This is a genomic window from Mycobacterium angelicum (assembly GCF_002086155.1).
Taxonomy (GTDB): Bacteria; Actinomycetota; Actinomycetes; order Mycobacteriales; family Mycobacteriaceae; genus Mycobacterium; species Mycobacterium angelicum.
Genome location: NZ_MVHE01000017.1, coordinates 1 through 57,671, shown reverse-complemented (window position 1 = coordinate 57,671; position 57,671 = coordinate 1). Strand labels below are relative to the sequence as shown.

Here is a 57,671-nt window from a genome sequence, read left to right as displayed (position 1 = left end):
GCGTACATCGATGACGGGATCCAGCGGGTCGTACTCGACGTCGATCAGCTCCAGCGCGTCGCGCGCCGAATAGCGGTCCTCGGCGACGACGAACGCCACTTCCTGGCCCTGGAAGCGCACCTTGTCGGTGGCCAGCACGGCCTGTACGTCGTTGGACAGCGTCGGCATCCAGGCCAGGCCCTTCTCGGCCAGCGCGGCACCGGTCACCACCAGCTTGACCTTCGGATGTGCTTGCGCGGCAGTCACATCCACGCTGACGATGCGGGCATGCGCGTACGGCGATCGCAGGATGGCCATATGCAGCATGCCGGGCAGCGTCACATCGTCGACGTAGCGGCCGCGGCCCCGGATGAATCGGGGGTCCTCCTTGCGCAGCATCCGGCCATAGCCGCACGGCTTCTGGTCGTTGTCGGCGGTGTCTTCGGGCGACGGGGGCTTTGACTCGATGGTCGTCATGACGTGGCAGCTTCCGTGCTGTGCTGGGCGGCCCATTGGATGGACCGAACGATGGTGGTGTATCCGGTACACCGGCAGATCTGGCCGGAGATGGCCTCCCGGATGGTCTCCTCGTCGGGATCAGGGTCGCGGTCCAGCAGGGCACGCGCGGTGATCATCATTCCCGGAGTGCAGAAACCGCATTGCAGCCCGTGGCAGCGCATGAACCCCTCCTGCACCGGGTCCAGGGTGCCGTCCGGCGCCGCGAGGCCCTCGACGGTCCGCACGCTGTGGCCGGATGCCATCACGGCCAACATCGTGCACGACTTCACCGGAACCCCGTCCACGTCGACCACACATGTTCCGCAGTTGCTGGTGTCGCATCCCCAGTGAGTTCCGGTGAGCCGCAACTGATCCCGCAGGAAGTGCACCAGCAGCATCCGGGGTTCGACGTCGGCGCTCACCTGTTCGCCGTTGACGGTCATATTGATTTCCACAGCTCTTCCTTTCTTGCGGCGACCCGCTTCGCCCGGCTTCGCCGCGCTTGCGATCGCCTTAGTCCCTTTCTGTGCGCGACCCGCTTCGCCCGGCTTCGCCGCGCTTGCGATCGCCTTAGTTCCCCTCCGGCTCAGGGATATTGCGCACTCGCTGCACCGCGGACCGCAGCGTGCGGATGGTCAACTCAGACGCCAGGTGCCGCTTGTATTCCGCGGTGCCGCGAATGTCGGCGGCCGGATCGCAAGCGGCGGCGGCCAGGCGGCCCGCCTCGGCGAAGGTCTCCTCGGTAGCGGGCCGGCCGACCAGCCAGGCGGACAGTTCGGCCAGCGCGCCCGGATCCGGGTTCACCGCCGTCAGCCCGACACGGCCGGCGGCTATCGAACCGTTGTCCAGCGTCACGCATGATCCCGCCGCCGTCACCGCCCAGTCCCCCACCCGACGTTCCACCTTGGCGTACGCACTGGAAGTCTTGTGCCGCACCGGAATCCGGACCTCGATCAGTATCTCGTTGGGCGACACCGCGGTCTCGTACGGGCCGACCAGGAAGTCGTCGATCGAGACTTCGCGTTCGCCGGACGGACCCCGCACCAGGCAGGTGGCACCCAACACCAGACACACCGTCGACAGGTCCTCGGCCGGGTCGGCCTGGCACAGCGAGCCACCCAGGGTGCCGCGGTTGCGCACCACCGGATCGGCGATCACCCGTTCGGCATCGCGGAAGATCGGGCACACCGCGGCCAGCGTGTCCGACTCGAGAATCTCGCGGTGCCGCGTCATGGCGCCGATCCGGACCAGCGTCGGATCGGTGATCACGTATCCCAGTTCGGGGGCCAGGTCGTTGATGTCGACGAGGTACTCGGGGTTGGCGATCCGCAGCTTCATCATCGGCAGCAGGCTGTGTCCGCCGGCGACTATGCGTGCCGTCTCCCCCAACCGATCCAGCAGTCCGATGGCGTGGTCGACGCTGGTTGCGCGTTCGTACTCGAAGGGGCCAGGTACTTGCATGCGGCTCAGTGTCTGCCGCTATCCGACACGGGTCAATATCGAGTTAAGTGATCCTTTAACTCAGCCTCATGGTGGATCCGGCCGCCGATCTCGGCCAGCGGCCGTCCGCCGCCTCCCCACCGCCGGGCGATGATGTCGGCGGCGATCGACACCGCGGTCTCCTCGGGGGTGCGGGCGCCGAGATCCAGTCCGATCGGACTGGACAGCCGGCTCAGCTCGGCCTCGGTCAGGCCCGCCGCCCGCAGCCGGTCCAACCGGTCGTCGTGGGTCTGACGCGATCCCATCGCGCCCACGTAGCCGACCCGCGGCAGCCGCAACGCCACCTCGAGCACCGGGACGTCGAACTTCGGATCGTGAGTCAGCACGCAGATCACCGTGCGCTCGTCGATGGCACCCGCCGCCGCCTGCGCCGCCAGGTAGCGATGCGGCCACTCGACGACAACCTCGTCGGCGGTCGGGAAGCGCATCGAAGTCGCGAACACCGCGCGCGCATCGCACACCGTCACCCGGTAACCCAGGAACGAACCCTGCCGGGTAATCGCGGCAGCGAAGTCGATGGCCCCGAACACCAGCATCCGCGGGCGCGGCGCGTGGCTGGACACGAAGACCTCCATGCCGTCGCCGCGGCGCTGGCCGTCGGGGCCGTACTCGAGGATCTCGTTGCGCCCCAACGCCAGCAGACCCCGGGCGTCGTCGGTGACCGCCGCGTCGGCGCGCGCCGAGCCGAGCGAGCCCATAGAAGTGTCCGGCCGCACCACCAGCCGGCGGCCGATCCACGACGCATCCGGGTGAGCGATCACGGTTGCGACGGCCACCGGCCGGTGCGCCTCGACGTCAGCGGCCACCTCGCCCAGTTCTGGAAACGTTGCCTGGGACACCGGCTCGACGAAGATGTCGATGATGCCACCGCAGGTCAGGCCGACGGCGAACGCGTCGTCGTCGCTGACGCCGTACCGTTCCAGCCGCGGTGCCCCGGCCTGCGCCACCTCCATGGCGAGCTCGTAGACGGCACCTTCCACGCAACCGCCGGACACCGATCCGCTCACCGAGCCATCCGGTGCCACCACCATTGAGGCGCCCGCCGGCCGCGGCGCCGACCGCAACGTCCGCACCACCGTGCCCACACCCGCGGTGGCACCGGCGCGCCAGATCGACATCAGCTCGGCAAGCACGTCGCGCACCCTCCCAAATTAGGCCCCGAAGTAGGCTCAGACCATGACTCCGGCTCAACTTCGGGCCTATTCAGCGGTGGTGCGGTTGGGCTCGGTCCGGGCCGCCGCCGCGGAACTGGGCGTTTCCGACGCCGGAGTCTCGATGCATGTCGCGGCGTTGCGCAAGGAGCTCGACGACCAGTTGTTCACCCGGACCGGTGCCGGCCTGGCGTTCACGCCCGGCGGGCTGCGGCTGGCCAGCCGCGCGGTGGAAATCCTGGGGCTGCAACAGCAAACGGCGATCGAGGTGACCGAGGCCGCGCACGGGCGCCGGTTATTGCGCATCGCGGCCTCCAGCACCTTCGCCGAGCACGCCGCGCCGGGCTTGATCGAGCTGTTCTCGTCGCGCGCCGACGACCTGTCCGTCGAGTTGAGCGTGCATCCGACCAGCCAATTCCGTGAGCTGATCTGCTCACGCGCCGTAGACATCGCCATCGGCCCGGCCAGCGAGAGTGCCTCGGGGTCCGACGGCTCGATCTTCGTGCGGCCCTTCCTGAAGTATCAGATCATCACCGTGGTCGCGCCGAATAGCCCACTGGGCGTGGGTGTTCCGACGCCTGGGCTGTTGCGGCAGCAGCAGTGGATGCTGGGGCCGTCGGCCGGCAGTGTGGACGGCGAGATCGCAACCATGTTGCGCGACTTGGCAATTCCGGAGGCACAGCAGCGGATCTTTCAAAGCGATGCCGCCGCCCTGGAGGAGGTCATGCGGGTCGGCGGCGCCACGCTGACGGTCGGTTTCGCCGTCGCCAAAGACCTGGCCGCCCGGCGGTTGATCCACGTGACCGGCCCCGGGCTGGACAAGGCGGGCGAGTGGTGTGCGGCGACGTTGGCCCCATCGGCGCGCCAGCCCGCTGTATCCGAGTTGGTCCGCTTCATCACCACACCCAGATGTATCCAGGCGATGATCCGCGGCAGCGGGGTCGGCGTGACCAGGTTCCGCCCCAAGGTTCACGTCACGCTGTGGAGTTAGCTATACGCTTTACCCCCATGAGCGTCTACAAGGTGATCGACATCATCGGGACCAGCCCAACCTCGTGGGAAGCGGCCGCAGCCGAAGCCGTAATGCGGGCGCGCGACAGCGTCGACGACATCCGGGTGGCCCGGGTCATCGAGCAGGACATGGCCGTGGACAACGCGGGCAAGATCACCTACCGCATCAAGCTCGAGGTCTCCTTCAAGATGCGGCCGGCGCAGCCGCGCGGTTAGCGCCGAACGGCGCGCGTCTGTGGGCCCGGGCTTTTCAGCGTGAAACCTGGGTGGCGTTTTCCGCTTCACGCCGCCCTGCGTACACACACGAAGCCACAAACGCACACTCGGCCACAGATTCACCACGCCCGGGACAGGTCCGCGTGCTGGCGGATCCACGCATGCATCGCGATCCCGGCCGCAACGCCGGCGTTGATGCTGCGCGTCGAGCCGAACTGGGCGATCGACACCGTCAGCGCCGCGCCCATCCGGGTGTCGTCGGTGATGCCGGGCCCCTCCTGACCGAACACCAACAGGCAATCGCGCGGTAACGCCGCCTCCTCCAGCCGTGCGGCGCCGGGCACGTTGTCCACCGCAACCACCGTCAACCCCGCCCGCGCCGCGAAGTCCAGTAACTCGGCGGTGTTGTCGTGGTGGCACAGCCGCTGATAGCGATCGGTCACCATGGCGCCGCGCCGGTTCCAGCGCCGGCGCCCCACGATGTGCACGGTGTCCACGGCGAAGGCGTTGGCGGTGCGCACCACCGAGCCGATGTTGGCGTCGTGACCGAAGTTCTCGATCGCCACATGCAGGGCATGCCGGCGCCCGTCGATATCGGCGACGATCGCCTCCCGCGTCCAGTACCGATAGGCGTCCACGACATTGCGAGTATCCCCGTCGCGCAACAGGATTGGGTCATACCGCGGGTCTGACGGCGGCTCTCCCGGCCACGGTCCGACGCCGCTGGCCGGTGCACCCCACTCGGTGGGGCCGGGCTCACCGATCGGGCTCATTGGGTGGTCCACACCGCGGCGTGGGTGCCCACGATCGCCACCGTCGCATACAGCAGCGCCTGGTTGATCTCACCCTGCGTGCACAACGACGCGTTGAAGTACACCGCATCTCGCGACGCCTCGGGCAGCACCAGCACCGAGGATCCGTAGGCCGAGCAGGCCGGGTTCAGCCCGCGGCCGGGCAGCGTCGGCGCGGCCAGCAGCATCATCGGCCCACCGCGTTTGGCGGAATCGTCGCGATACCGCTCGCCCAGCGCGTCGGCCGAAAGGCCCAGCAGCATGTAGCCGTTGCCGGTGAACGCCACCGGGTCGCCCAATTGCGCCTTGGTCAGCGGTGTTCCGTCGGCGCGCCACGCTGAAATGCTGGTGGTCTTGACCACCAGGCCGGTGTCGTTCTGGTTGGTGGGCAGCAGGCCCACCGGGAAAGCGGCCGGGTAGGCGGCGGCGGTGTCGGCGATCCGGTCCCGCGGCGAATAGGTGTACACGCCGCGGACCGCGCTGCGGTCTTTGAGCGGGCCCAGGCAGACGCTGCCGGTGAGCCGGTCGGGCGGCGCCGACAGCGGCTTGTCGACCTTGACCACGTGCGTCATCGCATCGCCGCAGCTGCCGAGCCCGTCGGACTCCAGCGGGTGGGCCAGCGCGCCATACAGGCCGTAGCGAATGTCCTCGGCCTTGGCGTGCGGGGCGTGCGGATCGGTGGGTGACGCGTCGACGTCGATCAGCACATAGTCGCCATCCCAGCGCAGGTTCGACACCGACATGTTCCAGCCCAGCACCGCCACCGATTCGCCGACCCGGACATTCGCGGCGCCGTAAACAGAGCCGGGACGATTCGAACCAGAGCAGCCCGCCAGGCAGGCCGCCACCAGCGCCAGCGCCAGCAGCACACGCACGCGGCCTAGCCCAACCCCAGCTCGGCCAGGCCCAGCACGCTGCGGTAGGGCAGGCCTTCGGCCTCGATGGCCTCGGCGGCGCCGGTCGCACGGTCCACCACGGTGGCCACCCCGACGACCTCACCACCGGCCTCGCGCACGGCGTGTACCGCCGTCAGCGCCGAACCGCCCGTCGTGCTGGTGTCCTCGACCACCAGCACGCGCCGGCCGGAAACGTCGCTGCCCTCGATAAGTCGTTGCATACCATGGGTTTTCACCGACTTGCGCACCACGAACGCGTCGATCGGCCGTCCCGGAGCGTGCATGATCGCGGTGGCCACCGGATCGGCGCCCAGCGTCAGCCCGCCGACGAGCGCGTAGTCCCAGTCTTCGGTGAGTTCGCGCATCAGCCGCCCGATCAGCGCGGCCGCCCGGTGGTGCAGGGTGGCCCGGCGCAGGTCGACGTAATAGTCGGCCTCCTTGCCCGACGACAGCGTGACGCGGCCGTGCACCACCGAGAGCCGGCGCACCAGCTCAGCGAGCTCGTCGAGTTCAGGTCCGGCCACGGCCACCGCCGACTCGCTTTATCACCGTCCGGGCCAGGCCACGCGGAATCATCCGGCCGGCGGTCACCAGCGCCTTGTACTGAATACTCGGGACGCTGATCACCTTGCCCGCGGCGACGTCGGCCAGGCTTTCGCTGACCACGTCGTCGACCTCGAGCCACAGAAACGACGGCAGCTTGCCCATGTTGATACCCGCCCTGGCGTGGAATTCGGTGTGCACGAATCCAGGGCAGATGGCATGGATGCTGACGCCGGTCCCCTGCAATCCGCCGGCCAGGCCCTCGGTGAACGAAACCACCCACGCCTTTGACGCCGAATAGGTCGATCCGCGCCCGGACAGCAGCCCGGCCACGCTGGCGACGTTGATGACGGTGCCCGCGCCGGCCTCAAGCATGGGCGGCAGCGCGGCCCGGGTGAAATGCATGACCGCGGTCACGTTGACGTCGAGCTGGGCCTGCAGCAGTGCCGGATCGGCCGTCCAGAACTCCCCGGAGGTGCCGAAACCGGCGTTGTTCACCAGCACCCGAACCCCGTCGGCCAGCCGCTGCACCACCTTGTCGCGACCGGCCGCACCGGCCAGGTCAGCGGGCAGAATCTCGATGTTGCCGGCCTCACCGGCGAGCTCGTCGGCGAGTTGTTCCAAGCGGCCGACGTCACGCGCGACCAGCACCAGGTCGTAGCCATCGCGCGCATATCGTCGCGCATAGCCGGCGCCGATTCCTGCGGTGGGCCCGGTGATCAGGGCGACGGGGCGAGGCATGAGCGACAGCGTAGCGAAGCGACGTTGGGCGGGCTTTACCCCGGCACAGCCCAGCTTTGGGCTTTCAGCGCTGGTAGTGGGTGGCCTGAGTGCCGTTGCGTCCCGGTGGTGGACGCCGGCCCGGCTCGGAGCGACCCTCCTCGCGGCGCACCGGCTCGGGTTCGCGGGCCGCGCTGCGGCGACCGGCCTCGCCCAGTAGCCCGGCTATGTCCTGGTCAGCGCGGCGGGGCGGCAATTCGGCGCGGCCCGCAGGCGCCAGCGGACGGCTGGGTGCGGTGCTGCGCGGCGCGGGCTCACCCGTTTCCTGTGCGGCCTCGGCGGGCAGCGGCGGCAAGACCCGCAGCAGGTCGTTGAACTGGCGCACGGTACGCAGACCCTCGTCCCATTGGGCGCGGGTGCTGGCGATCGGCATGCTGACCAGCGTCCAGTTCTGCTCGTTCCACATGATCTCGGCGCAGTCCGGCGCGGTGTGCGCGAAGGTGACCATCCGCCGGTCGCAGGCCCGGCGGGCGGCGTCCAGGTTGGTCGAGTACACCATCCGCGGCCCGATCGCGCCCAACAGCCAAATGTCGCTCTCGCGTGGCTCTTTGAGACCTTTGAGCCGCAGATCGACCACGACGTTGGTGCCTACCTTGCGGTGCAGCGCGATTACCGTGGCCACTTCGTCGATGTCGAAGATGTAGACCGCCTCGCCACGGATCTGTCCCAGCACGACGTTTTGGGCGGCGACATCGCCGACCGTCGACATGACACCGCGCTTCCACCGCTTGAGAATGTCGGTCGATTCGCGCTCATAGTCGAATCCGTGCGAACGGGCCCAGGACCTGCGGCGCCTGCTGCGGCCGCGGCGCCGATCGATGTCGACGTACAGCAATACCGCCGCACCGACAAAGCACAGTGCGGACAGCGTGAACCAAAGCGGGACCATCCCGAACAGCCTATCTGCTGTTGCCGCCGAACAAACAATCCGAGCAGGTCACAACCCAATCACGAGACGTATTACCCGGCCGTGTCGAGGGCGGCGCCCTCGTATTAATTGCAGGTTCTATGTGTTTACCGAAAAAGCCGACGCCCGCAGCGGTGTTGTGAGTAGCCTCACTGGTTCAGATTTCCCGATCCTTTTGTCCGCGATACGAATTCGAGGGGATTTCCCATGTCGTTGGCGGCGGTACCGGATGCATTGATTGGAGCGGCCGGCGATCTGGCCCGGCTTCAGACGGCATGGGTCCAGGCCAGTGCGGCCGCGCCGCTTACCGGACTGGCCGCAGCCGCCGGTGACGAGGTGTCGGCCGCGATCGCCGGGCTGTTCGGTGCCTACGGCCGCCAGTACCAGGCCCTGAGCGTGCAGGCGGCGCGGTACCACGACCAGTTCGTCCGCACCCTGAACGGCTCAGCCATGGCCTATGCCGGCGCCGAGGCGGCTAACGCCTCGCCATTGCAACTCCTCGAACAGCAGATGCTGGGCGTCATCAACGCCCCCACCCAGGCGGTGCTGGGCCGTCCGCTGATTGGCAACGGCGCCAACGGAACCGCGGCAAACCCCAACGGGGGCTGGTGGTCGGGCAATGGCGGCGGCGGTGGAGCCGGCGGGACGGCCACCCTGGCCGGCGCGGCCGGCGGCGACGGCGGTGCCGGCGGCCGGGCCGGACTGTTCGGTGCCGGCGGGGTCGGCGGGGCCGGTGGCATGGGCGCGGCCGGAGCCGCGGGGGCACCGAGCACGGCAGCCGCTCCCGTCGGCGGTGCCGGCGGCGCGGGCGGCGCCGGGGGTAACGGCGGTGTCGGCGGGGCCGGCGGATACCTGCTCGGCGATGGCGGCGTCGGCGGAGCCGGCGGCGCTGGCGGGGCCGGCGGAGCCGGCGGCATCGGCCATGACGGGGCCCCCGGGCCGGTGCGCGGTGCCGATGGCGGCGACGGCGGCACCGGTGGGGCCGGCGGCGGCGGCGGGGCCGGCGGCCACGGCGGCGCGGGCGGCACCAACTCCTTCGGCCAGGCCGCCGGCCAAGGCGTCGGCGGAGCCGGCGGCAACGGCGGTGACGGCGGCGCCCCAGGCAACGGCGGTGCCGGAGCTACCGGCACCTCGACGGTGAACTCCGGCATCGGCGGCAAGGGCGGACACGGCGGCAACCCCGGACTCGGCGGACAGGGCGGCTCGGGCGGAGCCGGTTCCCTGCACGGCGGCGACGGCACGGCCGGCCTCACCCCCAACACGGGTGGTAACGGCGGCGCCGGCGGAACCGGCGCCGACGGCACCACGCCGGGCGCCGACGGTGCCCGGGGCGGCGCCGGCGGCGATGGCGGCAAGTACGGCAACGGCGGCGTCGGCGGCATCGGCGGCAACGGCGCAGCCGGGTTGGCCGGCACCACCGGGCCGGACGGCAACGGGACCAACGGCGGCGGCGGGGGCAATGGCGGCGCCGGCGGCAGCGGCGGCAACGGCGGCGCGAACGGCGGCACCGGCGGGATCGGCGGTAATGGTGGCGCAGCCGGCAACGGCGGCGCCGGCGGTAGCGGCATCACCGGCGCCAACGGCACCAATGGCACCGGCGCCAACGGCGGTGACGGCGGAAACGCCGGCAACGGCGGCAACGGCGGCAAAGGCGGTGACGGCGGCGCCGGCGGAACGGGCGTCGGCGGTCAAGCCGCCAATGGCGTCGGCGGCGCCGGCGGCAACGGCGCCAATGCTGGCACCCCGGGCAACGGCGGCAACGGCGGCAGCGGCGCTCCCGCCACACCGACCACACCCATCGGCGGCAACGGCGGTGACGGTGGCCGAGGGGGCAACTCCGGGATCGCGGGGGCCCGTGGGACCGGTGGCACCGGCTCGACGGACGGCGCCAACGGCAGCAACGGCACCACGCAGACCGCAGGCCGCGGCGGCAACGGCGGAGCCGGCGGCAACGTGCAGGCCAGCACCGGGTCCGGCGGTGACGGCGGCAACGGCGGCGCCGGCGGCAATGGCGGCGCCAACGCGGCCGGCGGTGCCGGTGGCAACGGCGGCCGGGGCGGCAACCCGCCGCCATCCGGCCTGTCGAACGGGGCCGGTGGGGACGGCGGCAACGGCGGAGCCGGCGGGACGGGCACCACCGGCGGTAACGGCGGCAACGGCGGCGACGGCAGCGGTGCCACCGGTAGCGGTAACAACATCACCGGCGGTTCCGGCGGCGACGGCGGCGCCGGCGGGCTCGGCATTGGCGGGGCCGGCGGCAACGGCGGTGACGGCGGCCTGGGCGCCGCCGGCCGCGGCACCGCCGCCGGCGACGGAGGCAGCGGCGGTGACGGCGGTGACAGCGTGGGCGGTAACGGCGGAAAGGGCGGCACCGGCGGCAACGCCGGCACCGCGTTGACGTCGACCACCGTGCGCGGCGTCGGCGGAACCGGCGGCGACGGCGGCAACAGCCTCGGCGGGGCAGGCGGCACCGGCGGCGCGGGCGGCACCGGCGGCAACACGATCACCGGCCCCGGCGGTACGGGCGGCGCGGGCGGCACCGGCGGCGCGGGCGACACCGGCGGCGGCACCGGCGGCAACGGCGGGATGGGCGGCACCGTCAATGCCGGTGGCGCGCAGGGTGGCACCGGGGGCGTCGGCGGCGTCGGCGGCCACGGAAACGGCACCAGCACCGGCGGCACCGGCGGGCGGGGCGGCATGGGCGGCACCGGCGGCACGGGGACCAGCGTCGATGTGGGCGGTAACGGCGGTTCGGGCGGCATCGGAGGTGCCGGCGGTACCTCCGACTTCGGCAGCGGCGGCAAGGGCGGCGACGGCGGCACCGGCGGCACCGGCGGTTTCGGAGCGAATCAGCCGGGCGGCACCGGCGGCCCGGGCGGTCCCGGCAAGAACCCGGTCGGTACCGTCGGCGGTCTCGGTGGTACCGCCGGCACCCCCGGCAAAGGCGGCGGTCTCTAGCACCTCACGGCCGGCCAAGCAAAGGAGCAATCCAAGTGCCACAAGACCACGCCCTGCAGATCGACGTTCCGGTCCAACTCGACGACGTGAAGGTCGTTTTCAGCGTGGCGTCGCTGACCTTCGAGGGCGACATGCCGGCCGCGCTCTTCCACACCGGAATCGTGCTCAAGGACGCCGAGGAGTGGCGGGTGAAGCCGGACGTGGTGATCGTGTTCCACACCAACGCCGGACACGTGGCGCTCGACGATGCGACCTACAACGCGAACCGGCACGTCGCGATCGGCAATCCGTACAAGGCCGTCGTCGCCGACCTGATGAAAAAGGGTGTGCAGGTTGAACTTTGCGGCGCCACCGCCGTGGCCAATGGCTGGGGCAACGCCGATGTGATCCCCGGCGTCAAGGTCAACCGAAACGCCATGGCCCGGCTGACGCAGCTGGTCCAGCAGGGGTACGTGAAGATTTCGGAAACCTAGCCTTGTACCAGGGCTACCGGCTCATCCACATCGCCGTGGCCGACGGTATTTGCCGGGCCACGATCGACCATCCGCCCGTCAACCTGTTGGACCTGCCGCTGCTGGACGAGATCAACCGGCTGACAACGGAAGTCAGCGACGACGAGCAGGTCCGGGTGCTCATCGTCGACTCGGCCGATCCGGAGATCTTCATCGCCCATGCCGACGTCGGGCTGATTCTGGACCTGCCTGCTTACCAGACCGGCGACGACACCGGACTGCACGAGGAGCTCTCGCCCTTCCACGCCACGATGGAGCGGTTCCGGACCATTCCGAAGGCCACCATCGCCGTCATCGAGGGCGCCTGCCGCGGGGGCGGCTGCGAGTTCGCCATGGCGTTCGACATGCGCTATGGCGCGCTCGGCGTCACGGTCCTGGGGCATCCGGAGGTGTCGGTGGGGATCATCCCCGGCGGCGGCGGCACCCAGCGACTGCCCCGGCTGGTCGGTCGCGGCCGCGCCCTCGAGGTCATCCTCGGCGGCATGGACGTCGACGCCGCGACCGCCGAAGCCTGGGGATACCTGGACCGCGCGTTGCCACCTGAGCTGCTGCGACGTTTCGTCGACAAGCTGGCCAGGCGCATCGCGTCGAGTCCGGCGCAGGCCGTCGCGGCCGTCAAACGGGCGGTCGATGCGGCGGCCGGAGACCTCAGCACCGGCCTGCGCATCGAGGATCAGCTGCTACGCGAAACTCTTGCGCAGCCGGCCGCCCGGCAACGGCTGCAGGCCGCTCTCGGCGCCGGGTCGCGGTCTAACCCAAGACCAGGTGCTCGCCGTCCGCGCTGACGTTGACGGGAACCACGTCGCCGTCGTGCACCTCGCCGGCCAGCAGCATCTTGGCCAACTGATCGCCGATCGCCTGCTGCACCAGGCGCCGTAGCGGCCGGGCCCCGTATACCGGGTCGAAGCCGCGGTGCGCCAGCCACTTCTTGGCCGGCAACGACACCTCGAGTTGCAGCCGCCGCTGCGCCAGACGCTTGTCCAGCTGGATGAGCTGGATGTCGACGATCTGCACCAACTCCTCGGGGTCGAGCGCGTCGAAGATCAGCACGTCGTCGAGCCGGTTGATGAACTCCGGCTTGAACGCCGCACGCACCGCCGCCATCACCTGCTCCGCGGTACCGCCCGACCCCAGGTTGGAGGTCAAGATGAGGATGGTGTTGCGGAAGTCGACCGTACGGCCCTGCCCGTCGGTCAACCGGCCCTCGTCGAGTACCTGCAACAGCACGTCGAACACGTCCGGGTGAGCCTTTTCCACCTCGTCGAACAGCACGACGGTGTAGGGACGGCGGCGTACCGCCTCGGTCAGCTGACCGCCCTGGTCGTAGCCGATGTAGCCGGGGGGCGCACCGACCAGCCGGGCCACCGAGTGCTTCTCGCCGTACTCGCTCATGTCGATGCGGACCATGGCCCGGTCGTCGTCGAACAGGAAGTCCGCCAACGCTTTTGCCAGCTCGGTCTTGCCGACGCCGGTGGGTCCCAGGAACATGAACGAGCCGGTGGGCCGGTTGGGGTCGGCGACCCCGGCCCGGCTGCGGCGCACCGCGTCGGACACGGCCTGCACGGCCTTCTTCTGCCCGACGACGCGTTTGCCCAGCTCGTCTTCCATCCGCAGCAGCTTGGCGGTTTCGCCTTCCAGCAGCCGGCCGGCCGGGATGCCGGTCCACGCCGACACAACGTCGGCGATGTCGTCGGGACCGACCTCCTCCTTGAGCATCACGTCCTCGCGGGCTGTGCCCCTGCCGGGGGCCAATAGCCCTGCCGCGTCCAGCTTCTTCTCCACTTCGGGGATGCGCCCGTACCGCAGCTCGGCGGCCTTGGCCAGGTCGCCGTCGCGCTCGGCGCGCTCGGACTCACCGCGCAGCGCCTCGAGCTGTTCCTTGAGATCGCGAACGACGTCGATCGCGTTCTTCTCGTTCTGCCACTTGGCGGTGAGTTCAGCAAGCCGTTCCTTTTGGTCTGCCAGCTCGGCGCGCAGCTTCTCCAGCCGCTCCTTGGAAGCCTCGTCCTCCTCCTTGGCCAGCGCCATCTCTTCGATCTCCAGCCGGCGCACCAGGCGCTCGACCTCGTCGATCTCGACGGGCCGCGAGTCGATCTCCATCCTGAGCCGCGACGCGGCCTCATCGACCAGGTCGATGGCCTTGTCCGGCAGGAACCGGGCGGTGATGTAGCGGTCGGACAGCGACGCCGCCGCGACCAGCGCTGAGTCGGTGATGCGCACGCCGTGGTGCACCTCGTAGCGGTCTTTGAGCCCGCGCAGGATGCCCACGGTGTCCTCCACCGACGGCTCACCGACGAACACCTGCTGGAAGCGCCGCTCCAGTGCGGCGTCCTTCTCTATGTACTTGCGGTACTCGTCGAGCGTGGTGGCGCCGACCAGCCGCAGTTCGCCGCGGGCCAGCATGGGTTTGATCATGTTGCCGGCGTCCATGGCGGATTCGCCGGTCGCACCGGCGCCGACGATGGTGTGCAACTCGTCGATGAACGTAATGATCTGTCCCGCAGAGTTTTTGATGTCGTCAAGGACGGCCTTGAGCCGTTCCTCGAACTCGCCGCGGTACTTCGCGCCGGCCACCATCGACCCCAGGTCCAGCGCGATGACGGTCTTGTCGCGCAGACTTTCGGGGACGTCGCCGGCGACGATGCGCTGGGCCAGGCCCTCCACGATCGCGGTCTTGCCGACGCCGGGCTCGCCGATCAGCACCGGGTTGTTCTTGGTACGGCGCGACAGCACCTGCACGACGCGACGAATCTCGTTGTCGCGGCCGATAACCGGGTCGAGTTTGCCTTCCCTGGCGCGGCCGGTCAGGTCGGTGGAGTACTTCTCCAGCGCCTGATACGTGGCCTCGGGATCCGCGCTGGTAACCCGCGCGCTGCCGCGCACCTTGACGAACGCCTCGCGCAAGGCCTGCGGCGAGGCGCCGTGGCCGGTGAGCAACTTGGCGACGTCGGAGTCACCGGTGGCCAGCCCGACCAGCAGGTGCTCGGTGGAGACGTATTCGTCGTCCATCTCGGTGGCCAGGTGCTGGGCGTTGGTGATAGCGGCCAAGGAGTCTCGGGACAGCTGCGGCTGTGAGCTGGAGCCGCTGGCCTGCGGCAGCCGATCGAGCAGACGCTGCGCTTCGGTGCGAATGGCAGCGGGCTCGACACCAACCGCCTCCAGCAGCGGTGCGGCGATTCCGTCGTTCTGGGTCAGCAAAGCCAGAAGTAGATGAGCTGGCCGGATCTCGGGATTGCCGGCAGCCGAGGCCGCCTGCAGAGCCGACGTCAGGGCCGCCTGCGTCTTGGTGGTCGGATTGAAAGAGTCCACGACGATCTCCGTTCGAGGCCAAAATGGCGGGTCAGAAAATGCTTGTCGGGTTGTTCAACGCGATCAAGGTTGAGTCTGTTCCGCTCAACTCTAAGTTCTTTCGCCGGGGCACCGCAAGGTCGATCCAACAGTTGCCCAGTATTCCCGTTAAACGCTGTCGCCGAGCGTGTACTCACTGTCAGTTCAAGCGCGATTTCTCGCGCTCAGTACACGCTCGGCGACCCGAGCCACGGCCCGGCAGCCTGCCCTATAACGTCGGCTACCGTTCTCGCGTGATAGAAGTACTGCCGCTGGCGCTGGTGATCACGGTTTCGCCGCTGTCGATCATCCCCGGGGTACTGGTCTTGCATGCGCCACATCCCCGCGAGAGCGGCTTGGCCTATCTGGCCGGTTGGGTGTTCGGCATAGCCGCACTGACCGCGATCGCCATCGGTATCTCCAACATGCTCGGCGGCCTGCGCGAGCAGCCACCGCAGTGGGCGTCCTGGCTGCGGATCGTCGTCGGCATCACGCTCATCGTGTTCGGCGTCCTCCGCTGGCTGACGCGGCGCGGACACGACCACATCCCGGCCTGGATGCGAACGCTCACCTCGGTCACCCCGCCCCGCGCCGCGATGACGGGAGCCGCGCTTGCGGTGCTGAATGTCAAGGTGCTATTCGTCTGTGCCGCAGCCGGTTTGGCGATCGGGACCGATGCGCTGGGTGTCGCCGGCACAGTGCTCACCGCCGCCGTATTCGTTGCGGTCGCCACGTCGTCGGTGGCGATCCCGATCCTGGCCTACACGGCCGCCGGCGGCCGTCTCGACGACCCGCTGGAGCGACTCAAGAACTGGATGGAGAAGCACAATGCCGCTGTGGTTGCGGTCATCCTGGTGTTGATCGGACTCGCGGTGCTGTACAAGGGAATTCACGCCCTATAATCGGAGCCCGTGGGCCTCGATGACCGAGCTGCGTTGCAGGTGCTGCGCGACGCCTTCGATCCCGCCAGCCCAGACCTCGTCCGCCGGTTCTACACCCACTGGTTTGCCCTCGACAGTTCGGTGCGTGAGCTGTTCCCGCCCGAAATGGACAGCCAGCGAGCAGCTTTCGCACACGCGCTGCACTGGGTGTACGGCGAGCTGGTCGCACAGCGCGCTGACGAACCCGTGGCCTTTCTGGCCCAGCTCGGCCGCGACCACCGCAAGTACGGTGTGCTGCCGGCCCAATACGAGACGTTGCGCCGAGCTCTGTACGCCACGATGCGCGGCCATGTCGGTGATGCCTGGACCGACGCCGTCAGCCGGGCGGCCGAGCAGTCACTGAACCTGATCACCGGGGTGATGAGCGGCGCCGCGGACTCCGAAGAGGGGCCGGCGTGGTGGGACGGCACCGTCGTCGAGCACGCGCGGGTGTCAAGGGATCTCGCGGTGGTGCGGCTGCGGCTGGACCGCCCGCTGCAGTACCACGCCGGCCAGTACGTCAACGTCCACGTCCCCCAATGCCCGCACCGCTGGCGATACCTGAGCCCGGCCATTCCGCCCGACCCCGACGGCCGGATCGAGTTTCACGTCCGCGTGGTGCCCGGCGGTCTGGTCAGCAACGCCATTGTCAGCGAAACCCGGCCCGGCGACCGCTGGCGATTGGCCGGTCCGCACGGCGCCTTGCGGGTCGACCGCGATGGTGGGGACGTGCTCATGGTCGCCGGCAGCACCGGCCTGGCGCCGCTGCGGGCGCTGATCCTGGACCTGAGCCGTTACGCCCAAAACCCGCGGGTGCATCTGTTCTTCGGCGCACGCTACTTCTGCGAGCTCTACGACCTGCGCACGTTATGGCAGGTGGCGGCGCAGAATCCGTGGCTGTCCGTCTCACCGGTGACAGAGTACAACCGGGATCCGCCCTGGGCGGCCGACTATCCCGACGTCTCGCCACCGCGTGGCTTGCATGTGCGCCAGAGCGGGCGCTTGCCGGAGGTGGTCACCAACTACGGCGGCTGGGGCGACCGACAAATCCTCATCTGCGGCGGCCCGGCGATGGTGCGCGCTACCAAAGCCGCACTGATCGCCAAGGGCGCGCCGCCGGAACGCATCCGGCACGACCCACTGTCGCGTTAGAGTGCGTCCGAGGAGCGAGTGGGCGTGGGCGATTTGCTACCGCAGGGCACGGTGACGTTGCTGCTGGCTGACGTCGAGGGTTCCACGCGCCTGTGGGACAGCCGGCCCGACGAGATGAGCGCCGCCGTCGCGCGACTGGATGACGCGCTGGCCGAAGTGGTGGCGGCCCACGACGGAGTACGGCCGGTCGAACAGGGCGAGGGCGACAGTTTCGTGATCGCCTTCCCGCTCGCGTCCCATGCGGTGGCCGCGGCGCTGGATCTGCAGCGGGCACCGCTGGCACCCATCCGGTTGCGCATCGGCCTGCACACCGGCGAGGTGCGGCTGCGCGACGAGGGCAACTATGCCGGACCGACCATCAACCGGACCGCGCGGCTGCGCGACCTGGCACACGGCGGCCAGACAGTACTGTCCAGCGCCACCGAAAGCATCGTCATCGACCGGCTGCCGGAAGCGGCGTGGCTGCTCGATCTGGGCACTCATCAGCTGCGTGATCTGCCGCGCCCCGAGCGGGTGCTGCAGCTGTGCCATCCCGATCTACCGGTCGAGTTCCCACCGCTTCGCGTTGCCAATGACGCCGTGTCCCATGGCTTCCCGGTGAATCTGACCCAGTTCGTCGGCCGCGGCACGCAACTCGGCGAGGTACACCGATTACTTGCCGAAAACCGGCTGGTTACCCTGATCGGCGCGGGCGGAGTGGGCAAGACCCGGCTGGCGGTGCAGCTGGTGGATCAGGTTGCCGGCGAGTTCGGCAGCGCTTGGTATGTGGATTTGGCACCGGTCGCAGATCCCGATCTGGTACCGCTGACGGTCGCGCGTGCGCTCGACCTGCACCACCTGCCGGGCCGGCAACCGGTGGACACCGTGCTGAAATCGCTCGGCACTCGTCAGATCCTGGTGGTGCTGGACAACTGTGAACATCTGCTCGACGCGGTGGCCGCCTTCGTCTTGGCAGTGGCCGAAGCCTGTCCGGACGTGAGGTTCTTGGCGACTAGTCGCGAACCGATCCGGGTCCCGGGTGAGGTGAGTTACCGGGTGTTGCCGCTGTCGCTCAACGACGAAGCCGTACAGATGTTTGCCCACCGCGCCCGCCTGGTGCGGCCTGACTTCGAACTGACCGACGACAATCGCGCCCTGGTAACCGAGATCTGTTGTCGCCTGGAAAGTTTGCCGCTGGCCATCGAACTGGCGGCGGCGCGGGTGCGGTCGTTGTCGCTGGACGAGATTCTCGATGGTTTGCAGCACCGGTTCCAGCTGCTCACGGGTGGCGCCCGTACCACAGTGCGACGTCAGCAAACACTGTGGGCGTCGGTGGATTGGTCACACGAGCTTCTCACCGAGCAGGAGCGGATCCTTTTCCGCCGGCTGGCGGTGCTGGCCGGTTACTTCTTGCTCGAGGACGCACAGGCCGTGGCCTGCGACGGTCCCCCCACTGCTTCGGTGCAGCGCTATCAAGTCCTCGACGAGCTCACGCTGCTGGTGGACAGATCGCTGTTGATGACCGACCAACGACGCGGCCGGACCTGCTACCGCGTCTGCGAGACGATCCGCGACTACGCGCTGGAAAAGCTTTGCGAGGCCGGCGAGGCCGACGTCATCCGCACTCGTCATCGTGACCACTACGCCGCGTTGGCCAGTCTGCTCGACAACCCGGGCAGCCCTGATTACCCGCACCACCTCGACCACGCCGAAACCCAGATCGACAACCTGCGGGCCGCGTTCGGGTGGAGCCTCGACAATGCCGAAACCGAAGTCGCCCTGAGTCTGGCTTCCTCACTGCTACCGGTGTGGATGACGCGGGGGTGCATCCACGAGGGCAGATCCTGGTTCGACACGATTCTTGGCGACACCGACTTCGACCACCTCGAGGTGTCGCCCGCGGTGCGTGCCCGGGCGCTTGCCGACAAGTCGGTACTGGACATCTTCGTCGACGCCGCCGCAGGCATGGACGAGGCCCAGCGCGCGCTGACGGTGGCGCGCGAGCTCGACGATCCGGGCGTGCTGGCCAGGGCGCTCACCGCCTGCGGCTTGACCGCCGTCGTGGCGGCCGGCCCGGCGGCGGCTGCCCCGTACTTCGCCGAAGCGGTCGGGCTGGCCCGCGATTTGAACGATCGGTGGCGACTGGCCCAGATCCTCACCTTTCAGGCGGCCGATGCGCTCGTGGCGGGTTACCCGCTGGCGGCGCGCACCGCCGCCGAAGAGGGGCGCGAGCTGGCGAATGCGATTGGCAGCCAAGCTGATTCGCGGTGGTGCCGTTGTTGCCTCGGGTTCGCTCATCTCATGCGCGGCGACCTGACCGACGCCGCGGCCCAGTTCCTTGAGGTCTGCCTGGAGGCCGAGGCCGCACAGGACATGGTGCACATGGCCAATTGCCTGCAGGGGCTGGCCTTCGCGCGGGCATTTCGGGGCGAGCTGGACGCGGCCCAGACGGCCGCCGACGCAGCGCTCGAGTCCGCCGGGCTGGGCGCCTATTTCGCGGGTATGGGCTACTCCGCCCTGACCACGACGGCGCTGGCCGCCGGCGACATCGCGACGGCGAAAGCCGCGGGCGAGGCGGCCTGGCAGAACTTGAGTCTGTCCATACCGCAATCGGCGGCGGCCCAGCGCACGGTCAATGCCCAGGTTGCTTTTGCGGCGGGAGACTTGGTGTTGGCTCGCCGCTGGTGCGACGAAGCCGTGCAGTCGATGACAGGCCGGCACCTGATGTCGGCGCTGGCCACCCGCGCCCGGATCGCGATCGCCGAGGGTAAACACGACGAAGCCGACCGCGATGCGCACCAGGCGATCTCGTGCGCGGCCGATAGTGGCGCACAGGTTGACCTTGCCGATCTGTTGGAGATTCTCGCCGCGGGGGCCGCCCACACCGGCGACCACCGGGAAGCGACGCGGCTTTTCGGGGCGGCCGAAGCTATTCGGCAGCGAATGGGATTGGTGCGCTTCGCGATTCATCAGCCAGAGTACGACACGACATTAGCGGCGCTGCAAGATGCCCTGGACCGCAAGGACTTCGACGCCGCATGGGCCGAGGGTATAGGTCTGTCGACCGACGACGCGATCGCCTACGCGCAACGCGGTCACGGCTGGCGGAAACGGCCGACCACCGGTTGGGAGTCGCTGACGCCTACCGAGATCGACGTGGTACGGCTGGTCAGTGAGGGGCTGGCGAACAAGGACATTGCGACGCGGCTGTTCGTCTCACCGCGGACGGTGCAAACCCACCTAACCCACGTCTACAACAAGCTCGGCTTCACCTCCCGCGTCCAACTCGCCCGGGCCGCGGCCGGCCGCACCTGACGGTCAAAGCCGCTCGGCAGCGCGGGCCATGCCGGCCTGCTCGAGGTAGTCGTAGCGCCGCGGGCAGTCCTTGACCCGTCCATCACGCGCCGAGACGTCGTCGGACGACAGTTTCAGCAGCGAGCGAATCCGGGACACGCGGCCGTTGCCCTTCGGTGCGACTCTTTTCACGGGGGACATTCCTTCCATCAACTTTCACGTGCTTTCCACTGTGCGATCCGGCGATCCGAAACCCATCGGCAAAGATGCGTAGATTTGCCCGGCGAGGGGGCGTATGACGCCCGTCACATCTCGCGGCGGTCTACGCGGTTGCCTGAGGCGCCACCCGCTCGGGCTAGCCCTAGGCTGGCCATGTGCATGTCGTCACGCTGCGCGATCGGTCGTCGTCGACGACGGCGCAATTTGTGCCCCAAGCAGGCATGATTGGCACCTCGCTGGACGATTCGGGGGCGGAATTACTCGGGCAGCGACGCGGCCTGGACGCCTACCTGAGCGACGGCAAGACGATGGGGATCCCGATCCTGTATCCCTGGGCCAATCGGCTGGGCGGGGATACGTATACCGCCGAGAACGTGACGACCACCCTGGTTCCGGGCCATAACGGGGTTCGTCCCGACCCGGCCGGGTTGCCCATCCACGGTGTGCTGGCCGCCTATCCGGGCTGGCGGGTGACGTCGGAATCGCCCGACGAGCTGGCCGCCGAGCTGGACTTTGGCGCCGACCCCGGGTTGCTGGCCAGTTTCCCCTTTCCCCACGTGCTCGCGGTGACGATCCGGCTGCACGAACGGACGCTGACAATACGCACCACGGTGACCGCGACCGGTGACGCGGCCGTGCCACTGTGCTTCGGATTCCACCCGTATCTGCACCTGCCGGAGGCGGCGCGCAGCCAGTGGGTCATCGAGACACCGCGGCTGCGCCACCTGTCACTGGATCAGCGGGGACTGCCCACCGGCGAGACGTCGGTCTGTGCACCGAGGTCAGAACAATTGGGGGCGAAGGCTTTCGACGACGCGTACGACGAAGTCGAGGACGGCGCGGTATTCGCGGTGGCCGGCGGGGGCCGCCGCCTCGAAGTTCATTTCGAACGCGGATACCCGGCCGCGCAGATCTTCGCACCGCCCGGTGAGGACCTGATCTGCTTCGAGCCGATGGCCGCACCGACCGACGCGCTGCGCCGCGGCGGCTATCGGACGGCACCTCCCGGCCAGCCGGCCACCGCGGTGTTCCGCATCCGCGCCTGCTGAAAGGCTATGGGCCGGAACGCTTGCTCCGGTACTATCCGGAGCAAGAGCTCCGCGCTTGCAGAGGCGCGTTATCGGACACCTGAAGGCAAGGCTGGGCGCAGCGCATGAGTTTCGTGACACTGCCACCCGAAATCAACTCCCGGCGGATGTATACCGGCTTGGGTTCGGGGCCGATGGTGGCTGCCGCGACGACGTGGGAAGAGTTGGCCGCCGAGTTGGAGACGGCAGCGGCGTCGTTCGGGTCGGCCGCCTCGGGCCTGGCCGGTGACCTATGGCGCGGAGCGGCGTCGATTGCCATGACGGCTGCGGCCACGCCTTATCTCGACTGGCTGGTCATCGCCGCGGCGCAAGCCGGGCACGCGGCCGCCCAGGCCAAAGCCGCTGTGGACGCCTACGAGGCGGCCGTCGCCGCCACGGTGCACCCGGCGGCCGTCGCCGCCAACCGCACGCTGCTGTCAGTGCTGGCCCGGTCGAATTGGCTGGGACTCAACGCCCCGGCGATCGCGGCCATCGAAGCCCAGTACGAGCAGATCTGGGCCCAGGACCTGGCGGCGCTGTTCGCCTACAACACCACCGCCGAGCAGATCGTTTCGGCGCTGACCATTCCGTGGAACGCCCTGGTCGACGTCGTCGAGCGGATTCCCGGCCTGGCATCCGTCGTACCGGCACTCATCGGCGGCAGCTTCGCGAACACCGGCGTGCAGAACTTCGGCGTCGGCAACTTCGGCAGCTTCAACCTGGGTTCGGCCAACCTGGGCAGTTTCAACCTCGGACCGGCCAACCTGGGCACCTTCAACCAGGGCATCGGGAACTCGGGCAATTTCAACGTCGGCATCGCCAACAACGGCAACCACAACATCGGCATCGCCAACCTCGGCACCCACAACATTGGCGTCGGGCTCACCGGCGACAACCAGATCGGCATCAATTTCGCCGGCGGGTTCAACTCGGGCCGTGGCAACATCGGCTTGTTCAACTCCGGCAACAACAACATCGGACTCTTCAACTCGGGCAGCGGAAACTGGGGCATCGGCAACCCCGGCAACTTCAACGGGGGCTGGCTCAACAGCGGCAGCTTCAACACCGGCTTCCTCAACGCCGGCAGTGCCAACACCGGCTTCTTCAACGCCGGCAGTTTCAACACCGGCTTCCAAAACAGCGGCGACGGCAACACCGGTTTCTACAACGCGGGCAGGTACAACACCGGCTTCTCCAACTTCGGCGATTTCAACACCGGCTTCTACAACATCGGCAATTACGACACCGGCGTCTATGTGGTGGGGAATTACAGCAACGGCTTCTTGACCTTCGGCGATTATAAAAACCTCATCGGGCTGGACCTCTCGATCACGATTCCCGCGATGCCGCTGACCAAGGCGATCAATGTCGTGCTCAATTCGCCATACACCTTCGGGGGATCAGAATTTCAAATTCCCGGCTTCTACTTCCCCAGGCAATCCGTCAGCGGTGGCGGAATAGAGTTCTTCTTCTTCGGGCCACTGGACATCCCGGCGTCGACGATCAGCATTCCGGTCTGGACGATCACCCTGGGAACAACCGCGATCAATGTCAACGCGACCGGCCAGGTCGATCCGCTGACGATCCATTTCATCGACATCCCAAAAGCGCCAGGCTTTTTCAATACCACCACCGGTCCGTCGTCGGGCTTCTTCAACAGCGGCACGGGCAGCGCATCGGGCTTCGGCAACTTCGGCGGCCTGGGCAGCAAGGCGTCGGGCTTCCTCAACATCGCCACCGGGCAATCAGGGATTTCCGGATTGCAAAACGTGGGCGCCGCGGCATCGGGCCTCGCGAACATCGGCAACAGCGTCTCCGGCATCTACCACATGAGCAGCCACGGCCTGCCGGTCTCATTGAACCTGGGCTTCGGCAACGCCGGCAGCTTCAACCTCGGCAACGCCAACCTGGGCAACTTCAACCTCGGCCCGGCCAACCTCGGGGATTTCAACCAAGGCTTGGCCAATGCGGGCAGCTTCAACCTCGGCTTCGCCAACGCCGGCGACCACAACATCGGCATCGCCAACACCGGCAGCAACAACATCGGCATCGGCCTGACCGGTGACGGCCGGTTCGGGGTGGGCGGGCTGAACTCCGGCGACGGCAACTTCGGCCTGTTCAACGCGGGCAGCAACAACATCGGCTTCTTCAACTCCGGCTCGGGAAACATCGGTATCGCAAACTCCGGCGTCGGTAATTTGGGCATCGGCAACCCCGGCAATTTCAACACCGGAATCAGCAACGCGGGCAATGCCAATACCGGCTTGTTCAATATCGGCAACGCGAACTCGGGCGTCGGCAACACCGGCAGCGGCAACACCGGCAGCTTCAACGCCGGCGACCACAACACCGGCTACTTCAACTCCGGAAACCTCAATACCGGCGTCGGCAACTCCGGCGATATCAACACCGGTGCCTTCAATACGGGCAACATGAACAACGGCTTCTTCTGGCGCGGCGACTGGCAGGGAGCAAACGGGGCCCAATTCTCCATCAACATCCCGGAATACACCGCGCACCTGAACGTCAGCATTCCCATCAACATTCCGATAGGCGTCGTGGATTCCGGCAATGTCGTGTTCCACGGAATCTCCATGAACAGCGTCCCGTACGGGATTCTCGGCCTGACCGCCGGCACTATCACGTCGCTCGACGTCCCGCCCATCAACATCCTGTTCTCCACTCCGCTGCCCACCGTCGTCGTCGGCGGACCCAACACCTCGATCGACATCAGCGTCACGGCCGGCATCGGACCCGCCCGGCTCAGCCTCTTCGGAATCCCGCCGGGGACGGGCTTCGGAAACTCGACCACCGCGCCCTCGTCGGGCTTCTTCAACACCGGAACCGGCAGCGCCTCAGGCTTCGGAAACATCGGCGCCAACGCGTCGGGACTGTTCAATACGGCCGCTGGGCTGGGCGTATCCGGCTTCAACAACGCCGGGAACACGCTTTCGGGTCTGGCCAACTTCGGCAGCCACGCCGCGGAGCTCTTCCACGGCGGCGCGCCCAGCACCAATATCGGCGGGCTGAACACCGGCGTTTTCAACTACGGTCTGGCCAATGCCGGCCGCTTCAACCTGGGTTTGGCAGACATCGGCGACTTCAACCAGGGTTTCTCCAACGCGGGCAGCTACAACTTCGGCTTCGCCAACACCGGAAGCCACAACATCGGCTTCGCCAACACCGGCGACTACAACATCGGCATCGGGCTCACCGGCAACAACCAGGTCGGCTGGGGCGGCCTCAACTCGGGCAGCAACAACATCGGCCTGTTCAATTCGGGCAGCAACAACATCGGGTTCTTCAACTCCGGCGCAGGCAATCTCGGCATCGGCAACCCGGGCAGCCACAACTTCGGAATCGGCAATATCGGCCAGGGGAACACCGGGATCTTCAACACCGGCAGCTTCAACTTCGGCAACTTCAATGCGGGCAGTTTCAACACCGGCGGCCTCAACCGCGGCGACTACAACACCGGATACTTCAACACCGGCAGCTACAACACCGGGGTGTCGAACTCCGGCAACGTCAACACCGGCGCGTTCATCGCCGGCAACTACGACAACGGCTTTTTCTGGCGGGGCGATTATCAGGGCCTGATCGCCCTGGACGTGGGGCTCAACCTGCCCGATGCGGGTATCCCCTGGCACTTCGACGTCCATGTGCCCATCGATATACCGGTCACCGCGGTACTGGGTTCGGTGACACTGCAGGGCTTCACGATTCCCTCCGTCTCCCTCGACATCATCAACCAGGATCTGGTCACCGTCGGTCCGGTGGGCCTGTCGGACATCACCATCACCCTGCCCTCGATAACGATCCAATTGGGCAGTCCGGACACCGCTTTCGACATCGCGGGCAGCGGCGTGGTGGGGCCTGTCCGGTTGTCGCTGCTGCATCTGCCACCGGTACCGGGCTTCGGCAACACGACCGCGGGGCCGTCGTCGGGCTTCTTCAACGCCGGCCCCGGCAGCAAGTCGGGCTTCGGCAACGTCGATGTCAACGTGTCGGGTGTGTTGACCCATGCGCTGACGGGTGCCGCATTCCCGGCCGGGCCGGCGGGCTTGGGCAGCTGGGCCCCGCTGGCCGTCAATCTGGCAGCGGCCAACCTCGGCAATTACAACATCGGCCTGGCCAACCTGGGCGACTTCAACCAGGGCTTGGCCAACGCGGGCAGCTACAACTTCGGTTTCGCCAACACCGGCAGCCACAACATCGGCTTCGGCAACACCGGCAACTACAACGTCGGGATCGGACTCACCGGAGAGCACCAGACCGGATTCGGTGGGTTCAACTCGGGCGCGGGGAACATCGGCGTGTTCAACTCCGGCACCGGAAACATCGGCTTGTTCAACTCCGGCACCGGAAACGTCGGTATCGGCAATTCCGGCAGCGGGAACTTCGGCATCGACAACCCGGGCAAGTTCAACACCGGCATCGGGAACACCGGCATCGCCAATACCGGCTTCTTCAACGCCGGCAACATCAACATGGGCGTCGGCAATACCGGCAACTACAACACCGGAAACTTCAACGCGGGCAGCACCAATACCGGCAGCTTCAATGCCGGCAACCTGAACACCGGCTACTTCAACTCCGGCGACCTGAACACCGGCGTGTGCAACAGCGGGAACCTAAACACCGGCGCCTTCAACGCCGGCAACATGGACAACGGCTTCTTCTGGAAGGAAGACAGCCATGGCCTCTTGGGTGCCGGCTACGCCCTGCACATCCCCGAAATCGGGTTCGGGTTCGACATCGGCATCCCATTGAACATCCCCGTCAGCGTCGAACTGGGATCGTTGATAATCGCCCCGTTCCACCTTGCGCCGCTGGGAGTGCACTTCGCGACCAACTTCCTGCCGGATATCAGCGTCAGCGGCATCAGCATCCCGCAAATCCAAACCGACCTGCCCACAGTGCAATTGCTGATCGGCGGCCCGGATACGTCGTTCGAGGTGATCACCCACGCGGGCATCGGACCCATCGACATCCCGCTGCTGGACATCCGGCCGACGGCGGACTTCGCGAACTCGACCACCGGCCCATCATCGGGCTTCTTCAACAGCGGCAGCGGCAGCTCGTCGGGCTTCGGGAACATCGGCATCAATTCGGGCTTCTTCAATCTGGCCACCCACGGCCTGGGCAATTCCGGTTTCCAGAACGCCGGCACGCTGCAGTCGGGTTTCGCCAACTGGGGCAACGCCATCTCGGGTGTGCTGGGCACCGGACCGGCGGACTTCACCCCGGCCTTCGCCTCCGGCTTCGCCACTGAAGAATTCGGGCTCACCGTGGGCAGCTTCAACCTCGGCCCGGTCAACCTCGGCAGCTTCAACTTCGGCTCCGCCAACTCGGGCAGCTACAACGTCGGCTTCGTCAATATCGGCAACCACAACTACGGCTTCACCAACACGGGCAGCTACAACATCGGCTTCGCCAACACCGGCAGCCACAACATCGGCATCGGGCTGACCGGCGACGGTCAAGTCGGTATCGGCGGCCTCAACACCGGCTGCAACAACATCGGCCTGTTCAATTCCGGCAGCAACAACATCGGCTTCTTCAACTCCGGCAGCGGCAACTTCGGCATCTTGAATTCCGGCAGCCAGAATGCGGGCCTGGCCAACACCGGGACCGCCAACACCGGATTCTTCAACGTCGGCAACGTCAACAGCGGCATCGGCAACACCGGCAACTACAACACCGGCAACTTCAATGCGGGCAGCGCCAACACCGGCTCGCTGAACACCGGCGACTACAACACCGGCTACCTCAACAGCGGCAACTACAACACCGGCCTGGCGAACTCCGGCGACATCAACACCGGCGCTTTCATATCCGGCAACATGAACGACGGCCTCTTCTGGCGCGGCGACCGAGAGGGCCTGTTCAGTTTCTCCTACGCGATCAACATTCCGGAAATACCGGCACACCTTGACGTCAAAATCCCGCTGAATATCCCGATTACGGGCGACATGACCCCGCTGACGGTGCATTCGATTTACATCGGTGCGCCCAGCGTGCACATGAACGTCCTTCATCTCGGCGTCGAAGTCGGTGCCTCGGGTTACTTCGGACCGATAGCGATCCCCGACATCGTGCTGAGCCTGGACGGGCCGCTGCAGCTGGTGGTGGGCGGGCCGGACTACGTCCTGGAGATAACCGGCACCGCCGGCGTCGGGCCCATTTCCCTTCCGCTGCTTAACATTCCGGCGGCGCCGGGCTTCGGCAATTCCACCACCGGACCGGCTTCCGGCTTCTTCAACAGCGGAACGGGCAGCGCGTCGGGCTTCGGCAACTTCGGCGCCAACATCTCCGGGCTCTTCAACTCGCTGGCAGCCAATTCGCAAGCGGCCGGCCATATCTCGGGCGTCCTCAACGCCGGGGCCCTGCAGTCCGGCGCGCTGAACCTGGGCAATAGCGTCTCCGGGTTGCTCAACACCAGCACGCTGGACCTCGCCACCCCGGCGCTGCTCTCGGGCGTGGGCTGCACCGACATCGGGCACCTCCTGGGCCACTTCAATCTGGGCTCTGACAACGCGGGCAGTTTCAATCTGGGGCCGGACAATTCGGGCAGCTTCAACCTGGGCTTCTGGAATTCGGGCAGCTACAACCTCGGCTTCGTCAACGCGGGCAGCCACAACTTCGGCCTCGGGAATACCGGCAGCGGCAACATCGGTATCGGCCTCACCGGCAACAACCAATTCGGCATCGGCGGGTTCAACTCGGGCGCCGGAAACTTCGGACTGTTCAATTCGGGCGTGGCGAACATCGGCTTCGGCAACTCCGGCACCGGAAATATCGGTTTCTTCAACTCCGGCACCGGAAACTTCGGCATCGGAAACTCCGGCAACTACAACTTGGGCATCAGCAATACCGGCAGTTCGAATACGGGCTTCTTCAACTCCGGCAACCACAACCTCGGTTTCAACAACGCCGGAAGCTTCAACAAGGGCGCATTCAACCCTGGCGACCATAACCTGGGCCTGGGCAACACCGGCGATGACAACATGGGCGCCTTCATATCGGGCGACGGAAACAACGGCCTGCTGTGGCGGGGCGCCGGCCGGGGCCAAATCTCCTTGTCCTACAACGTCGTTCTGCCCACCATCCCCTACACCTGGGAACTGGATACTCCGCCCTATATCCCGATCCTGGGCACCGTGGGCCCGCTGACTCTGCACGCTGTCGACATCTTCATTCCCATACACATCGTCATTTCGCAGAATCTGGGCCTGCCCGATATTCCGGTTTACGAAACGTACGCGTCCGTCACAATCCCGGACACCAGCCTGTTCCCGGCGACTCCACTGGACTTCAGCTACCTACTGCCGTATCACCTGCAGGGCGCCGGCGGCTTCGGCCCGTTCAAGTTCGGCTTCTAGGCCTGCACGCGCCGGGCACCGACGCGACACGCGCCCGTAATCTTTGCCTGCCCAAAGCCGATTCTGGATCCGACATCTGTTGAATAATCGTGACTGCTGAGCCACTCCGGCGCTCAACAGTAGGGACAGGTGATGTGAGCTTCGCGGTCCTTCCCCCCGAAATCAATTCGGCGCGACTACTTCTTGGCGCGGGGCTGGAGCCGATGTTGAGTGCGGCGGCGGCCTGGGACGGACTGTCCAGCGAGTTGGGTGCGGCGGCAAACCAGTTCTCGTCGGTGACCGCGAACCTGGTGGGTTTCTCGTGGCAGGGGCCGGCGTCAATGGCGATGACCGGCGCAGCGGCCCCGTATCTGGGCTGGCTGTCGGCGGCGGCGGCGCAAGCCGACGAGGCGGCCACCCAGGTCCGGCTGGCGGCGGCCGCGTTCGAGGCGGCGCTGACCGCGACGGTCCATCCGGCCGTCATCTCGGCCAACCGCACACAGTTTGTCTCGCTGGTGATCTCGAATCTGCTGGGGCAGAACGCCCCGGCGATCGCCGCGGCCGAATCCCAGTACGAGCAGATGTGGGCCCAGGATGTGGCCGCGATGTTCGGCTACTACTCCGGCGCCTCGGCCGCCGTCTCCGGGCTGACCCCCTTCGCGGCGGCTGCGCCCAGCGCGATCGGCGTTCTGGCGCAACGACTGGCCCGCAATCTGGGCCTGGCGAACGTCGGCCAGGGCAACGTCGGCAACGGCAACATCGGAAACTTCAACATCGGTTCGGGCAACATCGGCTCGAACAACATCGGCAGCGGCAACAACGGCAGCGGGAACTTCGGGTTCGGCAACGTGGGTCCGGGGCTGACGGCGGCGCTGAACAACATCGGCTTCGGCAACACCGGCAGCGGAAACATCGGCTTCGGCAACACCGGCGACAACAACATCGGCTTCGGCAACACCGGCAACGGCAATCGCGGCATCGGGCTCACCGGCAACGGTGCGCAAGGGTTCGGCGGCTGGAACTCGGGCACCGGCAACATCGGTCTGTTCAACTCCGGTACCAGCAACATCGGAATCGGCAACTCGGGCACCGGAAACTGGGGCATCGGGAACTCCGGCAACAGTTACAACACCGGCATCGGAAACTCCGGCGACGCCAACACCGGCTTCTTCAACGCGGGGCTGGCCAACACCGGCATCGGCAACGCGGGCAATTTCAACACCGGCAGCTACAACCCGGGCTCCAGCAACACCGGCGGCTTCAACATCGGCAGTTACAACAGTGGCTATTTCAACACCGGTAATTACAACACCGGCCTCGCGAACAGCGGAAACGTCGACACCGGCCTTTTGATTTCCGGCAACAACAGCAATGGTTTTCTGTGGCGGGCCGACAATCAGGGCTGGTTCTACGGACAAAACGGCCCGGGCCTGGGAAACACGACCACCCTGTTCTCATCCGGATTCTTCAACAGCGGGCAGGGCAGCGCATCCGGAATACTCAACTCCGGCGCCAACAACTCCGGCATCCTCAATTCCTCACTGGGTGCAATAGGCAATTCAGGTTTCGCCAATACCGGTATCCAGGAATCGGGTCTGTTCAACTCCGGCAACACCATTTCGGGTTTGCTCAACTCGAGCCTGACGGCGGTCACGATACCGGCGTACACCTCCGGTGTCCTCAATACCGGAAGCAACCTGTCCGGCTTTTTCCGTGGGCCCACCACCTTCAATATCGGCTTTGCCAACGTGGGAATCGGGAACATTCTCAGCAATGCCAACGTGGGCAACTACAACATCCTCGCGAATGCGAACGTCGGCAGTGTCAACATCCTGGGCAGCGGCAACCTCGGCGATTACAACATTGTGGGCAGCGGCAACTGGGGCAGCTACAACTTCTTCGGCAGCGGCAATATCGGTAACCAAAACCTGGGCAGCGCAAATATCGGCAATCAGAACTTCGGCGCCGCGAACATCGGCCTATCCAACATCGGTTTCGGCAATCTGGGAAACGGCAATGTCGGACGCGGCAACGTCGGAGACAACAACAACGGATTCGCCAACTCCGGCAACTTGAACCGCGGCTTCGCCAACACCGGCAACAGCAATACCGGCTTCGGCAATACCGGCAACAACAGCTTCGGTATCGGGCTCACCGGGGACAACCAGGTCGGCATCGGCGCCCTGAATTCGGGCATCGGCAACAACGGCTTCTTCAATTCGGGCACCAACAATGTCGGCCTGTTCAACGCGGGCACCGGAAACTGGGGCATCGGCAACTCCGGCACTGGCAACGTCGGCGTGCTCAACGCCGGCACCGGCAACTGGGGATACGAGAACCCCGGCACCGGCAACACCGGCTGGTCCAACGCGGGCAGTTACAACTCGGGCCTGATGAACGCCGGCCTGCTGAACTCGGGCTGGCTCAACGCCGGCAGCTACAACACCGGCGGGTTCAACGTCGGCCAAACCAACACCGGCAGCTACAACGTCGGCAACGTCAACACCGGCTTCTTCAACCCAGGCGACACCAACACCGGCTTCTTCAACCCCGGCGACGTCAACACCGGCGCCTTCGACACCGGCAGCTTCAACAACGGCATCTTCGTCGCCGGCAACAACCAGGGCCAGATATCCCTGCACCTGTCGTACACCACTCCGTACGTCCCGATTAACGAACAGATGATCATTCCGGTCGATAGCGTGATGAACCTTGGCGGCCAAGTCATTCCGGTCACGGTGGCCGGTACGGTCTTCCCTAAAACCTATTACCTGGGCGGCTTCTTCTACTTCGGTCCGGTCATCCTCGGCGGGTCCGCCATCACCATTCCCAACGTGACGGTGGGCATCGGCGGCCCGAACATCAACGTTCCCATCACTTTCGTGGGCGCCATCGAAAGCCGCACCATCACGTTCATCGACATCGAGCCCGCCCCCGGGTTCGGAAACAAGACCACCAACCCCTCGTCCGGCTTCTTCAACTCCGGCGCCGGCGGCACCTCTGGGTGGGGCAACTTCGGCGCCACCACCTCGGGCTGGCTGAACAGCGGTTTGAGTGGCGCACTGGGCAATTCGGGCTTTCAGAACTTCGGCTCGCTGCAGTCGGGCTGGGCGAACCTGGGTAACAGCGTCTCGGGTTTCTACAACACCAGCACGGCGAATTTCGCTACGCCGGGCAACGTTTCGGGCTTTTCGAACATCGGCACCGACCTGTCGGGTCTGGTGCGCGACAACAACGGCACCTTCTTCAATCTGGGCCTCGGCGACCTGGGCCGGCTGAATGTGGGCAGCGGCAACATCGGCGATTTCAATTTCGGCGGCGGCAACGTCGGCAGCCTGAACATCGGCAGCGGCAACATCGGCAGCCTGAACATCGGCAGCGGCAACATCGGCAGCGGCAACATCGGGTTCGGCAACGCCGGTCCCACGCTCACCGCGGCGCTCAACGACATCGGCTTCGGCAACACCGGCAGCAACAACTACGGCTGGGGCAACACCGGTGACAACAACATCGGCTTCGGCAACACCGGCGACAACAACATCGGCATCGGGCTCACCGGCAGCGGCCAGGTGGGCATCAACTTCGCCGGCGGCTTCAACTCCGGTACCGGCAACATCGGCTTGTTCAACTCCGGCAGCAACAACATCGGTATCGGCAACTCCGGCAACGGAAACTTCGGCTTCGGCAACTCCGGCAGCCTCAACACCGGCATCGGCAACAGCGGTAGCACCAACACCGGCCTCTTCAACGTCGGCATCGCCAACACCGGCTTCTCCAACGCCGGCAACTACAACAGCGGTTGGTATAACGCGGGTGATGCCAACACCGGCATCGCCAACCGCGGCAGCTACAACACCGGCCTGTACAACGCCGGCAACTACAGCACCGGTTTGGCCAACCAGGGCACCATCGACACCGGTGCGTTCATCACCGGCGACATGGGCAACGGCATCATGTGGCGCGGCGATTCCGAAGGCCTCTGGGGCTCGAGCTACGTCATTCATATCCCCGAAATCCCCGGCCACGTCGACATCACGGCGCCCATCAACATTCCCATCACGGCCGGTTTCACCAACACCCTGTACAGCGGAATCACGTTGGAGGACGTCCACTTCGGGTTCACCCCGGCCGTCGGTGGCGTCCCGATCCTGGCCGGCGTGATCAACTCGGTCACCGTTCCGCCGGTGACGGGCACCGGCCCCCAGGTGGTGTTCAACATCGGCGCGCTGGACGGTTCGACCAAGATCTTCGTCCCGGCCACGGCGACCCTCGGCCCCGCCGACTGGACGGTCTTCAACATCCCGGCGCAGACCGGCTACTTCAACTCGACGGCCAACCCGTCCTCGGGCCTGTTCAACCTCGGCAGCGGAACGGTATCGGGCTTCGGCAATCTCGGCTCCAACGTCTCGGGTTTCCAGAACTACGCCAACGGCGCAACATCGGGCTTCAAGAACTACGGCAGCCTGCAATCGGGCATCGCCAACTTCGGCACCGCCGTCTCGGGCCTGCTCAACACCGGAGTCGGAACACCGGCCAACGTCTCGGGTGTGCTCAACCACGGCGCCAACATCGCGGGCTTCTTCCGCGACCAGGTGGCCGGGGTGACGACGTTCAATTTGGGCTTGGCCAACGTCGGCGCCAACAACGTCGGCTTCGGAAACGTCGGCGACTTCAACATCGGCCTGGGGAATCTGGGAACGGCCAACCTCGGCAGCGGAAACCTGGGCAGCTACAACATCTTCGACGGCAACCGCGGCTCATACAATTTCGGCCCCGGCAACTTCGGCGACTACAACATCGGCCTGGCCAACCTGGGCAACTACAACTTCGGCTTCGGCAACGCCGGCAGCTCCAACCAGGGCTTCGCCAACACCGGCAGCAACAACATCGGGTTCGCCAACACCGGCAGCAACAACATCGGTATCGGACTCACCGGCAACAACCAGCAGGGCTTCGGCGCCTGGAACTCCGGCAGCGGCAACAGCGGCTTCTTCAACTCCGGCAGCAACAACATCGGCCTGTTCAACTCCGGCAGCGGCAACATCGGCATCGCCAACTCCGGCACCGGGAACTGGGGCATCGGCAACACCGGCGACACCAACACCGGCATCCTCAACGCCGGCAACGTCAACACCGGATTCCTGAACCCGGGCAACGTCAACACCGGCGTCGGCAACGTCGGCGGCTACAACTCCGGCAGCTTCAACGTGGGCAGCTTCAACACCTTCGGCCTGAACCCCGGCTCCTACAACACGGGCCATCTGAACCTCGGCGACTACAACACCGGCTTGGGCAACTCCGGCAACGTCGACACCGGATTCTTCAACTCGGGCAACTACAGCAACGGGTATCTGTGGCGCGGCGATTACCAGGGTCTGTGGGGCATCGACTGGACCGTCTCGATTCCCGACACCGCCATCCCGCTGCACATGCACGTCCCGATCTACCTCAACGTCCCCATCAACGGCACCCTGGGCGTCTTCACCATGTTCGGCTTCGTCATTCCGCCGGTGACCGTCGACGTGAGTTTCTTCGGCATCAGCACCAAGGTGGTCGAAGTCAATGCGATCTTCATTCCGAACATTGCGATCAGCCTGCCGCCGATAGGCATGAACATCGGGGCCGGCCCGGACCCGCTGATCGACCTCGGCGGCGACGGCGGCCTGCTGCCCATCAAGATCCCGACCCTCAATATCCCTGCGACACCGGGCTTTTCGAACTCCACCACCTCGCCGTCGTCAGGTTTCTTCAACTCCGGTTCCGGTACCGTGTCCGGCTTCGGCAACACCGGCCGCAACAGTTCCGGATTCCTCAACCTCACCTCGGGCACTTCGGGAATCTCCGGATTCAAGAATTTCGGCGACCTGCTCTCCGGGATGTCCAACTTCGGCAACAACGTCTCCGGCTTCCTCAACACCAGCACGCTGGGTCTGGCGATGCCCGGCAATATCTCCGGCGTCGAGAACGTCGGCAACAACATCGCCGGATTCTTCAACAACAACCCGATCGCCAACGTCGGCTTCGCCAACATCGGCAACGGCAATGTCGGCGGCGGAAACCTCGGCAGCAACAACTTCGGCTTCGGAAACGTCGGCAGCGGAAACTTCGGCAGCGGCAATATCGGCGACTTCAACTTCCTGGCCGGCAACCGGGGCAGCTACAACATCGGCCCCGCAAACCTGGGCGACTACAACGTCGGCCTGGGCAACTTCGGCAACTACAACTTCGGCCTGGGCAACCTGGGCAGCAACAACCAGGGCTTTGCCAACAACGGCAGCAACAACATCGGGTTCGCCAACACCGGCAGCAACAACATCGGGATCGGCCTGTCCGGCAACGGACAGTTCGGCTTCGGTGGCCTCAACTCGGGCAGCGGCAACACCGGCCTGTTCAACTCGGGCACCAACAACATCGGCTTCTTCAACTCGGGCACCGGCAACGTCGGCATCGGCAACTCGGGCACCGGCAACTTCGGTATCGGCAACGCCGGCGTGGCCAGCACCGGCATCGGCAACGTGGGCCCGGGGAACTGGGGTCTATGGAATGCCGGCACCGGCAATACCGGCATCGCCGACGCGGGTACCTACAACACCGGTCTCTACAACGTCGGCAGCACCAACACCGGATTCGCCAACCCGGGCGACTACAACACCGGCAGCTACAACACCGGCAGCTTCAACACCGGCGGCTTCAACTCCGGCGACTACAACACCGGCCATTTCAACAGCGGCGACTACAACACCGGTCTGGCGAACGCCGGAAACGTCAACACCGGCGCCTTCAACGCCGGCAGCTACAACAACGGCATGTTCTGGCGCGCCGACTACCAGGGCCTGATCGGTGTTCACTACGCCTTCTACGTCCCGCAATTCCCGGTGCTGACCTTCGACATCAACATCCCGATCAACATTCCAATCCACGCCGATTTCAACACCCTGGCCGTCAACGGCTTCACCATTCCGCCGATCACCATCAACGCCCTGCAGATCACCAACTTCAGCATCGGGCCCATCACCATCCCGACCGTCACCGGAACCCTGCCCGTCGTCGACGTCACCATCGGCGGACCCAACAACGGTATTCCGATCGCGATTCGCAGTGGCGCCGGGCCCGTCAACATCACGCTGCTCGACATCCAGCCCGCTCCCGGCATCGGCAACACCACCAGCAGCCCTTCGTCAGGCTTCTTCAACAACGGCACCGGAACCGTGTCCGGGTTCGGAAACCTCGGCGCCAACCTCTCCGGCTTCCGCAACACCAACATCGGCACCCTGGGCAGCTCGGGCTGGCAGAACTTCGGTTCGCTGCAGTCGGGCTGGGCCAACCTGGGCAACACCGTGTCGGGCTTCTACAACACCAGCACCGCCGACCTGGCCACCGCGGGCCACCTCTCGGGCCTGGCGAACTTCGGCACCGACCTGTCCGGTCTGTTCCGCGGCCCGGCCGGAACACCCGTCATCAACCTCGGTCTGGCCGACCTGGGCCACGGAAACCTCGGCAGCGGAAACGTCGGCGACTTCAACATCGGCAGCGGCAACCTGGGCAACGCCAACTTCGGCTTCGGAAACGTCGGCGACGCCAACTTCGGCAACGGCAATATCGGCAGCGGAAACTTCGGCTTCGGCAACGCCGGCCCGGGGCTGACGGCGGCACTGCACAACATCGGCTTCGGCAACACCGGCAGCGGAAACGTCGGCTGGGGCAACACCGGCGACGGCAACTTCGGCTTCGGCAACACCGGCAACGGCAACATCGGCATCGGCCTGACCGGTAATAACCAGGTCGGGTTCGGCCCGCTGAACTTCGGCACCAACAACATGGGCCTGTTCAACCTGGGCGACAACAATGTCGGAATTGCCAACGCCGGCAACGGGAACCAGGGTTGGGCCAACGCCGGCAACGGTAACATCGGCCTGTTCAACACCGGCAACAACAACGTCGGCATCGGGCTCACCGGCGACAACCAGTCCGGCTTCAGCTCGCTGAACTCCGGCTTCGCCAACACCGGATTCTTCAACGCGGGCACCAGCAACACCGGATTGTTCAACTCCGGCACCGCCAACTTCGGCCTGTTCAACTCCGGCACCGGCAACATCGGCATCGGCAACATGGGCACCGGCGGAATCGGCATCGGACTGTCGGGAAACAACCAGATCGGGATCGGCGGCACCAACTCCGGCAGCTTCAACATCGGCCTGTTCAACTCGGGCACCGGCAACGTCGGTTTCGGCAACTCGGGCACCGGAAACTGGGGCATCGGCAACACCGGCACCGGCAACACCGGTATCGGCAACACCGGCACCGGCAACTCCGGCCTGTTCAACACCGGCAACTTCAACACCGGCATCGCCAACCCCGGCGACTACAACACCGGCGCCTTCAACATCGGCAATCTCAACACCGGATTCGCCAACCGGGGCGACTTCAACACCGGGTCCTACAACACCGGCAACTACAACACCGGTTGGTCCAACTCCGGCAACTACGACACCGGGGCGTTCATCACCGGCAGCTCGGACAACGGCTTCTTCTGGCGGGCGGACCGCCAGGGACTGCTGTCCTACAACTACACGATCGTCATGGACCGGATCCCCGCCTACCTCACCGTCGACGCCCCGGTCAACATCCCGATCGTCGGCAGCATCACCAACATCTCCATCCCGGCGGTCACCATTCCGCAGATCCCGGCCAGCGGAACCGTGGATCTGGCCATCGTCTCGGGCACGGTCTTCGCCCCGATAGGGCCGATCAACATCCACGGCGGCGACCCCTCGGCCCCGTCGAACACACCGATCGTGATCGACTTCGGCACGCAGCCCGCGATCAAGATGAACATCGGCGCCCCGGACGGCTCGACCATCATCCACATCGGCGGAACCGGCGGCTTCGGTCCCGCCTACGTTCCGCTCATCGACCTCAAGCCCACCCCCGGCTTCTTCAACTCAACGACCGCGCTGTCGTCGGGCTTCGTCAACTGGGGTACCGGTAGCGCGTCGGGCTTCTTCAACTTCGGCAACAACTCGGGTCTGGCCAACGTGGCCATCGGAGCCATCGGCAACTCCGGCATCCAGAACTACGGTTCGCTGCAGTCGGGCTTCGCCAACCTCGGCAACACCATCTCGGGCTTTTTCAACACCGGGACCGCCAACCCGTCCAGCGTGTCGGGCTGGCAGAACATCGGCACCGACCTGGCCGGCTGGTTCCGCAACGGCCCGGATGCGACGACGTTCAGCTTCGGGCTGGCCGACCACGGATTCTTCAACCTCGGCAGCGCCAACATCGGCAACTACAACCTCGGCAGCGGCAACATCGGCAGCTTCAACCTGGGCAATGCCAACATCGGCGACCTCAACCTGGGCGGCGCCAACATCGGCAGCGGCAACTGGGGACTCAGCAACGTCGGCAGCGGCAACATCGGCTTCGGCAACGCCGGCCCCGGCGTGACGGCGGCCCTGCAAAACTTCGGCTTCGGCAACACCGGCAGCTTCAACATCGGCTTCGGCAACACCGGCAACGGCAACATCGGATTCGGCAACACCGGCGACGGCAACATCGGCATCGGCCTTACCGGCAACGCGCTCACCGGCTTCGGCAACTGGAATTCGGGCAGCGGCAACATCGGCCTGTTCAACTCCGGCACCAACAACATCGGCATCGGCAACTCGGGCACCGGGAACTGGGGTATCGGCAATACCGGCAACTACAACACCGGTATCGGCAACAACGGCAACACCAACACCGGGTTCTTCAACAGCGGCATGGTCAACACCGGCTTCGGCAACTCGGGCAACTACAACACCGGCTTCTTCAACGCGGGCAGCACCAACACCGGCAGCTTCAACCCGGGCAACTACAACACCGGCGGCTTCAACCCGGGCAACTACAACACCGGCTACTTCAACACCGGCAACTCCAACACCGGCTTTGCCAACTCCGGCAATGTCAACACCGGCGCCTTCATCGCCGGCAACTACAGCAACGGCTTCTTCTGGCGCGGCGACTACCAGGGCCTAGGGGCGTTGAGCTACCACGTCACCATTCCGTCGATCCCGTGGAACTACGACATCCAGGGCGACATTGAAATACCGATCACCGGCACCATCAACGCCATCACTCAAGAGGCGTTCACGCTTGCCGAGTTCTCGATACCCATCAGCCTGGAAACCACCATCTGCATCCTCTACATCCCCTTCGTGGGATGTGTGCTGCACGTCTCGTTCACCATCCCGATCACCACCGAACACCTCGGCCCGTACACCATCGATCCGAGCGTGCTCAACCCCGAAACACCGCTGAGCTTCAACATCTCCAACCCGCTCAGCTTCATCGGCAACGGTTCGGTGGGCCCGACCACCTTCGGTTTCGACTGGCAGCAGTCCCCCGGATTCTTCAATTCCAGCACCGCCCCGTCGTCGGGCTTCTTCAACGACGGAGCGGGCGGCGCGTCGGGCTTCTTCAACGCCGTCGACGGCGCGGTGTCCGGGCTGGGCAACATCTACACCGAGACGTCGGGCTTCTTCAACTCCGGCGGTGTCGGAAATTCAGGTCTGCAGAACCACGGCACGCTGGAATCGGGCTGGGCGAACCTGGGCAACACCCTCTCGGGTATCTACAACACCAGCATCCTGGACGCCATGACGCAGGCCTTCATCTCCGGCGTCGGGAACTTCGGCCAGAACCTGTCCGGCTTCCTCAACGACAACGTGCCCTAACTAGCGACCGCGCGGCTGCCAGACCACCAGCGCCGTGCTCTTCGGTACCACCGCGACCTCGCGGCGCTGGTTGGCACGCAGAACGGTCAATTCGTCGGCCATCTCCCGCAGCCGGGACTGCAACGCCTCAACCTGATTGGTCAGCTCGATGATGCGTTTGATCCCGGCCAGGTTGACGCCCTCGTCCTGCGAAAGCCGCTGCACCTCACGCAGCAAGTCGACGTCATGCTGCGAATACCGGCGTCCGCCGCCCGAGGTGCGCTCGGGCCGGACCAGGCCGAGCCGGTCGTAGGTGCGCAAGGTCTGCGCATGCATGCCGGCCAGCTCGGCGGCCACCGAGATCAGAAATGTCCGCGACTCTTCTCGCTTAGAGTTCTTGGCCATCAGCGGTTACCTGCCCATCCGGCCCGGGGGTTGAACCCGCTGGACCGCTCGGCCGCCGCATAGGCCTCCAGCGCCTCTTGGGCGGCACCTTCCACATTGGGCGGAACGGCCACCTTCACGGTGACGAGCAGGTCTCCGTTGCCGCCGCTGCGCTTGGGAACGCCGCGTCCGCGCACCCGCAGGATACGGCCGTCGGCGGTGCCCTTGGGCACCCGCACGCCAACGGTTCCGTCCAGTGTGGGCACCGAAAGCGTTGAGCCCAAAGCCAATTCGGTGAAGCTGACCGGAACGGTGACGGTCAGGTCGTCGCCGTCGCGGCCGAAGATTTTGTCCGGCCGCACGTGCACCGTCACATACAGGTCGCCCGACGGGGCACCGCGCAGGCCGGCTTCGCCCTGCCCGGCCAGCCGGATCCGTTGCCCGTCTTCCACGCCGGGCGGAATCCGCACATTGATGGTGCGGGTGCGGGTGGTGACGCCGGTGCCTTTGCACTCGTCGCAGGGGTGCTCGATGATCGACCCGCTGCCGCGGCAATCGGTGCACGGTTCGGAAAAGCCGAACGCGCCCTGGTTGCGGTTGACCACACCCGAGCCGTTGCAGTTGGGACAGACCTTGGGGCTGGTGCCCGGCCGGGCACCGCTGCCGTGGCAGTTGGTGCACGGCGCCGGGCTGGTCAGCCGCAGCGGCATCGCTACGCCCTTGGCGGCCTCGAGGAAGTCCAGCTCGGTCTCGGTCTCCAGGTCGTTGCCGCGCCGCGGCCGGCTCGGACGCGGACTGCCGCCGCGCCCGAAGAGGCCGCCGAACAGGTCGCCGATGTTGGCGCCGCCCGAGCGGCCCGCGGCCTCGAACAGGTCGTTGAGGTTGAATTCAGCGCCGTCGCCGCCGCCACCACCGAAGCCACCGAAGCCACCGCCGTCGAACCGGCGGCCGCCACCGAAGCCCCCGCCGGAGAACAGCCGGCGGGTTTCGTCGTACTCCTTGCGCTTGGCCTCGTCGGACAAGACGCTGTAGGCCTCGGAGACCGCCTTGAACCGCTCGGCTCCGCCGGGGTTCTTGTCCGGATGCAGATCGGAAGCCAGCTTGCGGTAGGCCGTCTTGATGTCTTTCTGACTGGCGTCAGAGGAGACGCCCAGCTCCTTGTAGAAGTCCTTTTCGACCCATTCACGCTGGGCCATATTGCGTCACCCCCTCGCACCCTTTCCGTAGATTCTGTGCCTTATTCACTCGCGGTGTCGGTGTTATCGCCCGTGTCGGCCAGCTCGGTTGCAGCCGGTTCCGATTCCGGTTCCACGGCCTGGCCTTGCGGGTCGTCGGCGACGGTGTCGACGACGGCGACCAGTGCGTTGCGCAGCACGTGCTCGCCCAACTGGTAGCCCTGCCGCATGACATTGCCGATCACCGGCTTGGAGTCCTGGCCACCACCGCCCTCGTGTTGCACGGCTTCGTGCAGGACGGGGTCGAAATCCTCACCCTCGGCGCCGAACGGCTTGAGTCCGAGATCCGACAACGCGCTCATCAGCTTGTCGGCCACCGCCTTCAACGGGCCGGAGTCCAAGTCGCCGTGTTTGCGGGCGCGTTCGATGTCGTCCACCGCGTGCAGCAATTGGCTGACGACGGCCGCCTTGGCTCGATCCGCGGCTGCCTGCTGGTCGCGCAAGGCCCGCTTGCGGTAGTTGGCGAAGTCGGCTTGCACCCGTTGCAGATCGGCAGTCAGCTCGGCAACTTTGGCGGCGGATTCTGCCGGGGCTTGGGTCCCTCCCGGCGTATCGCCGGGAGGGACCTGCCGTACTTCACCCGTCTCGGGATCGATGCGCCGCTTGTCGGTGACCGTTACGTGTTCCTGTGGAATATCTTCGGTCACTTGGACTCCCGGTCGTCGTCGACCACCTCCGCGTCCACGACGTCGTCAGCCGAGCCGGGCCCAGCGCCGGGGGCGGCGCCGCCGGACTGGCCCGCGGCCGCCTCGGCCTGGGTGGCCTCATAGATGGCCTGGCCCAGCGCTTGCGACTCCTGGCCCAGCTTCTCCATGGCTGTCTTGATCGCGGCGATGTCGCTGCCTTCCAGGGCCGACTTCGCCTCTGTCACAGCGGCATCGACCTTGTTCAGCGTGTCCTCGGGAACCTTTGACCCGCCTTCAGCTTCGCGCTGTTCCTTGACGAATTTCTCCGTCTGGTAGACCAGCGTCTCGGCCTGGTTGCGAACGTCGGCCTCTTCGCGACGCTTGCGGTCCTCCTCGGCGTGCGCCTCGGCGTCCTTGATCATCCGGTCGATCTCTTCCTTGGACAGGCCAGAGCCTTCCTGGATCCGGATGGTGTTCTCCTTGCCGGTGCCCTTGTCCTTGGCGGTGACGTGCACGATGCCGTTGGCGTCGATGTCGAAGGTGACCTCGATCTGCGGGACGCCGCGCGGCGCCGGCGGGATGCCGGTCAGCTCGAACGAGCCGAGCAGCTTGTTGTGCGAGGCGATCTCGCGCTCACCTTGATAGACCTGGATCTGCACCGACGGCTGGTTGTCGTCGGCGGTGGTGAAGGTCTCCGACCGCTTGGTCGGGATCGTGGTGTTGCGCTCGATGAGCTTGGTCATCACGCCGCCCTTGGTCTCGATACCCAGGCTCAGCGGCGTAACGTCAAGCAGCAGAACGTCTTTCACCTCACCCTTGAGGACGCCGGCCTGCAGGGCGGCACCAACGGCCACTACCTCGTCCGGGTTCACGCCCTTGTTGGGCTCCTTGCCGCCGGTTAGCTCCTTGACCAGATCGGTCACGGCAGGCATGCGGGTGGAACCACCCACCAGCACAACGTGGTCGATGTCGGACACCGAGATGCCGGCGTCGGCGATCACCGACTGGAACGGCTTGCGGGTGCGGTCCAGCAGGTCCTGCGTGATCTTCTGGAACTCCGCGCGGGTGAGCTGCTCGTCGAGGAACAGCGGGTTCTTGTCCGCGTCGACGGTGATGTAGGGCAGGTTGATCGAGGTGCTGCCCGAACTCGACAGCTCGATCTTGGCCTTCTCGGCCGCTTCACGCAGCCGCTGCATCGCCATCTTGTCCTTGGTCAGGTCGATGCCGCTGGTGCCCTTGAACTTGTCGACCAGCCACTGCACCACGCGCTCGTCCCAGTCGTCACCACCGAGGTGGTTGTCACCACTGGTGGCACGGACCTCGACCACGCCCTCGCCGATCTCCAGCAGCGAGACGTCGAAGGTGCCGCCACCGAGGTCGAAGACCAGGATGGTCTGTTCCTTCTCGCCCTTGTCCAGCCCGTAGGCCAGCGCCGCGGCGGTCGGTTCGTTGACGATGCGCAGCACGTTGAGGCCAGCGATCTGGCCGGCATCCTTGGTGGCCTGACGCTGGGCGTCATTGAAGTAAGCGGGAACGGTGATCACCGCGTCGGTGATGTCCTCACCGAGGTAGGCCTCAGCGTCGCGCTTCAGCTTCTGCAGCACCCGGGCGCTGATTTCGGGAGCGGTGTACTTCTTGTCGTCGATGTCGACGGCCCAGTCACTGCCCATGTGCCGCTTGACCGACCGAATGGTTCGGTCGACGTTGGTCACCGCCTGGTTCTTGGCGGGCTGGCCAACCAGCACTTCGCCGTTGCGGGCAAACGCAACGACGGACGGTGTGGTCCTGGAGCCCTCGGAGTTCGCGACGACGACAGGGTCGCCACCTTCCAGAACCGCGACGACGGAGTTGGTGGTCCCGAGGTCGATCCCGACCGCACGAGCCATAGTGAATCCTCCTGATTGATGTAGAGCTTCTTTACTGCACTATGCTGAGTGAACCCCGCTCAAGACTGCCTGTGACGGCGTCGCCGTGTCAACCCATCCTTGAGTGTGGTCCGCTCAACTTGCTGATCATCCTAACGGCAGCCAATCCCGTGTTGTTCCCGGGTGGGAAAATTAGGTCGAAATATGCGACTACAGGCCGACGAGACAGCGCGTATGCATGACGAACGCCGTCCGACACCAGGACGTAGAAATGCGCGAAGCCGATCTTTCACTGAGGCGCTATGCGTGTCGCCAATCGGGACCATCAAACACGAAGTAGCTGCACCGCCCGCTAAGCCGCAGCAGAAGCCGCAGATGCGGATGCGTCTCGGCAGGATTTGCACGCACTACAGTCAGCGCGTAGTGGCCGCCGGCGAGGATGGAATGTACGTAGTCCAATAGCGGATCAGGAACAAACCCGATGTGAAGACCATCATCAACGATCCGAACTGCGCGGATGTTGACCGGGTTGCCAGGATCTGGTTCCAATCCCAAACGGTGTCCGGAAGCCAACTGAGTGATGTGTGCACTTACTTCCGCACCCCGATGTCGCACGCCGTGGGCTAGGAAATGGGCTGAAGTCTTACCGGTGGCGCGGTGGTACCGCGGAAGGGATATGAGTTCTATCGGGTCGCCCTCGCGATGCCCGCCCGACGCAGTGAGCACCTCCCAAGCGCCAGCGTCCGCGTCGAGGTCAAGCGCCGTTAAGTACTGTGGGCGATCCGGCCGTTTCGCACTCATCACCCGATCGGCGAAAGAGGGAAATAGCCGGGGCGAACGGTAGTGCCGCGTTAAGTCACGAAACCCGACGATTGGGACGAAGCCGGGATCGCTGGCTACGCGTGCCAGGTAGGTGAATTCATACGTTGGTGATGCTCCGGCGGCATCGACCTGGTCGAGGTAGCCGATAGCCCGGTAAATGCCGTCATCAACACCGCGACGCGTCACGATCAACCGAGATCTGTGCACGTCGGCACCGAGGTCGATCAGCGATGGCAGCAGATCAGCCGAGTGCATGACAGAGTCGCTTTCGATTAGTGGCTAGTACTGTACGCAAGAAACTACGGGTCGGGTCCGACAAATCAGGTACGGCTGCAACCACATCGAAGCATAAATCCAGGTCAACATTGTTTATTTGACTGGTCCAGTGTCGCCTTGCGTTAGATCCTGCTAGCGCCAAAGCCCGTCCGGCGATGTCGACTAGGCCGCTAGGCACGCCCCCATCAAAGCGCTTCGTTCGTCCGTGCTGGCACCACTGCTCGACAGTGTTCTCCCGGACACGATCGGCGCGGGCCGGATCTCCGTCACCGCTAGCGAGCGCCGAGCCGTGGTCGAAACTCGGACCAAGGCAAATAGCGCCATCTTTTGGATTCTGCAAGACCCCCCAATTGTGTGCATGTCTGTCGGTATTGGCAATCCACGCGTCTAACAGAAGATATCCAGCAAAGACATCGAAAGCGGACCAATCGACATACTCCGTGTTTACCGGACCTCGCAGTCCCTCCAGTGCGGCATCGATAGCAGCGATCGTGTGGCCACGGCACAACTTGGCGTCGAACGCGTCATCGCGTTCGGCAAGCAGCGCTGCCCCAGGTGTCCACGCCCAGGTACGGGGTCGCATGTCTCGGCTCATAGAGCCGTAAACACGCTGGTGAGTGCGCAGCTGAACGACGGTGGCAAGTTCGGTCTCCGCCGCTGGAACGAGCAATAGCTTGGCAAGCTCGTAAGAGACCTTTTCTGCCCAGTTCTCTCCTCGTACCAAGACATCGGGCTCATCGCCCAACAGCCGCCGCCGTTTCGATAGCTTCAATGCCTTGATTCGGCGGGGCTTGAAGAGCCAATGCCCGGCATGGCGAGAGGCTTCAGGAGCGACGAACCAGCGCTTGGCCTCGTCCCCGCCTGGCTCACTCTCACCGCGCGTCCAGTCCGCGAGGTCGACCACCTCAAACGTGTCCACCACGGTCCGAACTCTAGGTCGTGGTATAGCCCAGAAGTCGATTCTGGCCATAGTCGGCTGTGCACAAGGCGCCCGGTCACACCAAGTATTTGATGATCATGAACGGCCACAAACGCCTGGCGGGGTGCGCGTCTGGCACGTCAACCAATTTGACGGCCTGTAGGTCCGTCTTGTTCCCGGGTGCCGAAATTAGTAACAGAGCAGACGCTCTGTTACTGTCCAGGCATGCCGCGCCCCCGCGTGTACGACATCGATCGCGTCCTGGATGCTGTCGAGTCCTTGGCCGTCAGCTCAGGACCGGCCGCGGTGACCATCCGGGCTATCAGTGCCGCGGCCGGTCTGTCCAACGGCGCGCTGTATCACACCTTCAGATCGCGGGCCGGGCTGATCGGCCGGGCGTGGCTGCGGGCGGGACGCCGGTTTCTCGACGTGCAAACCTCGCTGGTCGACCGCGCCACCGGAACCGATGCGGTGGTGGCCGCCGCCGACGCACCGGCGGTGTTCGCCGAGCGGTATCCGGATTCCTCGCTACTGCTGCTGACCGTGCAGCGCGAGCAACTCCTGCAGCCCGACCTGCCCGGTGAGGTCGCCGCCGAGCTCACCGATCTGGATGCGGCGCTGGTCAAACTGATGATTCGGCTAACCAAGCACGTCTGGAACCGCAAGGACGCCGCCGCCGTGGACACGATCACCACCTGCATCGTCGACCTGCCGACCGCAATACTGCTGCGCCGCAACCGCCTCGGCAGCACCACCGCGCGCGAGCAACTGCGCGCCGCGGTTACCGCCGTACTCGACATCGGGCCTCCCTCGGACTGGGAACCGGACCGGGCACCAGAAAGGACAACAGCATGACAATCAGCCTGCACTACGACGAGAAGATCGCCGTCCTGGATCTCGGCGACGACGAAAACCGTTTCTCGCCAAGCTTTCTCGACGACATCAACGCACACCTCGACGAGATCGTGGCCGGCAACGCACACGGGCTGGTGACCACCGCCGTCGGCAAGTTCTACTCCAATGGACTGGACCTGGACTGGCTCGGCGCCCACGGTGACCAGACCACGTGGTACGTGGGCCGCGTCCACGCATTGCTGGCCCGCATGCTCACCCTGCCCATTCCCACGGCGGCGGCCATCGTCGGCCATGCCTTCGGAGCCGGGGCGATGCTGGCCACGGCGCACGATTTCCGGGTGATGCGGGCCGACCGCGGCTACTTCTGTTTTCCCGAGGTGGACATTCGCATCCCCTTCACCGACGGCATGGCCGCACTCATCCAGGCCAAACTCTCACCGCAGACGGCGGTCGCGTCCATGACGACCGGTCGCCGGTTCGGCGGCCAGGACGCGGCGCGCGTGGGAATCGTCGACGCCACCGCGGCCGAGGGGGACGTGACCGCCACGGCGGTCGAGATGCTGCGTCCGCTCGGCGGCAAGGACCCCGGCACGCTGGGCGCGATCAAGCAAACCATGTTTGCTCCGGCTATCGCGGCGCTAAGCCCTGTGGTGAGTTAGCCTGACGCCATTGTCTCTCTCGGGCGAAGGGCTCCAGGATTCCGAAATGCCACCGCTAGACGTCGCCGCCGAGAGGCTCACCCGCGAAGACGCGGGCTACCACAAGGCCCTCAAAAACCGCCAGCTGCAGATGATCGCCCTCGGCGGCGCGATCGGGACCGGACTGTTCCTCGGCGCCGGCGGCCGGCTCGCGTCGGCGGGGCCCGGGTTGTTTCTGGTCTACGGGGTGTGCGGCATCTTCGTCTTCCTGATCCTGCGGGCCCTGGGCGAACTCGTGTTGCACCGGCCGTCGTCAGGGTCGTTCGTGTCCTACGCCCGCGAATTCTTCGGCGAGAAGGTGGCTTTCGCCGCCGGCTGGATGTATTTCGTGAACTGGGCCATGACCGGGATCGTGGACACCACCGCGATCGCGCACTACTGCCACTACTGGAAGGCGTTCCAGGTCGTGCCGCAGTGGACGCTGGCGTTGGTCGCGCTCATCGTGGTGCTGTCGATGAACCTGATCTCGGTCAAGCTGTTCGGCGAGCTCGAGTTCTGGGCCGCGCTGATCAAGGTGCTGGCGCTGGTGACGTTCCTGGTCGTCGGCACGGTATTTCTGGCCGGGCGCTTCAAGGTCGACGGTCAACAGACCGGATGGTCGCTGTGGAGTAGCCATGGCGGCTTGCTGCCGGCCGGTCTGCTGCCGCTGGTGCTGGTCACCTCCGGGGTGGTGTTCGCCTATGCCGCAATCGAATTGGTCGGTATCGCGGCCGGCGAAACGGCCGATCCGGAACGGATCATGCCGCGCGCGATCAACTCGGTGGTGTTCCGCATCGCGGTGTTCTACATCGGCTCGACGGTGCTGCTGGCGCTGCTGTTGCCCTACACCGCCTACCGCGACCACGAGAGCCCGTTCGTGACCTTCTTCGCCAAGGTCGGTTTCGCCGGGGGCGGCAGCCTGATGAACCTCGTGGTGCTCACCGCCGCGCTGTCCAGCCTGAACGCCGGACTGTATTCCACCGGCCGGATCCTGCGGTCGATGGCGATCAACGGCAGTGGCCCGAAGTTCACCGCGCCGATGTCCAAGAACGGGGTGCCGTTTGGCGGCATCCTGCTCACCGCCGGAATCGGGCTGTTCGGCATCGTGCTCAACGCCGTCAAGCCGAGTCAGGCCTTCGAGATCGTCCTGCACATCGCCGCGACCGGAGTGATCGTGGCCTGGGCCACGATCGTGGCTTGCCAGCTGCGGTTCTACCAACTGGCCAAGGCCGGGCAGCTGGAACGGCCGAAGTTCCGGATGCCGCTGTCCCCCTACAGCGGCTATGTCACGCTGGCCTTTTTGCTGGGCGTGCTGGTGCTGATGTTCTTCGACAAGGAGCACGGCCCCTGGATGCTTGGCGCGTTGCTGCTCGGGGTGCCCGCGATGATCGGTGGCTGGTATCTGGTCCGCAATCGCGTGCTGACGGCGGCTCAAGAGACCAGCCCCAGCGCAGTGACGCCTTGACATTTCACCGTTGACATGTCATAGCTGTCATATCGTGAATGACATGTCAAGCGTGACTTGTTAGAGTAGCCATATGAGCCTGCGACATGCCGCGCTAGGACTGCTCTCGCAGGAGCCCGCCAGCGGGTACGACCTGCTGAAGAAATTCAAGCTGTCGATGGACAACATGTGGCCGGCCACGCAGAGCCAGCTCTACGGCGAACTCAACAAGCTGGCCGATACCGGGCTGATCAAGGTGTCTGACGTGGGTCCGCGCGGGCGCAAGGAGTACGCGATCACCGATACCGGGCGTGCCGAGCTGTATCGATGGATGACCTCTCCGCAGGACGATCCGCCGATACGCAACGCCTCCATGCTGCGCGTTTTCCTCCTCGGGCAGCTGACGACCAGTCAGCAACAGGAGTACCTGCAACTGCTCCTGTCGATATGCGAGCAGGAGCACGTTCACTACAAAGAGATCCTCGACGCCTACGACTGGACCGACGACGATGACGACGACGCGTTCTTCGCCCGGGCCGTCCTCGAGGGAGGCCTACGGTGGACCCAGTACGAAATCGAGTGGGTCCATTGGGTTATCGACGGTCTGAAGAAACGTCAACGTCGCAACCGCTAGCCAAGTCGCCGCACTCCACCGCTTCGACGCCGGGCGCATCGCGCAGGTACACCCCCGCTCCCTGATCTCCGGATAGCCCGGCCAGCACGCCGGCCCAATGGTCGCGCGCGATGACGACGGGGTGCCCGGGCCGCTCCCCGAAGTACGCCCGGGCCAGCCCGCTTTGGGATCCCAACGCCCGCTCGAGAACCCGCGCCACCACCGCAGCGCCGACGTCGGGGGTGTCGATCACGTGCACGACGGCGTAGTCCGCCTGCTTGCGCTGCGCCTCGGCCAAGCCGGCGCGCACCGAGGCGCTCAGGCCCTGCGCCCAGTCCGGCGCCATGATCGCGGTGACACCCGGCGGAGCGGGAACCTCGGCCGCCCCCAGCACCAGGATCACGTCGCCGCAGCCGCCGTCGCGCAGTGCGCTGACGGCGATCTCCAGCCAGCCCTCGACCAGCACTTTCGGTTTGCCGTACCGGCGGCCGGCACCTGCGGCCAGCAATACGCCGACAACGGTCGACTCCGATAACGGCACTCTCCTATCATGACATTAAGCTTCTCATCAGGCGACAACCGGATGGAGCACAATGACCCAGGACGCGCAAAGCGCCGTCTCGCCGCGGTACGCCGGCACCCGCGTGCAGCGGGTGGAGGACGGCCGGTTGTTGACCGGCCGCGGCAGTTTCGTCGACGACATCTCGCGGCCGGGCATGCTGCATGCCTGCTTCGTGCGCAGTCCGTTTGCCCGCGCCCGGATCAACGGCATCGACGCCGCCGCGGCCCTGGCACTGCCGGGGGTGCACGCGGTGTTCACCGCCGCCGAGCTGAACCCGGATGTACAGGAGGCCTGGCACGCCGTCGCGGGTAAGGACATGCCCGACACACCGCGGCCGCCGCTGGCCGAGGGCGAGGCGAAATTCGTCGGCGACCCGGTGGCCCTGGTGGTGGCCGAAAGTCGTTATGTCGCAGAGGATGCCATCGAGTTGGTCGACGTCGACTACGAGCCGCTGCCCTCGATCACCGACTTCACCGTCGCGCAGATCTCAGAGGTGCTCGTTCACGACAGCTACCCGAACAACGTGGCCGGCGGGATGGCGGGCGCACCGCCGGACGAAGAGATTTTCCAGACGTCTGCCTGCGTGGTGAAAGAGGACGTCTACCAACAGATTTACGCCCCGGTGCCGATTGAGACCCGGGGCCTGGTCGTCGAGTGGGCGGCAGCTTCGGGTGAACTCACCCTCTGGGCCTCCACCCAAACCCCCCACGAACTGCGGGCCTTCTGCGCCCGGCTGTTAGGCATTGCGGCGCAACATGTCCGGGTCATCATGCGCGATACTGGCGGCGGATTCGGGCAAAAGGTCGTCCCGATGCGCGAAGACATGTGCATCATGCTGGCCGCTCGCAAAGTGCCCGCGGCACTGAAGTGGATCGAGGACCGGCGCGAGAACCTGATGTCAGCCGGGCAGGCCCGGCATGTCAACGGCACGGCCAGAATGGCTTTCGATGCCGACTGCACATTGCGGGCGGTGGATATCGACTACGCCCAGGACATCGGCGCCTACCCGACCCCCTACCCGGTATTGACCAGTGCGGCCATTGGCATGTTCTTCCCCGGGCCCTATCGAGTTCCGAAATCCAGCTTCAACTACAAGACCGTGTTCTCCAACACCAGCGGGCTGGCGGCCTACCGCGGTCCGTGGCAGTTCGAGACGCTGGCCCGCGAAGTGCTGCTCGACATCGGCGCGCGCAAGATGGGCATCGATCCCGTGGAGCTGCGCCGGCGCAACCTGCTGCGCCGCGACGAGATGCCGTATTTCAACCCCAACGGCATGCCCTACGACCACGTAGCGCCGGCCGAAACCTTCGAGCAGGCCGTCAAAATCCTTGACCACGAAGGGTTTCGCAAGGAGCAGCGCGAAGCGCTGGCGCAGGGCCGCTACCTCGGCCTCGGATTCGCCGCTTACATCGAGCCGACTGGCGCCGCAACCGGTCACCTGGGCACCGAGGGCGCCACCATCCGGATGGAGCCCACTGGCAAGATCAACGTCTACGTCAACGGCGGCTCCACGGGAAACAGCTTGGAAACCACCGTCATCCAGCTCACCGCCGACGCGCTGGGCGCCGACATCGACGACGTCGCCACCATCCAGGGCGACACCGCCGTCACCCCGTACGGCGCCGGCACGCAGGGCAGCCGCAGCGGCCCGATGACGGCGGGTGCGGTCAACGCGGCGGGCACCACGCTGCGGGAGAAGATCGTGGCGCTGGCCGCACACCACCTCAAAGTCTCGGCATCCGAAGTGGAACTAGCGCATTCGGCCGCCGCCGTACGCGGCGATCCCTCGAAGACAGTGACCTTCGGCGAGCTTGCCTACCTGGCTCACTACCAGCCCCAGCAGTTTCCGTCCGCCCTATCGCCGGTTCTGGAGGTCACCGAGCGCTACGTCGCCACCGCGCCGATCCTGTGGGCCAACGCCACCCACGCCTGTACCTGCGAAGTCGACACGCAGACAGGCAAAGTCACGCTGCTGCGCTACATCGTCAGCGAGGACGTCGGACCGATGATCAATCCGGCGATCGTGGAGGGCCAGATCGCCGGCGGCACCGTCCAGGGCATCGGCGGCGCACTGATGGAAAACTTCGTCTACGACGACGACGGCAACCCGCTGGCCACCACCTTCGTCGACTATCTGCTGCCGACGGCCACCGAAGTTCCGCCCATCGAATACGGGCACATCGAAATACCGGGCCCCGGGCCCGGCGGCTACAAGGGCGTCGGTGAAGGCGGGGCCATCGGCTCGACACCGGCGGTGATCAACGCGATCAACGACGCGCTGGCGCCGCTGGGCGTGACCGTCACCCGGCTGCCGGCCAGCCCGGCCGCCATCGTCGCACTACTGGACGGGGCGCAGCGATGAAGCCGGCGGTGTTCGACTACCACCGCCCCGGCACCGTGGAGGAAGCGGTGCGCACGCTGGCCGAATTGGGCGACGAGGCAAAGGTTCTGGCCGGCGGCCAGAGCCTGGTACCGATGCTGTCGATGCGCCTGGCGTTCTTCGACCACCTCGTCGACATCTCCCGGCTGGGCGAGCTGCAGGGCATCGAGCGTCGCGGCGATCAGCTGTGGATCGGCGCGGGAACCACCGAGGCCAAGGTGGGCGCCGATACCCAAGTGCGCGAAGCGATTCCGCTGCTGACCCGGGCGACGCCGTTCATCGGCCACTTTCAGATCCGCAATCGCGGCACCCTGGGCGGGTCCATCGCCCACGCCGACGCCGCCGGCGAGTACCCGGCGGTGGCGCTCACCCTGGACGCGGTGATGGAGGTCTTGTCACCACGGGGGCGGCGTGAGATCAATGCTTCGGGCTTCTTTGCCGGCTTGTGGGAAACCAGCATGGAACCCGATGAATTGCTTACCGGGGTCCGTTTTCCGGTGTGGAACAACAGATCGGGATTCGCCATCCAGGAATTCGCCCGGCGGCACGGCGATTACGCGATCGCCGGTGCGCTGGTGGCGGTGTCATTGGACGGCCAGGACCGGGTAACCCGCTGCGCCATAGGGCTATTGGGCCTGGGTTCCACACCCAGGCGAGCGACCGCGGCCGAGGAGTACGTCATCGGCAGACCGGTCGGCGAGCTGGCAGCCGACGAGATCGGTCAGGCCGCACTGGCCGGGCTCGATGACATCCCGACGGACCTGCAGGGGTCGGCGTCGTACCGAAGCAGGGTAGGCGCCGCGATGACGGCCCGCGCCTGGACTCAAGCCGTCACCGAAGCGACCAGCGGAGCAGCCCATGCATGAACGACCAGTTCGGTTGACAGTCAACGGAACTCCCATTGCGGCCAGCGTCGAACCGCGCATGACGCTGGCCGACTTCCTCCGCGAGAAGTGTGGACTCACCGGCACTCATCTCGGCTGCGAACACGGGGCATGCGGCGCCTGCACGGTGCTGGTGGACGGCGACGCGGTGCGCTCGTGTCTGCTGTTCGCCGTACAGGCCGACGAGGTGGAGGTGACCACGGTCGAGGGCATCGCAACCCCCGAGGGCGAGTTGTCGCCGGTTCAATCCGCGCTGCGGGAGTGCCATGGGCTGCAATGCGGCTTCTGCACGCCGGGTTTCGTCATGTCGCTGACCGCATTGCTGCGCGACAACCCCGATCCCACCGACGAACAGATCCGCGAGGGTCTGTCCGGAAATTTCTGCCGGTGCACCGGCTATCAGGGCATCATCGCCGCGGCCCGCCGGGCTGCCGAAATTGCGCGCTGACGAGCCGCGCTGACGAGACGGTAACGGTTCCTCATCGACGGTGTTCCAATACGCGTCGCAGCCCTAACTTGTGCCACCTCGTGCGTACTCTGAATCCGATATCTCAGCATCTGGGGAGTAGCGCGTGCGGTTGTTGTCGAAGGCACGGTGGGTCTTGCTGGCCGCAGCCGTACTCATTGCCGGATGCAGTACCACTGTCGACGGCAGACCGATCGCCGCACCGGGCGCCGGACCAACCGAACCCTCCTTCCCGACGCCGCGCCCAAGCGCCCCGACCTCGACACCCGTCGCGGTCCCGGTCCCGCCAACGCCGACCAGCACCGCCCCCGGCGTCATTCCGCTCAAACCGGACGACAACGGCTACGTGTTCATCGAAACCAAGTCCGGCCAAACGCGTTGCCAGATCAACAAGGACGGCGTCGGCTGCGAAGCGCCATTCACCAATTCCCCCATGCAGGAGGGCGAGCACGCCAACGGCGTCCACGTGAACACCTCCGGCAAGGTGCAGTGGATTCTGGGCAATCTCGGCGCCATCCCCACCGTCCCCATCGACTACAAAACCTACGACGCGCAGGGCTGGACGATCGTCGCCACCAAAGAGGGCACCCGTTTCCAGAACAACGGCACCGGCCACGGCATGTTTGTCAGCATCGAGAAGGTCGATACGTTCTGAGCTGATTTTCTACCGTGGTTGGGGTGGATGTTGCTCCCGACCAGCGAACCAGCTGTTACCGCCAATCATGGTAGACAGCGAGATCGCAGTCGGCGGACGGGTACGTGTTTTGGTACAATTCTGGTGCGCATTCTGGTACACGTCTTTGTACCTAGCAGATAGGTTGACAACGCATGTACCCCAACCGGGAAATCTTTCCCAACGCGCCCCTGGCACTCGTCACAACAGAGATTCGATTCACGGACTCTCCCCGGCTGCGACAGCAGGAAACACTTGACGCGGTTGCCATCGCGTTGGAGGAGCGCTTCCCGCTCAGCACCCCGCAGTCCAACGTCACCTTCAGCGTCGGAAACCTTGGTCCTGGTGTTCTTCCCCAGGTCGAACACGAACGCCGGGTCGTGTTGACAAATACGGCCAAAACCGAATCGGTCACCATCACACCTTCTTCGTTCATATGCGAGACGACCGCTTACCGAGAATTCGATGACTTCCGTGTTGGGGTAACCGATGTATGCGAAGCCCTCCTTGCTGCAAACGTTCGTCCCGCTCTCGTGCGTGTCGGTCTTCGCTACATCGACGAAGTTCGAGTGCCAGAGCCGATAACCGACGTGCGCGCGTGGGGCAAGTGGATCGACGACAGCATCATAAGTCCGCTGACTATAGGTCCTGACGACGTCGCCGTGCGTAATGCACACGGGCTCGTCACGTTTGACCTCGGCGACGGAAAAGGCCTCAACTTTCAGTACGCGGCACTAGACCAAGGTCCGGTTGTCGAGCCCCAGTTTCTGAATCGGCGACTTTTCAAGCCGGGACCGTTCTTTGTCTTGGACTTTGACGGATTCCGAGACTTCGATGGGAAAGAGGATGCGGTTCGACTGGATGGGGGTGAAGTAACTGACGTCCTCACCGCCGTCCACGAACCCGCGGGCGCGGCGTTCCAGCGTGCGATTACTGAGGACGCCCGGAACCTATTTCGAGGGGAGAGCACATTATGACAGCAGCATTGACGCGATTGACCCGTAGCAGCACGAGCGCGGGCGACGATGTCAAGGACTATGCGGTAGTTCCAATTGGAACTCGCGCACTATCAATCGAAGCCGAGGAACTTCGGACACGAACCGACTTGGCCGGTGAGCACATGCAGGACTTGCATAACAAGGTGCGCGCGCTGAACTTGGACCAAAGAATGCGCAACAAGAGCAGACATGACGTCCCTGCTCTCCTCGACGAACTCGCTTATCAGCGCGGCATGGCATGGACTCATATCGCCGAAATCGCCGAGGTCACTGTTTCCGCAGTCCGCAAGTGGCGCAAGGGTAATGACGCATCACCCGAAAAGCGGAGTCGACTTGCAAAATTCGCAGCACTTCTCGACACGCTCGCAGAGGAGGCGCACATCGCGGATCCCGCAACTTGGATGGAGATGGAGTTGCCGCTGGCCGCTGGTTACTACATCCGACCGTTGGACCTGTACCTCAACGGACAAGATATGGCTCTCCTTGATATTGCCGAGCAGCGCGGAACTGTGGAACACATTCTCGACGAAATCCGGCCAGGATGGCGCACTACCCGTAGCAGGTTCGAGGTGTTCAACGATACTGATGGGATGCGCTCCATTCGCATTCGTGGTGAGTAACAAGGCATGGACTGCATTGATCCGGAGCAACTTTACGACGAGCGTGGCAGCGTCGCGCGAAGTCGCCCCATCTTTCAGGGCGATGTATTTAAGGACGTCGTCTTGCCATGTATCGGAGATACACCGCGACTGGTGCAAATCGTCGCGCACCCTTGCTCGATGCGGGCGGGCACAAGTCTTCGCCCCCGCATAACTGTCGCGCCTGTTGAGGAGCATAGCCGTGTCAACGGAAATGGGTGGAACCAGAATTTAAGAATTATGCCTCTTGCTGAAATTATAAATGGAAGGCACTATGCCGCCAAATTCGTTGATGTCACGGCGGCCCCTTCTGAATTATTGCGACCGGAGGCCCGTATCGCGACGCTCAGTGATAAGGGAATATATGTGCTTCAACAGCGAATCGTGAAACACTACACCAGGTTCGAGGTGGATTTGCCGAGCCTCGCCAAAGAAACCGCGCCTGTCCTGTGGGAGATGCATCAGCAACGGGACTGGGTCGAAACAGTTTTTGATGATGAAGGCGATTGGACCAACGAAAATCTCGCCGCTGAGGAAAGTGCATTCGATGCCTGGCTTCGAGAAGGAAACCCCTCCCGTCGCACGCAGCTAAAGGATGACCATACCCATACCGATTTGCGGAGAGCCGCACATAAGGCAGCACTGGCGCGGCGAGCGGAGGTTGGCGATCGCGCATGAGCCGGCACCCTCAGTAGCCGCTTCTAGTCCGCACTGCCAATTGCACGGGAAAAATGCCACGCGGCGGCGGCAACCATATTCGACTTCTCTCACACCAATAAATTGGGCGGCGTGGACGAGATGAAAGTTGAGATGACACCCTGGCCGGTTTGCTCGGCTCGGGGCAACCGCCCACTGCGGGCGCTCCGCAGCCCGCGCTTGGACCAATGTCGCTGCGCCGCCATAACACCGACGGAGGAATCGACGTGGCATTGTGCCGCACGACGATACTGATCGCGGCCATGAGTCTGGCCGCCGGTTTCGCCGTGTCGGGTTGTCGCGCCGTCACCCGTGCCGACCCCCCGGCATTTCCGAACCTGGCGAGTTACACACCCGTGAACGTCGGCGACTATGCCATCGAAATTCCCAACCCCGGGCGGGGTCCATCGAGCGAAGTGTTCTTCCTGACACCCGATGGCAATGCGTGCAGATTGGTCAATTCCGGCGCGGAATGCACAGGCAACAATTTCCCCGGAATTCCCGCCGTCTCGCAGGACCCGGCCAGGGGACTCGTCGGGGTGAACGGCATCCGAACCGACATCGGGCTACAGCCCACCAACGCACCCGTGGCCGGGGCGGACACCACGGTTATGGGACATCCGATACGGCCGCTTCCGCCGCTGCATTCGATCGCGGTCGATGGCGCGATCTGCGGCGTCGACAATGCGGGTAGCACCGCCTGTAAAGACGCTCAGGGCCGCGGATTCCTCATCTCACCGCAGCACGGAACGGTCTGGCTGCCCCACGTGTGACGTCGCCCTGAAGGTGGCGTCAGTACCATCGGAGCCGTGGCACGTTATGGCCCACCGGATGATTTCCACAACCAAGAGACCCAACATGCGCCGTTCGGCATGGGTGGGTACCCACCGCCCGGTCCCCCGC

At 65.6% G+C, this 57,671-nt stretch carries 41 protein-coding genes (1 of these 41 running past the window's edge); 23 read left to right on the top strand and 18 right to left on the bottom strand.

All coding sequences use genetic code 11. The features are described 5' to 3' along the window. The 4 genes from BST12_RS13385 to BST12_RS13370 form a co-directional block, all read right to left on the bottom strand. A protein-coding gene (locus tag BST12_RS13385; protein WP_083113609.1) for an aerobic carbon-monoxide dehydrogenase large subunit crosses the window boundary here: on the bottom strand, window positions 1-456 show its start. It extends 1,944 nt beyond the left edge of the window; 456 of the gene's 2,400 nt are visible here — the first part of the coding sequence; its start codon is at window positions 454-456; its stop codon lies off the left edge, out of view. Further along, window positions 453-932, bottom strand: a complete 480-nt coding sequence (locus BST12_RS13380) for a (2Fe-2S)-binding protein (RefSeq protein ID WP_083113608.1) — start codon at window positions 930-932, stop codon at window positions 453-455. Before BST12_RS13380 ends, BST12_RS13385 begins: the two co-directional genes overlap by 4 nt. Window positions 933-1,047: 115 nt before the next feature. Then, the gene (locus tag BST12_RS13375; RefSeq protein WP_083113607.1) at window positions 1,048-1,938 is read right to left on the bottom strand and encodes an FAD binding domain-containing protein; all 891 of its coding nucleotides are present in this window, start codon (window positions 1,936-1,938) and stop codon (window positions 1,048-1,050) included. A 32-nt stretch (window positions 1,939-1,970) separates the two neighbouring features. Then, entirely contained in the window at window positions 1,971-3,119 is a 1,149-nt protein-coding gene (locus tag BST12_RS13370; RefSeq protein WP_170062115.1) for an XdhC family protein, read from the bottom strand. Between the two features lie 34 nt (window positions 3,120-3,153). On the opposite strand from BST12_RS13370, the gene BST12_RS13365 reads away from it, so the two are divergent. Continuing rightward, entirely contained in the window at window positions 3,154-4,119 is a 966-nt protein-coding gene (locus BST12_RS13365; RefSeq protein WP_083113606.1) for a LysR family transcriptional regulator, read from the top strand. 17 nt (window positions 4,120-4,136) lie between these two features. Further along, window positions 4,137-4,355: a calcium dodecin gene (gene secE2 / locus BST12_RS13360; protein WP_083113605.1), complete on the top strand. Its 219-nt coding sequence runs from the start codon at window positions 4,137-4,139 to the stop codon at window positions 4,353-4,355. Between the two features lie 119 nt (window positions 4,356-4,474). On the opposite strand, the gene BST12_RS13355 is transcribed toward secE2, so the two are convergent. From BST12_RS13355 to ttfA, 5 genes are all read right to left on the bottom strand, one after another. Next, window positions 4,475-5,119, bottom strand: a complete 645-nt coding sequence (locus BST12_RS13355) for a TrmH family RNA methyltransferase (RefSeq protein WP_139801657.1) — start codon at window positions 5,117-5,119, stop codon at window positions 4,475-4,477. Between the two features lie 5 nt (window positions 5,120-5,124). After that, window positions 5,125-6,021, bottom strand: coding sequence for a hypothetical protein (locus tag BST12_RS13350; RefSeq protein WP_083113603.1), 897 nt, complete (start codon window positions 6,019-6,021; stop codon window positions 5,125-5,127). Between the two features lie 5 nt (window positions 6,022-6,026). Beyond that, complete coding sequence (gene pyrE, locus BST12_RS13345) at window positions 6,027-6,566, bottom strand: orotate phosphoribosyltransferase (protein WP_083113633.1); 540 nt, start codon at window positions 6,564-6,566, stop codon at window positions 6,027-6,029. Next, a complete protein-coding gene (locus BST12_RS13340; protein ID WP_083113602.1) occupies window positions 6,553-7,326 on the bottom strand; it encodes an SDR family NAD(P)-dependent oxidoreductase in 774 nt (257 codons plus the stop codon). Before BST12_RS13340 ends, pyrE begins: the two co-directional genes overlap by 14 nt. 64 nt (window positions 7,327-7,390) lie before the next feature. Continuing rightward, entirely contained in the window at window positions 7,391-8,254 is an 864-nt protein-coding gene (gene ttfA / locus BST12_RS13335; protein ID WP_083113601.1) for a trehalose monomycolate transport factor TtfA, read from the bottom strand. 225 nt (window positions 8,255-8,479) lie between these two features. Between ttfA and BST12_RS13330 the strand changes: the two genes are divergently transcribed. The 3 genes from BST12_RS13330 to BST12_RS13320 are packed head-to-tail and all read left to right on the top strand — an operon-like array spanning window position 8,480 to window position 12,527. Then, entirely contained in the window at window positions 8,480-11,230 is a 2,751-nt protein-coding gene (locus tag BST12_RS13330; protein WP_083113600.1) for a PE family protein, read from the top strand. A 35-nt stretch (window positions 11,231-11,265) separates the two neighbouring features. Further along, window positions 11,266-11,703 (top strand): DsrE family protein, encoded by a 438-nt coding sequence (locus BST12_RS13325; protein WP_211281270.1) that lies wholly within the window; start codon window positions 11,266-11,268, stop codon window positions 11,701-11,703. A 35-nt stretch (window positions 11,704-11,738) separates the two neighbouring features. Then, window positions 11,739-12,527: an enoyl-CoA hydratase/isomerase family protein gene (locus tag BST12_RS13320; protein WP_245850288.1), complete on the top strand. Its 789-nt coding sequence runs from the start codon at window positions 11,739-11,741 to the stop codon at window positions 12,525-12,527. Here BST12_RS13320 and clpB read toward each other — a convergent pair. After that, window positions 12,493-15,051, bottom strand: coding sequence for an ATP-dependent chaperone ClpB (clpB, locus tag BST12_RS13315; RefSeq protein ID WP_083113598.1), 2,559 nt, complete (start codon window positions 15,049-15,051; stop codon window positions 12,493-12,495). The two genes, BST12_RS13320 and clpB, sit on opposite strands and share 35 nt — an antisense overlap. Window positions 15,052-15,323: 272 nt before the next feature. Between clpB and BST12_RS13310 the strand changes: the two genes are divergently transcribed. Genes BST12_RS13310 through BST12_RS13300 form a run of 3 tightly spaced genes read left to right on the top strand, consistent with a single transcriptional unit; the run spans window position 15,324 to window position 20,435 of the window. Continuing rightward, window positions 15,324-15,971 carry a GAP family protein gene (locus BST12_RS13310; protein ID WP_245850286.1) on the top strand — a complete coding sequence of 216 codons (648 nt, stop codon included), beginning with the start codon at window positions 15,324-15,326 and terminating at the stop codon, window positions 15,969-15,971. 9 nt (window positions 15,972-15,980) lie between these two features. Continuing rightward, window positions 15,981-17,141 carry an FAD-binding oxidoreductase gene (locus tag BST12_RS13305; protein ID WP_083113597.1) on the top strand — a complete coding sequence of 387 codons (1,161 nt, stop codon included), beginning with the start codon at window positions 15,981-15,983 and terminating at the stop codon, window positions 17,139-17,141. Between the two features lie 24 nt (window positions 17,142-17,165). After that, complete coding sequence (locus BST12_RS13300) at window positions 17,166-20,435, top strand: helix-turn-helix transcriptional regulator (protein ID WP_083113630.1); 3,270 nt, start codon at window positions 17,166-17,168, stop codon at window positions 20,433-20,435. A gap of 3 nt (window positions 20,436-20,438) precedes the next feature. Here BST12_RS13300 and BST12_RS31985 read toward each other — a convergent pair whose 3' ends face one another. Further along, on the bottom strand, window positions 20,439-20,606 hold the full coding sequence (locus tag BST12_RS31985) for a hypothetical protein (RefSeq protein ID WP_170062114.1): 168 nt from the start codon (window positions 20,604-20,606) through the stop codon (window positions 20,439-20,441). Window positions 20,607-20,788: 182 nt separating this feature from the next. On the opposite strand from BST12_RS31985, the gene BST12_RS13290 reads away from it, so the two are divergent. The 3 genes from BST12_RS13290 (at window position 20,789) to BST12_RS13280 (ending at window position 39,776) form a co-directional block, all read left to right on the top strand. Continuing rightward, on the top strand, window positions 20,789-21,682 hold the full coding sequence (locus BST12_RS13290) for an aldose 1-epimerase (RefSeq protein ID WP_083113595.1): 894 nt from the start codon (window positions 20,789-20,791) through the stop codon (window positions 21,680-21,682). 104 nt (window positions 21,683-21,786) lie between these two features. Beyond that, complete coding sequence (locus BST12_RS13285; RefSeq protein WP_083113594.1) at window positions 21,787-29,085, top strand: PPE domain-containing protein; 7,299 nt, start codon at window positions 21,787-21,789, stop codon at window positions 29,083-29,085. Between the two features lie 134 nt (window positions 29,086-29,219). Next, complete coding sequence (locus tag BST12_RS13280; RefSeq protein WP_083113593.1) at window positions 29,220-39,776, top strand: PPE family protein; 10,557 nt, start codon at window positions 29,220-29,222, stop codon at window positions 39,774-39,776. Here BST12_RS13280 and BST12_RS13275 read toward each other — a convergent pair whose 3' ends face one another. The 6 genes from BST12_RS13275 to BST12_RS13250 form a co-directional block, all read right to left on the bottom strand. Further along, entirely contained in the window at window positions 39,777-40,160 is a 384-nt protein-coding gene (locus BST12_RS13275) for a heat shock protein transcriptional repressor HspR (RefSeq protein WP_083113592.1), read from the bottom strand. Then, on the bottom strand, window positions 40,160-41,335 hold the full coding sequence (gene dnaJ, locus BST12_RS13270; protein ID WP_083113591.1) for a molecular chaperone DnaJ: 1,176 nt from the start codon (window positions 41,333-41,335) through the stop codon (window positions 40,160-40,162). The genes BST12_RS13275 and dnaJ overlap by 1 nt, the downstream gene beginning before the upstream one ends. Before the next feature lie 41 nt (window positions 41,336-41,376). Beyond that, complete coding sequence (grpE, locus tag BST12_RS13265) at window positions 41,377-42,021, bottom strand: nucleotide exchange factor GrpE (protein ID WP_083113590.1); 645 nt, start codon at window positions 42,019-42,021, stop codon at window positions 41,377-41,379. Then, on the bottom strand, window positions 42,018-43,886 hold the full coding sequence (dnaK, locus tag BST12_RS13260; protein ID WP_083113589.1) for a molecular chaperone DnaK: 1,869 nt from the start codon (window positions 43,884-43,886) through the stop codon (window positions 42,018-42,020). The genes grpE and dnaK overlap by 4 nt, the downstream gene beginning before the upstream one ends. A 279-nt stretch (window positions 43,887-44,165) precedes the next feature. Then, window positions 44,166-44,942, bottom strand: a complete 777-nt coding sequence (locus BST12_RS13255) for a hypothetical protein (protein ID WP_083113588.1) — start codon at window positions 44,940-44,942, stop codon at window positions 44,166-44,168. Next, window positions 44,929-45,885 carry a HipA domain-containing protein gene (locus BST12_RS13250; RefSeq protein WP_083113587.1) on the bottom strand — a complete coding sequence of 319 codons (957 nt, stop codon included), beginning with the start codon at window positions 45,883-45,885 and terminating at the stop codon, window positions 44,929-44,931. The genes BST12_RS13255 and BST12_RS13250 overlap by 14 nt, the downstream gene beginning before the upstream one ends. A gap of 222 nt (window positions 45,886-46,107) precedes the next feature. Between BST12_RS13250 and BST12_RS13245 the strand changes: the two genes are divergently transcribed. The 4 genes from BST12_RS13245 (at window position 46,108) to BST12_RS13230 (ending at window position 49,492) form a co-directional block, all read left to right on the top strand. Beyond that, complete coding sequence (locus BST12_RS13245) at window positions 46,108-46,737, top strand: TetR/AcrR family transcriptional regulator (protein WP_083113586.1); 630 nt, start codon at window positions 46,108-46,110, stop codon at window positions 46,735-46,737. Then, window positions 46,734-47,396 (top strand): enoyl-CoA hydratase-related protein, encoded by a 663-nt coding sequence (locus BST12_RS13240; RefSeq protein ID WP_083113585.1) that lies wholly within the window; start codon window positions 46,734-46,736, stop codon window positions 47,394-47,396. The genes BST12_RS13245 and BST12_RS13240 overlap by 4 nt, the downstream gene beginning before the upstream one ends. A 46-nt stretch (window positions 47,397-47,442) precedes the next feature. Next, window positions 47,443-48,879 (top strand): amino acid permease, encoded by a 1,437-nt coding sequence (locus BST12_RS13235; RefSeq protein WP_083113584.1) that lies wholly within the window; start codon window positions 47,443-47,445, stop codon window positions 48,877-48,879. A gap of 73 nt (window positions 48,880-48,952) precedes the next feature. After that, a complete protein-coding gene (locus BST12_RS13230) occupies window positions 48,953-49,492 on the top strand; it encodes a PadR family transcriptional regulator (RefSeq protein ID WP_083113583.1) in 540 nt (179 codons plus the stop codon). Here BST12_RS13230 and BST12_RS13225 read toward each other — a convergent pair. Further along, window positions 49,452-50,012 (bottom strand): nucleotidyltransferase family protein, encoded by a 561-nt coding sequence (locus tag BST12_RS13225; protein WP_083113582.1) that lies wholly within the window; start codon window positions 50,010-50,012, stop codon window positions 49,452-49,454. The genes BST12_RS13230 and BST12_RS13225 overlap by 41 nt on opposite strands. A gap of 52 nt (window positions 50,013-50,064) precedes the next feature. Between BST12_RS13225 and BST12_RS13220 the strand changes: the two genes are divergently transcribed. From BST12_RS13220 to BST12_RS13190, 8 genes are all read left to right on the top strand, one after another. Then, window positions 50,065-52,395: a xanthine dehydrogenase family protein molybdopterin-binding subunit gene (locus BST12_RS13220; RefSeq protein WP_083113581.1), complete on the top strand. Its 2,331-nt coding sequence runs from the start codon at window positions 50,065-50,067 to the stop codon at window positions 52,393-52,395. Further along, a complete protein-coding gene (locus BST12_RS13215) occupies window positions 52,392-53,279 on the top strand; it encodes an FAD binding domain-containing protein (RefSeq protein WP_083113580.1) in 888 nt (295 codons plus the stop codon). Before BST12_RS13220 ends, BST12_RS13215 begins: the two co-directional genes overlap by 4 nt. Next, a complete protein-coding gene (locus BST12_RS13210; RefSeq protein ID WP_083113579.1) occupies window positions 53,272-53,745 on the top strand; it encodes a (2Fe-2S)-binding protein in 474 nt (157 codons plus the stop codon). The genes BST12_RS13215 and BST12_RS13210 overlap by 8 nt, the downstream gene beginning before the upstream one ends. A gap of 124 nt (window positions 53,746-53,869) precedes the next feature. Then, window positions 53,870-54,418, top strand: a complete 549-nt coding sequence (locus BST12_RS13205; protein WP_083113578.1) for a hypothetical protein — start codon at window positions 53,870-53,872, stop codon at window positions 54,416-54,418. A 173-nt stretch (window positions 54,419-54,591) separates the two neighbouring features. Further along, window positions 54,592-55,413 carry a TIGR04255 family protein gene (locus BST12_RS13200; RefSeq protein ID WP_083113577.1) on the top strand — a complete coding sequence of 274 codons (822 nt, stop codon included), beginning with the start codon at window positions 54,592-54,594 and terminating at the stop codon, window positions 55,411-55,413. Continuing rightward, the gene (locus BST12_RS13195) at window positions 55,410-56,054 is read left to right on the top strand and encodes a hypothetical protein (RefSeq protein ID WP_139801656.1); all 645 of its coding nucleotides are present in this window, start codon (window positions 55,410-55,412) and stop codon (window positions 56,052-56,054) included. The genes BST12_RS13200 and BST12_RS13195 overlap by 4 nt, the downstream gene beginning before the upstream one ends. A 6-nt stretch (window positions 56,055-56,060) precedes the next feature. Further along, a complete protein-coding gene (locus tag BST12_RS30850) occupies window positions 56,061-56,750 on the top strand; it encodes a hypothetical protein (protein ID WP_139801655.1) in 690 nt (229 codons plus the stop codon). A 206-nt stretch (window positions 56,751-56,956) separates the two neighbouring features. After that, the gene (locus BST12_RS13190; RefSeq protein ID WP_083113575.1) at window positions 56,957-57,541 is read left to right on the top strand and encodes a hypothetical protein; all 585 of its coding nucleotides are present in this window, start codon (window positions 56,957-56,959) and stop codon (window positions 57,539-57,541) included. The last annotated feature ends 130 nt before the right edge of the window (window positions 57,542-57,671 follow it).

Excerpts from the sequence above, each read along its gene's own strand:
- dnaK (WP_083113589.1), bottom strand. The coding sequence starts at position 43,886 with ATGGCTCGTGCGGTCGGGATCGACCTCGGGACCACCAACTCCGTCGTC.
- BST12_RS13285 (WP_083113594.1), top strand. The coding sequence starts at position 21,787 with ATGAGTTTCGTGACACTGCCACCCGAAATCAACTCCCGGCGGATGTAT.
- BST12_RS13220 (WP_083113581.1), top strand. The coding sequence starts at position 50,065 with ATGACCCAGGACGCGCAAAGCGCCGTCTCGCCGCGGTACGCCGGCACC.
- BST12_RS13215 (WP_083113580.1), top strand. The coding sequence starts at position 52,392 with ATGAAGCCGGCGGTGTTCGACTACCACCGCCCCGGCACCGTGGAGGAA.
- BST12_RS13340 (WP_083113602.1), bottom strand. The coding sequence starts at position 7,326 with ATGCCTCGCCCCGTCGCCCTGATCACCGGGCCCACCGCAGGAATCGGC.
- BST12_RS13245 (WP_083113586.1), top strand. The coding sequence starts at position 46,108 with ATGCCGCGCCCCCGCGTGTACGACATCGATCGCGTCCTGGATGCTGTC.
- BST12_RS13240 (WP_083113585.1), top strand. The coding sequence starts at position 46,734 with ATGACAATCAGCCTGCACTACGACGAGAAGATCGCCGTCCTGGATCTC.
- BST12_RS13235 (WP_083113584.1), top strand. The coding sequence starts at position 47,443 with ATGCCACCGCTAGACGTCGCCGCCGAGAGGCTCACCCGCGAAGACGCG.
- BST12_RS13365 (WP_083113606.1), top strand. The coding sequence starts at position 3,154 with ATGACTCCGGCTCAACTTCGGGCCTATTCAGCGGTGGTGCGGTTGGGC.
- BST12_RS13190 (WP_083113575.1), top strand. The coding sequence starts at position 56,957 with ATGTCGCTGCGCCGCCATAACACCGACGGAGGAATCGACGTGGCATTG.
- BST12_RS13230 (WP_083113583.1), top strand. The coding sequence starts at position 48,953 with ATGAGCCTGCGACATGCCGCGCTAGGACTGCTCTCGCAGGAGCCCGCC.
- BST12_RS13375 (WP_083113607.1), bottom strand. The coding sequence starts at position 1,938 with ATGCAAGTACCTGGCCCCTTCGAGTACGAACGCGCAACCAGCGTCGAC.
- BST12_RS13330 (WP_083113600.1), top strand. The coding sequence starts at position 8,480 with ATGTCGTTGGCGGCGGTACCGGATGCATTGATTGGAGCGGCCGGCGAT.
- secE2 (WP_083113605.1), top strand. The coding sequence starts at position 4,137 with ATGAGCGTCTACAAGGTGATCGACATCATCGGGACCAGCCCAACCTCG.
- BST12_RS13210 (WP_083113579.1), top strand. The coding sequence starts at position 53,272 with ATGCATGAACGACCAGTTCGGTTGACAGTCAACGGAACTCCCATTGCG.
- BST12_RS13275 (WP_083113592.1), bottom strand. The coding sequence starts at position 40,160 with ATGGCCAAGAACTCTAAGCGAGAAGAGTCGCGGACATTTCTGATCTCG.
- BST12_RS13195 (WP_139801656.1), top strand. The coding sequence starts at position 55,410 with ATGACAGCAGCATTGACGCGATTGACCCGTAGCAGCACGAGCGCGGGC.
- BST12_RS30850 (WP_139801655.1), top strand. The coding sequence starts at position 56,061 with ATGGACTGCATTGATCCGGAGCAACTTTACGACGAGCGTGGCAGCGTC.
- ttfA (WP_083113601.1), bottom strand. The coding sequence starts at position 8,254 with ATGGTCCCGCTTTGGTTCACGCTGTCCGCACTGTGCTTTGTCGGTGCG.
- dnaJ (WP_083113591.1), bottom strand. The coding sequence starts at position 41,335 with ATGGCCCAGCGTGAATGGGTCGAAAAGGACTTCTACAAGGAGCTGGGC.
- BST12_RS13255 (WP_083113588.1), bottom strand. The coding sequence starts at position 44,942 with ATGCACTCGGCTGATCTGCTGCCATCGCTGATCGACCTCGGTGCCGAC.
- BST12_RS13200 (WP_083113577.1), top strand. The coding sequence starts at position 54,592 with ATGTACCCCAACCGGGAAATCTTTCCCAACGCGCCCCTGGCACTCGTC.